The organism is Streptomyces sp. NPDC005878, from assembly GCF_040629815.1.
In the GTDB taxonomy this organism is placed as follows: Bacteria; Actinomycetota; Actinomycetes; order Streptomycetales; family Streptomycetaceae; genus Streptomyces.
In genome coordinates, this window is the sequence record NZ_JBEXWK010000025.1 from 49,500 (window position 1) to 107,170 (window position 57,671).

A 57,671-nucleotide genomic window follows, 5' to 3' on the forward strand; every position below is an offset into this window, starting at 1 on the left:
GCCCGCACCCGTGGGGCCAGGCCAACCGCCGGCCTTTAAGGGGCGCGGGGAACTGCGCGACCAGCCCCCACCGGCCCGCAGCCGAACCGGAGGGCCTGGGGACGCAGCCCCCGGCAAACCCGCCTGCCCCACCGGCCCGCACCCGTGGGGCCAGGCCAACCGCCGGCCTTTAAGGGGCGCGGGGAACTGCGCGACCAGCCCCCACCGGCCCGCAGCCGAACCGGAGGGCCCGGGGGCGCAGCCCCCGGCAAACCCACCCCCACCCCCACCCCACCCCCGGAGGGTTTAGGGAAGGGGCGGGGTGGGGGAAACCCCCCGGACGCCACCTCAGTCCTCGCTCGACGCCCCCGGCAACTGCGTCTGGATCAGATCCATCACCGAGGAATCCGTCAGCGTCGTGACATCCCCCAGCTCCCGGTTCTCCGCGACATCCCGCAGCAACCGCCGCATGATCTTCCCCGACCGCGTCTTCGGCAGCTCCGCCACCGGCAGAATCCGCTTCGGCTTGGCGATCGGCCCCAGCGTGGCCCCCACATGCGCCCGAAGCTCCTCCACGAGCCCCTCGGTCTGCGCAGCCGACCCCCGCAGGATCACGAACGCCACGATCGCCTGCCCGGTCGTCTCATCGGCCGCACCGACGACCGCCGCCTCGGCGACCGAGGGGTGCGAGACGAGCGCCGACTCGACCTCGGTCGTGGAGATGTTGTGCCCGGACACGAGCATCACGTCGTCGACCCGGCCGAGCAGCCAGATGTCCCCGTCCTCGTCCTTCTTCGCCCCGTCCCCGGCGAAGTACTTCCCCTCGAACCGCGACCAGTACGTGTCGATGAACCGCTGGTCGTCACCCCAGATCGTGCGCAGCATCGACGGCCACGGCTCGGTGAGGACGAGGTACCCGCCGCCCCCGTCCGGCACCTCGCGCGCCTCGTCGTCCACGACGGTCGCCGAGATGCCCGGCAGCGCGCGCTGGGCGGACCCCGGCTTGGTCTCGGTCACGCCCGGCAGCGGCGAGATCATCATCGCGCCGGTCTCGGTCTGCCACCAGGTGTCCACGATCGGGCAGGTGTCCGCGCCGATGTGCTTGCGGTACCAGATCCACGCCTCCGGGTTGATGGGCTCGCCCACCGACCCCAGCACCCGCAGCGACGACAGGTCGAACTTCGCGGGGATGTCGTCGCCCCACTTCATGAACGTCCGGATCGCGGTGGGCGCCGTGTAGAGGATCGTCACCCCGTACTTCTGGACGATCTCCCAGAACCGCCCCTGGTGCGGGGTGTCCGGCGTGCCCTCGTACATGACCTGCGTCGCCCCGTTGGCCAGCGGCCCGTAGACGATGTACGAGTGGCCGGTCACCCAGCCGATGTCGGCGGTGCACCAGTACACGTCGGTCTCGGGCTTGAGGTCGAAGACCGCGTGGTGGGTGTAGGCGGCCTGCGTCAGATAGCCGCCCGAGGTGTGCAGGATGCCCTTCGGCTTCCCCGTGGTGCCGGACGTGTACAGGATGAACAGCGGGTGCTCGGCGTCGAACGCCTGCGGGGTGTGCTCGGCCGACTGGCGCCCGACGATGTCGTCCCACCAGACGTCCCGGCCCTCGGTGAAGGCGGTCTCCTGCCCCGTGCGCCGCACCACCAGGACGTGCTCGACCTGCGGGCACTTCGCCACGGCGTCGTCGATCGCGGGCTTAAGCGCGGACGGCTTGCCGCGCCGGTACCCGCCGTCCGCCGTGATGACCAGCTTCGCGTCCGCGTCCTGGATACGGGAGGCGACCGCGTCGGCCGAGAAGCCGCCGAAGACCACCGAGTGCGCCGCGCCGATCCGCGCGCAGGCGAGCATCGCGACGGCTGCCTCGGGAATCATCGGCATGTACACCGCGACCCGGTCGCCGGCCCGGACACCCAGCTCCGTCAGGGCGTTGGCGGCCCGCGAGACCTCGTCCTTCAGCTCGGCGTAGGTGATCGCGCGGCTGTCGCCGGGCTCGCCCTCGAAGTGGATGGCGACCCGGTCGCCGTTGCCGGCCTCGACGTGCCGGTCCACGCAGTTGTACGCCACGTTGAGCCGGCCGTCGGCGAACCACTTGGCGAACGGCGGGTTCGACCAGTCGAGCGTCTCGGTCGGCTCGGTGGCCCAGGTGAGGCGCCGGGCCTGCTCGGCCCAGAAGCCCAGCCTGTCCGCCTCGGCCTGCTCGTACGCCTCTGCCGTCACGTTGGCGTCAGCGGCCAGCGCGGCAGGAGGAGCGAACCGGCGCTCCTCCTTCAAGAGGTTGGCCAGGCTTTCGTTGCTCACGACATCTCCCTTTCCCAGGGCGTCCTATGTGCCTATGTGTCCCGGGCCCTAGCTCATCAGGCCAATCGCCGGGTGACAAGAGTCTCCCGAAAATTGGTTTAGACCTGTAGGGCTTCCGGGGCGTCGGCGTGTCATCAGACGGTCTCACGGACCAGGTCCGCCCTGGGTTCAGGCAGTCGCGCGGCGCACACCGACGGGGCGCGTCAGCCCAGCGCCGCTTCGAGGGGGGTGGGCGCCACTCCCTCGAACACCTCCTCGCAGTCGTCGGACGCCAGCAAGTACGCCTGGGCCTCGCCGACATGGAAGTACATGCCGTGCAGGGTCAGTGTGCCCTCGGCCAGCCGTCGTGCCACCGACTCGTGGCGCCGCAGATGGTCCAGCTGCTGCACCACGTTGGTGAGGCAGAGCTGCTCGACGGCGTCGGCGGGCAGCCGCCCGGCGATCCGCGCCCAGGCGTGCTTGCGGCTCGCCATCCGCTCCAGGCTGGGCGACCCGTGCCGCAGCCAGCGCCGCAACGGCGTCTGCGGGGCGTCCGGACCGGCGGCGAGGAGTGCCTGCATCGCGCCGCAGCCGGAGTGGCCGCAGACCGTGATGGACTCGACGCGCAACACCTCCACCGCGTACTCGATCGCCGCCGCCACCGAGTCGTCGCCGCACTCCGCCCCGGGCGGCGGCACCAGATTGCCGACGTTGCGCACGGTGAACAGGTCGCCCGGGCCGCTCGACGTGATCATGCTGGTGACGAGCCGGGAGTCCGCGCAGGTGAGGAAGAGCTGGGACGGCTGCTGCCCCTCACGGGCGAGGCGCGCCAGCTCGTCCCGCACCAGCGGTGCGGTGTTGCGCTGGAACGAGCTGAGCCCGCTGGCCAGTTGATGCCCGTGGCGCCGGGGCGCCGGCGCCTTGTCGTGGCAGTGGTGGTTGCGCCAGGGCGTCCACGGCCGGCAGCAGCTCTGCGCCCCGGAGGCGGGCTCGGAGACGCGCCCGCCGGACCGGCCGGTGATCCGCACCTCGCCACCGCGCGTGGTGTGCGTGGCCTGCCAGCCCTGGAGCGCCTCGTACGCCGCGTGGTCCATGAACGAGCCGTCCAACTCCACGACCGCGCTCGCCCCTTGGGGCACCTGACCGAGCGCCCTGGTCAGGCGCGGTACGGCCAGGAACGTCAACTGCCCACGCGCCCGCACCAGATACGAGGCGTCTTCCTGGTGGTGCACGGTGATCCGGGTGCGCGCCACCCGGCGCAGCGCGACCGCGACGGCCACCGCGATCCCGATGACGACGCCCTGGAGCACCCCGAACAGCAGCACCCCGCCCACCGTCGCCACGTACACCAGGAACTCGCGGTGCCGGTGGACCTTGCGGATATGGGCGTACGACACCATCTGGATGCCGACCATCATCACGAGCGCGGCCAGCGCCGCCAGGGGGATCCACTCCAGGAGGGTCACCAGCAGCCCGGCGGCGAGCAGCACCCACACTCCGTGCAGCACGGTGGAGGCGCGGCCGGTCGCCCCGGCCCGCACGTTGGCGCTGCCGCGCACCGCGCCTCCGGAGACCGGCATTCCGCCGAGCAGCCCGGAGACGGCGTTGGCGACGCCCTGGCCGCGCAGCTCCCGGTCGAGGTCGGCCCGGTGGGGCGGGGCGCCGCCCGGCCGTTCGGCGGCCAGCTTGTCCACGGCGACGGCGGAGAGCAGCGACTCCAGGCTGGCGACCAGCGTCACCGTGAGCACGGCGGCGACCAGCCCGCCCGCCGGCCCGTGCGGCAGCTCGGGCAGGACGTGCGCGTCCCAGGAGGGCAGGTCGACCCGGGCGATGTCCGGCGCGGCCATGGCGGCCACCCCGGTGGCGATCACCACGCAGGCGAGCGCGGCGGGGACGCGGCGCAGCACCTTCCCCGTCCGCCCGGGCAGGCGGGGCCAGGTCAGGAGCACGGCGATGGTGAGCGCCCCGATGAGGGGCGCGGCGGGGCCGACCCTGGCCAACTGGTCGGGCAGCGCCCGCGCGTTGTCGACGGCCGAGCTCTGCGGGGAGCCGCCCAGGACGATGTGGAGCTGGGCGAGCGCGATGGCGGCGCCGATGCCGGCGAGCGTGCCGTGCACGATGGCGGGGCTCATGGCGAGCGCGGAGCGCGCGGCCTTCAGGGAGCCGAGCGCGATCTGGAGCAGACCCGCGAGGACGGTGATGGCGCAGGTGGTGCGCCAGCCGTAGCTCTGGATCAACTCGGCCGACACCACCGTGAGTCCGGCGGAGGGGCCGCTGACAAGGAGCGGTGTGCCGCCGAGCAGCCCGGCGACGATGCCGCCGACTCCGGCGGCGACGAGGCTGGCTCCCAGCGGGGCGTCGATGGCGACGGCGAGGCCGAGCGACATCGGGACGGCGAGCAGGAAGACGGTGATGGACGCGGCCAGATCGGCTCCGGCGATCCGGAAGCGGCGGCTTCCTCTGCCGGGGGGCGGGGCGGGCGGGTGCGGGTGGCTGTCGGGGTGAGTGAGGGGCTGGGTGCGGGTGGGGACGCAGGCAGACATGTTCCCGTCTCCTCCGGGGCGGCGCGGTCGCGGATGGGGGGTCGCGGCCGTGGGTCACGGCGTACAGCGGCGGGATTCTCAACTCTCGGTAAACGAATCGTAATGCAGAGTAAAGGCCAGCGCTTGACATTTCGGTCAAATGGTCCAGCGATTCACTCTCAACGGTGAATAAGCAGCTTTTCGTGCGGCCTGTCGCGCCTCCTTCCCTCATCCTGCGTGTCACTTTTGCGGCGATTTGATGACCTTCAGTACGAGAGATCTTCGGATCTGCTGATCTGTGAGGAAGAGGGTGGGCGGATGATGGCCGCCACGAAGAGGATCGCCACCGGCGCCGTCGTCGCGGCGCTGATCGCGGGCGCGGCGGGATGCTCGGTGGGCAACGGGACCAAGGCGGCCGCGCCGGGGCCCGGAGCGGGCGCCGCCGCCCCCAAGAACGTCGTCCGGCTGATCGGGGACGGCTCCACCGCGTTCACCGGGGCTCAGCCCCATCTGATGAAGCCGCGCAAGCTGGCGCCGGGTCAGCAGCCGCCGCAGTTCGTGGTGTTCTCCTGGGACGGCGCGGGCGAGGACAGCCAGCGGCTGTTCTCCCACTTCCGCGAGGTCGGCAAGAAGTACAACGCGACGATGACGTACTTCCTCAGCGGTGTGTACATGCTCCCGGAGGACAAGCGCGAGCGCTACACCGCGCCCAAGCACTCGGCGGGCAGCAGTGACATCGGGTTCAACGACGTCAAGGGCATCAAGGACACGGTCACCCAGCTGCGCGCCGCGTGGCAGGACGGCAACGAGATCGGCACCCACTTCAACGGCCACTTCTGCGGGAACGACGGCGGCGTCGGCACCTGGTCGGTGGACGAGTGGAAGAGCGAGATCGCGCAGGCCAAGTCGTTCGTGAAGAACTGGAAGTCCAACTCCGGACTCAAGACGGAGGCGCCACTTCCGTTCGACTACGACAAGGAGCTCATCGGCGGCCGCACCCCCTGCCTGGAGGGCCGCAAGAACTTCGTGCAGGCGGCCGGCCAGCTCGGCTGGCGCTATGACACCAGCGGCGTCAACGACCAGGTGTGGCCGAAGAAGAACGACAACGGCGTCTGGGACCTGTCGATGCAGCTGGTGCCGGTCCCGGGCCGCGCCTTCCAGACGCTGTCCATGGACTACAACTTCTACATGAACCAGTCGGGCGCGGTGACGGGCGAGGCCGACCAGCACGAGTACTGGGGCAACCAGATGCGCGACGGCCTGCTCCAGGCCTTCGACCGCTCGTACAACGGCAACCGCGCGCCGCTGATCATCGGCAACCACTTCGAGTCCTGGAACGGCGGCGCCTATATGCGGGCCATCGAGGACACGATCAAGACGGTCTGCGTCAAGCGCGAGGTGCACTGCGTGTCGTTCCGTCAGCTGGCCGACTGGCTGGACGCCCAGGACCCGTCGACACTCGACAAGTTCCGTCAGCTGAAGGTCGGAGAGGCCCCGAAGGGCGGCTGGACGGCCTTCCTGGCCGCCCAGCCCGCCCTGCCGGTCCAGTCGGCCAAGCCGCTCCCGCAGCCCGGACTGAAGCAGGCCGCCGCGAGCTGACCCCGCCGCGAGCGGTCGGGCTCTCGTCAGCTCGGCTGCGGTACGGCGAACTCCTCCCGCAGGACGAAGTCGGGGTCGACCTGGGCCGCCAGGTCGGCACCCGTCTTCGCGTTCCCCCAGCTCTCGGCGTTCTTCAGATGGAAGTGGACCATCTGGCGGGTGTACCGCTCCCAGTCGCGCACCTCGTACGAGTCCTCCGCCGCGTTCTGCAACGCCTGGAGGGCGAGCCGGTTGTCGGCCTCCAGGAGCTCGAAGCGCGGCGGGCGCCCCTTCTCCATCGCGCGCACCCAGTCGGAGTGCCCGACCGTGACCAGCAGGTCCTCACCGACCTCGGCCCGCAGGAAGTCCAGGTCGTCCTGGCCCTGCACCTTGTTGCCGACGACCTTCAGGGCGACCCCGAAGTCGCGCGCGTACTCCTTGTACTGGCGGTAGACCGACACGCCCTTGCGGGTCGGCTCGGCCACCAGGAAGGTCATGTCGAAGCGGGTGAACATCCCGGAGGCGAACGAGTCCGACCCGGCCGTCATGTCGACGACCACGTACTCGTCCGGCCCGTCCACCAGGTGGTTCAGGCACAGCTCCACCGCGCCGACCTTCGAGTGGTAGCAGGCCACCCCCAGATCGGACTCGGTGAACGGGCCGGTCGCCATCAGCCGGATGTCCCCGTCGTCGAGCACCACCCGCCGCGCGCACGCCTCGTAGACCGGATTCGACTCGCGCAGCCGCAGCAGCCGGGAACCGCGCCCCGGAGGAGTCGTCTTGATCATCGTCTCGGCGGAGGCGATCCGGGGGTTGGTGCCGCGCAGGTAGTCCTTGATGAGCGGCAGGTGCGCGCCCATCGCGGGCAGCGCGGCGGCCTCCGGCTCGTCGAGCCCGAGCGCGGCCCCCAGGTGCTGGTTGATGTCGGCGTCGACCGCCAGCACGGCGGCCTCGTTGGCGGTGAGGTGGCGGATGAAGAGCGAGGACAGCGTGGTCTTGCCGCTGCCGCCCTTGCCCACGAAAGCGATCTTCATGTTCACCAACGGTAATCGTACGACAGCGTTATGTAGGGGAGGCGAGTGAAGAAGACCACTCGAAGGTGGGGTGTGGGTGCGGGGCGCGTAGCCTCGCTACTTATGAGTACGAACGCCTCGTCGGCCCCCGATCCGCTGGTCGCCCTGGGCACGCTGCCGGGTGTCCCGGACGCCGTGGACTCCGTGCGCAAAGCCGTCGACCGGGTCTACGGGCACCGGGTCATGCGCCGGCGCAGCAACGAGATCACCTCCGAGGCGGCGCTGCGGGGGGCGCGTGGCAGCGCCGCGCTCTCCGGTGCGGACTGGGCGCTGGAGGAGGTGCGGCGGCGCAGCGACTTCGGCTCGGAGAGCGAGGCGCGCGCGGTCGGCGCCGCTCTGCGGCTGACCGCCGAGGCCGGGCAACTGCTCTCCATCTGGCGGCAGTCGCCGCTGCGGGTGCTCGCCCGGCTGCACCTGGTCGCCGCCGCCGACTCCGCCGACACGGTCGGTCGCCCCCGTCAGCACGGTGAGCCGGTGGACGAGCCGCTGATCGAGCTGCCGCTGCCGGACGCGGACGAGGTGGCGGGCCGCCTGGAGGGCCTCTCCCAGCTGATCATCGCGGGCTCCTCGGCACCGGCGCTGGTCACGGCGGCCGTGGTGCACGGTGAGCTGCTCGCCCTGCGTCCGTTCGGCTCGTACAACGGGCTGGTGGCGCGGGCCGCCGAGCGCATCGTGCTGATCGGCAGCGGCCTCGACCCCAAGGCGATCTGCCCGGCGGAGGTGGGCCACGCCGAGCAGGGGCGCGCGGCGTACGCGGCGGCGCTGGACGGCTACGCGTCGGGGACCCCGGAGGGGGTGGCCGCCTGGATCACCCACTGCGGGCGCTCGGTCGAGCTCGGTGTACGGGAGTCGACGGCGGTCTGCGAGGCGCTTCAGCGCGGAGCGGCTTAGCCGGCACCAGGCGCGGGAAACAGCGCCGGAAAAAGGACGCGGAAAGGGTTGCGGCGGTACCGGATAGGTACCGCCGCTGGCATGTCCACCGGGTTACCAAGCGTCCTCGAAGGTTGCCCATCAGGTCGGGAACTTCTGCCCGTCACCTGGTGCGGCTGGCCCGTAATCGACGGGTCGACGTCGCGTGGGTGCTCGATGTCCATGCTCGGTCCGTGGGGCCGTGTTGCGTAGAAGGTGATCCTCTCGGATGTCCCAGGTCTCGCGGGCCGTTGCCTTATTTGTACTCCAGGCCGGGGCGAAGCGGAACCCCTGACTGCACTTCTTTACTTTTAGGTTCAAACAGGGCAGAACGGCCGGTGTCGGCCGCCATCCCGCTGCGGCGGTCGTGCTCGGTCAGCTCGCCGTGGCCGCGCGCCTGCGGCTCACGTACCAGACGAGTCCGGCCGTGGCCGCGGCGGCGCCCACCGCCGCCGCCGCGACCAGGGCCGGACGCGGTGGCATGGAGAGGCCGGGGAGCCGCTGCTTGAGCCGGACCGGCCGGCTGAAGACGAGAACCGGCCAATCTCGGATGGCCGCTTCGCGCCGGAGTGCCCGATCCGGGTTGACCGCGAAGGGGTGGCCGACCGACTCCAGCATGGGGACGTCGGTCGCCGAGTCGCTGTACGCGTAGCAGCGGGACAGGTCGTAGCCCTCGGAGGCGGCGAGCTCCTTGACGGCCTCGGCCTTGGTGGGGCCGTAGGCGTAGTACTCGACGTCGCCCGTGAAGCAGCCGTCGGGACCCACGACCATCCGGGTGGCCACCACGCGGTCCGCCCCGAGCAGCTCGCCGATCGGCTCGACCACCTCGGCGCCGGAGGTCGAGACGATCACGACGTCACGGCCGGCGGTGTGGTGCTCCTCGATGAGGGAGGCGGCCTCGTCGTAGATGATCGGGTCGATCAGATCGTGGAGCGTCTCGGCGACGATCTCCTTCACCTGCTGGACGTTCCAGCCCTTGCAGAGCGCCGACAGGTACTGGCGCATCCGCTCCATCTGGTCGTGGTCGGCGCCGCCGGCGAGGAACACGAACTGCGCGTAAGCCGTACGCAGCACGGCCCGGCGGTTGATGAGTCCCCCTTGATAGAAGGACTTGCTGAACGTGAGGGTCGACGACTTGGCAATGACTGTCTTGTCCAAGTCGAAGAAGGCGGCGGTCCGCGGCAAGGAGTGGTTTTCCACGAAGGCGAGCATAGGCGCCCACCATTCGGCGTACGCTGGGGCGTGTGGGTTTGCCTGAGAAGGCTCTCGGGTACACCATGGAAGTCACGGATCGTTCGCGACCGTGCTAACCCGGTCCGGCTCCTCCCCCCCCGAGTCGGCCGGAGAGACGACCCCCGCTCTCCCCCCCGGCGGGGGTCGTCGCATGTCCGGATGCATTTTCGGACCTCGCACACGATCCTTCCCCTCCCTCGGGCCGCGTCGGCTCCTCCCTCACACCTGTCCAGACTCGTCACCGTGCGTGATGGTTCCGGTGCGCTCCGGAAGTCACCGGTATAGGTGAACGGAATATTCACAACGGGCGAGTTGTCCACAGTTTTCGACCAAGATCCACTTGATTTCCGGAACCGCTCCACCGTGATTCCAGTTCGCGAGATCCGCGGACACGGGAATCGCAGGGAGAGGGGGCGGAGATCATGGACGGACCCTTCGTGTCCGACCGGTCACCGGGTGTTCAGGGGCGGCGTCCGGGACCGCTGATCGTGACCGAGGACGAGGCACTGCTCGACGATCTGCTGCGGCTGTGCGCCGCCGCGGGAGCCGAACCGGAGGTCCATCACTCGGTGCCCGAGCGGCGGTCCGGCTGGGAGAGCGCACCGCTGGTCCTCGTCGGGGACGACGCGGCGGCCCGGGTGCGCGGCGCCGCCCGAAGGCGCGGAGTCCTGCTCGTCGGCAGGGACCAGGACGACCCCGGCGTCTGGCAGCGGGCGGTGGAGATCGGCGCCGACCACGTGCTGCGGCTGCCCGACGCCGAGCAGTGGCTCGTCGACCGGATCGCGGACGCGGCGGAGGGCGTGGGCCGCCAGGCGCTCACCGTCGGAGTCATCGGCGGGCGGGGCGGAGCCGGCGCGTCGACGCTCGCCTGCGCCCTGGCGGTGACCGCGGCCCGGGCCGGCAGGCGCACCATGCTCATCGACGGCGACCCCTTGGGAGGCGGCCTCGACGTGCTGCTCGGGGGCGAACAGGCCGAGGGCAGACGGTGGCCGGATTTCGCCGCTTCGCGCGGCCGGGTCGCCGGAGGGGCCCTGGAGGAGTCGCTGCCGCATCTGCACGCGCTGCGCGTCCTCAGCTGGGACCGGGGCGACGCGGTGGCGATCCCCGCGGAGGCGATGCGGGCGGTCCTCGCGGCCGCGCGCCGACGCGGCGGCGTGGTGGTCGTCGACCTGCCCCGGCGGGTGGACGACGCGGTGGCGGAGGCCCTGGCCCAGCTCGACCTGGGGCTGCTCGTCGTCCCCGCCGAACTGCGGGCGGTGGCCGCGGCCAACCGGGTCGCCTCCTCGGTCGGCATGGTGCTGCGGGACCTGCGGGCGGTGGTGCGCGGGCCGTACGCGGCGGGGCTCGACGAGCAGTGGGTGGCGGCCGCCCTGGGACTGCCGCTGGCCGGTGAACTCCCCGTGGAGTACGGCCTGCTGGAGGCCCAGGAGAAGGGCGCGCCACCGGGCAGCGAGGTGCGCGGCCCGCTCTCCCGCTTCTGCACCGCCTTCTGGGAGCAGGCCCTGACGGGAGGTGCGGTCGCATGAGCACGCGACGCGCGCGTACGGGCCGCATGATGGCGGGCGGAGGCGGCGGGACGCCACCGGGAGTGTCCCCGGGGGCGCCGGGGCAGGCCGCCGCCGCGCCGAGACCGCTGCTGGACGCGGTGCGCCGGCAGCTCGCGGAGAGCGGGGCCGAGCCGACCCCGGCCCGGGTCGCGGCGGCGCTGCGGGCCCAGGGACGCCTCCTGGGCGACGCGGAAGTGCTCGGCGGCGCCGAGGAGTTGCGCTCCGAGCTGATCGGGACGGGCCCGCTGGAGCCGCTGCTCGCCGACCCCGAGGTGACCGACGTCCTGGTGTCGGCCCCGGACCGGGTCTGGGTGGACCGGGGCGCCGGTCTCGAGCTCACCGGGGTCCGCTTCAGCGACACGGCCGCGGTGCGCCGACTGGCCCAGCGCCTTGCCGCGGTCGCCGGGCGGCGCCTCGACGACGCCCGGCCCTGGGTGGATGCCCGCCTGCCCGACGGCACCCGGATGCACGCGGTGCTGGCGCCGGTCGCGGTCGGGGCGGACTGCCTGTCGCTGCGGGTGGTGCGGCCGAGGGCGTTCTCCCTGGACGAGCTGGTGGCGGCGGGGACGGTGCCGCCCGGCGGGGAGGGGGTGCTGCGGGCCCTCGTCGCGGCCCGGGTCTCGTTCCTGGTGAGCGGCGGCACGGGCTCCGGCAAGACGACCCTGCTGTCGACGCTCCTCGGCCTCGTAGGAGAGCGCGAACGCATCGTCCTGGCCGAGGACTCGGCCGAGTTGCGGCCCGACCACCCCCATGTGGTCCGGCTGGAGTCACGTCCGGCCAACCAGGAGGGCGCGGGCCGGGTGACCCTGCGGGACCTGGTCCGCCAGGCCCTGCGGATGCGGCCGGACCGGCTGGTCGTGGGCGAGGTGCGCGGCGCCGAGGTCACCGACCTCCTGGCGGCGCTCAACACCGGCCACGAGGGCGGTTGCGGCACGGTGCACGCGAACACGGCCGCGGACGTCCCCGCCCGGCTGGAGGCGCTGGGCACGGCCGCCGGGCTCGACCGGGCGGCCCTGCACAGCCAGCTCGCGGCGGCGCTCTCGGTGGTCCTCCATCTCGTACGGGACAGGACCGGGCGGCGCCGGGTCGCCGAGGTCCGGGTCCTCGAACGGGACGCGGCGGGGCTGGTGGTGGCCGTCCCGGCGCTGCGCTGGGGCGTGGGCGGCTTCATCCAGGAGCGCGGCTGGGAACGGCTGCGGGTGCTGCTCGGAGGCGCGTGGTGACCGCCTGGACGGCGACGGGGCCGCCCGGCCTCACCCCGGTCTCGGCGGCGGCCGTGTGCGCCTTCGCGGCGGCCTGGCTCTCGGTGGGGCGGGAGCAGGGGCTGCGCAGGGCCCGGCTGATCGTCGCGGGAGGGGCGGTGGAACCGGACGAGCCGCCGTGGAGGCGGCTCTGGGAGCGGTTGCGGGCCGGGGCGCGTCCGGAGTGGCTGTGCGTGCCGGCGGCGGTGGTCGTGGCGGTCCTCGCGGACTCGGCGCTGCCGCTGGCGGCGGGGGCGGTGGCGGTGCCGCTGGTGGGGCGGCGGCTGCGGGCCCGGGAGCGCGAACGGGCTACCTGGCGCCGGGGCGACGAGGTCGTCTCCTGGTGCGGCGCGGTCGCCGGGGAGCTGCGGGCCGGACGCCAGCCCGGCCAGGCGCTGACGCTGGCCACCCGGGACACGGCGGCCCTCGGCGCCGCCGAACCCCTGGTGCTGGCGGCGGCACGGTTCGGCGGCGACGTGCCCGCGGCCCTGCGGGAGGCGTCCCGAGAGCCGGGCGCGGAGGGACTCGCGGGAGTGGCCGCGTGCTGGCAGGTGGCGGTCGACGGAGGCGCGGGCCTCGCGGCAGGGCTTGAGCGCCTGGAGGCGGCGCTGCGGGCCGAGCGGGACCAGAGGGAGGAGCTGAGGGCCCAGCTGACCGGGCCGCGCACGACGGCCGCGCTGCTGGCCCTGCTGCCCGTCCTCGGCCTCCTGCTCGGTACGGCGATGGGCGCGCACCCCCTGCGCGTCCTGCTCCACACCCCGGCAGGCCTCGGCTGCCTGGCCCTGGCCGGGGTGCTGGAGGCGGCCGGGCTGTATTGGACGGCGCGGATCACCCGGGCGGGGGAGCGGCAATGAACGGGGAGTTCGGGCTGAAACGCGGGGCGGGGCCGGGACTGGGGACGGCGCCGGGCCTGGGATTGGGCTCCGGGGACGCGGGCGAAGGGGTGCGCCCGGAGGTTTTCCACAGCCTGGGGGTGACGGTGGCGCTCGCGGCCCTCGTCCTGTGGACAGTCCTGGAGGTGGCGCGGCGCGCCCGGGAGCGGGCGGTACGGCGGCGGGGCGCGGGCCTCGCCGTGGCGGGTACGTGGCCGTCCGCCGGGCGATTGTCGGCCACGGTCCCCCGGTCTTCGGCCGCCTGGATGTCGACCCTCCGGTCACCGGTCGTCCGGTGGCTGGGCGGGGGCGCGCTGCTCGGGGCACCTGCCGGGAGCCGGGCCGGTGCTTGGGCGGTCCCCTTGGGGGTGCTGGCCGCCGCCTACGTACTGATCGGCGGGGTGCCCGGGGCCGGGGTGGGCCTGGCGGCGGCGTACGGGGCCGGGCGCTGGGTCCGCCGCCGTGAACCGCGGCGGGCGCGCTCCGATGCCGAAACCGTGGACCCGGAGCTGCCGCTCGCGGCCGATCTGCTGGCCGCCTGTCTGTCGGCCGGGGCGGGCCCGCGCGAGGCGGCCGGGGCCGTGGGCGAGTCGCTGGACGGCCCGGTCGGGCGGCGGCTGGCGCAGATCGCCGCCGAGCTGCGACTGGGGGGCGAGCCGGCCGAGGCGTGGGGGAGGTTGGGAGAGATACCGGGCGCGGCGGGGCTGGCCCGGTGCCTGGAGCGGGCCGCCTCCTCGGGGGCCCCGGCGGCCGGCCCGGTCGGCCGGGTGGCCGAGCGCTGCCGCGCCGAGCGGGCCAGGACGACGGCCACCCGGGTCCGGCGGGCGGGCGTACTGATCACCGGACCCCTGGGCCTCTGCTTCCTGCCCGCGTTCCTGGCCGCCGGAGTGGCGCCGGTGGTGATCGGGCTGGCGGGCGGACTGCTCCGGCGCTGAACGCGCCGGCGGGGACGGGGCGGGCGCGAGGCGCGCCCCCGAGAGATCGATCAAGACAGATCAAGCAAGGGGTCACAGAACAGACCAGGCAAGGGGTCACAAGACAGATCGAACAACAGACCAGAGACACGACCAGCAGAACCGGCATGGGGGTTGGGATGAGGACATGGATGCGGTGTGTCGCGCGGCGGATGCGCGGGGACTCCGGGATGACGACCAGCGAGTACGCGGTGGGAACCATCGCCGCGTGCGGTTTCGCGGCGGTGCTCTACAAGGTGGTGACGAGCGAGGCCGTCTCGTCGGCGCTCCAGTCGCTGGTGGGGAGGGCGCTCGATGTGCAGTTCTGAGGGCGGCGCTCCCGGGCCGGACGGCCATCGGCTCGGGAAGGCCCCTCCGCCCTTGGGGCGCGTGCACGGGCACGGGCTCCGGGCCGACCGGGGCTTCGTGACGGCCGAGGCGGCGGTGGTGATCCCGGCGCTGGCCGCGTTCGCTCTGGCGCTGCTGTGGGGGCTGATGGCGGCCGCCGGGCAGATCCAGTGCCTGGACGCGGCCCGGGCCGGGGCTCGGGCGGCGGCGCGGTCCGAGGCCGAGCCGGCGGTGCTGGCCGCCGCCCGCTCGGCGGCCCCGCCCGGGGCGAAGGTCGCGCTGCGGCGGGACGGCGACCTGTGGCGGGTACGGGTGGAAGCCCCGACCCGGGGTCCCCACGCGCTCGCCCTGACGCTGAGCGGGGAGGCGGTGGCGCTGGCGGAGGACACGGTCGGGCAGCCCCTGGTCGGGGAGGAGCGATGACGGCGAACGCGCGGGGTGTTCCCGGGCCCTCACGCCCTGGCACTGACGCTGAGCGGGGAGGCGGTGGCGCTGGCGGAGGACACGGTCGGGCAGCCCTTGGTCGGGGAGGAGCGATGAGGTCGAGCGCGCGGGGTACTCCCGGGGGCTCCCGTGCGGCTCGTGCGGCTCGTGCGAGGGACCGGGGTTCGGTGTCCGTCTGGGTCGCGCTGGCCGCCTCCGCGCTCTGCGTGGTGTTCGCGGCCGTGCTCGCCCTGGGGCAGGCCGTGGCGGCCCGGCACCGGGCGGGCGGTGCGGCGGATCTGGCCGCGCTGGCGGCGGCCGACCGGGCGCTGTGGGGGACGGCCGGGGCCTGCGCCGGGGCGGCCCGGGTCGCCGGAGCGCAGGGCGGCGAGGTGGTGCGGTGCACGGTGACGGGGGAGATCGCCGACGTGACCGTACGGGCGAGGTTCGGCCCGTACGCCCCCGCGGTCAGGTCCCGGGCGGGCCCGGCGGCGCCTCCCGCGTACCGCGTCCTGCTTCGAGGTGCGGGTCAGGACGCCCCGGTTCCCCGGCGGCCGCAGACCCCGCCGACACCGGCGCCTCCGCCCCCGCCGCCTCCTCCTCCGGTCCCTCTGGCATCTCCAGCCCCTCCGGCGCCCCCCGCAACAGCTCCGTGAGGAGTCGGACGGCGCCGCGCTTGTGGAGCGGCTCGTTGCCGTTGCCGCACTTGGGGGACTGCACGCAGGACGGGCAGCCCGCCTCGCACTCGCAGGAGGCGATGGCCTCGCGGGTCGCCGTCAGCCACGCGCGCGCGGTGTGGAAGGCGCGCTCCGCGAACCCGGCGCCGCCCGGCTGGCCGTCGTACACGAAGACCGTCGGCAGCAGGGTGTCCGGGTGCAGCGGGACGGAGACGCCGCCGATGTCCCAGCGGTCGCAGGTGGCGAAGAGCGGCAGCATGCCGATCGAGGCGTGCTCGGCGGCGTGCAGGGCGCCCCCGAGGATCTCCGGGTTGATCCGGGCGGCGTCGAGCTGGTCCTCGGTGACCGTCCACCACACGGCCCGGGTGCGCAGGACGCGGGGCGGCAGGTCCAGCTTGGTCTCGCCGAGCACCTCGCCGGTGATGAGTTTGCGGCGCAGGAAGGAGACGACCTGGTTGGTGACCTCGACGGAGCCGTAGCAGAGGCGGCCGGCTCCCCAGGGAACGTCGGTGTCGGTTTCGAGCACGGAGATGGAGGTGGTGTCACGGGCGACGGTCGAATAGGGCGGACTGGCCTCCTCGACGAGGGCGACCGGGCCGGCGGGGTCGTCCAGGTCCAGCCGCTCCACCAGGTACGTACGGCCCTGGTGGAGGTGGACGGCGCCGTCGTGGACGGCGGTGTGGGCGGCGGACGCGTCGACCGTGCCGAGCAGCCGTCCCGTCGACGCCTCGACGATCTGGACCGGGCGGCCCCCCTCGCCCCGGATGTCGGCGAGGTCGGCGGCCCGCTCCCGGCGGGTCCAGTGCCAGCCCGACGCGCGGCGCCGGAGCAGCTTCGCGGCTTCCAGCTGCGGCATCAGGCCGGGGCTCGCCGGTCCGAAGAGTTCCAGGTCGGACTCGGTGAGCGGCAGCTCGGCGGCGGCCGCGCACAGGTGCGGGGCGAGGACGTAGGGGTTGTCCGGGTCGAGCACGGTCGACTCGACGGGCTGCTGGAACAGCGCCTCGGGGTGGTGGACGAGGTAGGTGTCCAGCGGGTCGTCCCGGGCGACCAGGATCGCCAGCGCGCCCTCGCCCGAGCGCCCGGCGCGTCCCGCCTGCTGCCACAGCGAGGCCCGGGTGCCGGGGTAGCCGGAGATGATCACGGCGTCCAGGCCCGCCACGTCGATGCCCAGCTCCAGGGCGGAGGTGGCGGCGAGGCCGAGCAGCTCGCCGGAGTGCAGGGCCTGCTCCAGGGCCCGCCGCTCCTCGGGGAGGTAGCCGCCCCGGTAGGCGGCGACGCGGCGGGCGAGGGTGCGGTCCACCTCGTACAGCCGTTCCTGGGCGATGACGGCGACGAGCTCGGCGCCGCGCCGGGAGCGGACGAAGGCGACCGTGCGCACTCCCTGGACGGCGAGGTCGGTGAGGAGGTCGGCGGTCTCGGCGGTGGCGGTGCGGCGCACGGGCGCGCCCTTCTCGCCGAGGAGGTCGGTGAGCGGCGGCTCCCACAGGGCGAAGACCACCTCGCCGCGCGGGGAGGCGTCGTCGGCGACCTCGACGACGGGCAGGCCGGTCAGCCGGCGGGCGGCCACGGACGGCTGCGCGGCGGTGGCGGAGGCGAGGAGGAAGACGGGGTCGGCGCCGTAGCGGGCGCAGAGCCGGCGCAGGCGCCGCAGGACCTGGGCGACGTGGGAGCCGAAGACGCCCCGGTAGGTGTGGCACTCGTCGATGACGACGTAGCGCAGCGCGCGCAGGAAGGAGGACCACCTGGGGTGGGCGGGGAGTATGCCCCGGTGCAGCATGTCCGGGTTGGTGAGGACGTAGTTGGCGTACTGGCGCACCCATTCGCGTTCTTCCACCGGCGTGTCGCCGTCGTAGACGGCGGGCCGGATCGCGTTGCCCAGGGGCTGGGCCAGGACCTTCACCGAGCGCCGCTGGTCGGCCGCGAGGGCCTTGGTGGGGGCCAGGTACAGGGCGGTGGCGCCGCGTCCGTTCGGGGCCTCGGAGCCGTCCAGGAGCGTGCTCAGGACCGGGGCGAGGTAGGCCAGGGACTTCCCGGAGGCGGTGCCGGTGGCGATCACCACGGACTCGCCGTCCAGGGCGTGCTCGGCGGCGGCCGCCTGGTGGGCCCAGGGGTGCTCCACGCCGGCCCGCTGAATGGCGTTGATCACTTCCGGGCGGATGCGGTGCGGCCAGACTGCATGGCGGCCCTCACGTGGGGGCAAGTGCTCCGTATGAGTGATGCGCGCAGCCCGGTCCGCCCCCGAGGCGAGCCGGTGCAGGACCATGCCGGGGTCGGGTCGTTCACCCGTGCCCTGGGCGGGTGTTCTGGGGCGGAGATTCCTGGCCATCGGCACCGAGTGTGTCACTGGCTTGACGGACAATGGTCCCAAGGCGTCGTGCATGGCTGCTGGTAAGTGATTGAATGCCATCGCGGCTGGCGATCCGTTCTCTGGCTCCGCCGGGGAGACTCAGGGAGCGGCCGCTCGATAGCAAGGTGCTGGAGGATCCGTGGACCTGTCCCTGTCGACTCGCAATGTGTCCGGCCCTGGTGGCGACCGTACGGTCGTCGAGGTCGGTGGCGAGATTGATGTGTATACCGCGCCCAAGCTGCGCGAGCAGTTGGTCGAGTTGGTGAACGACGGCAGCTACCACCTGGTTGTCGACATGGAGGGCGTGGACTTCCTCGACTCCACCGGCCTCGGCGTGCTCGTGGGCGGACTCAAGCGTGTCCGTGCCCATGAGGGCTCCCTGCGGCTCGTCTGCAACCAGGAGCGCATTCTGAAGATCTTCCGGATCACCGGGCTCACCAAGGTGTTCCCGATCCACGGCTCGGTCGACGAAGCCGTCAACGCCACTGACTGACGGCTCCGGAGGAAGAACAGGGGCACCGGGCCCTTCCAGGCCCGGGGCCCCTGACAAGCACGCCCGTACGTCCGAGGGGGATCGCATGGCCACCGTTGAACTCCGCTTCAGCGCCCAGCCCGAACACGTCCGGACGGCCCGCCTGGTGGCGGCCGCCGTGGCGCGTCGAGCAGGGGTGGACGAGGCGGTCCTCGACGAGGTCAGGCTCGCCGTCGGCGAGGCGTGCAGCCGTGCCGTGGGGCTGCACCGCGCGTACGGGTTGACGGCGCCGGTGCGCGTCGCGCTGACCGAGGAGGAGAAGTCGTTCTCCATCGAGGTCGGTGACGAGGTGCCCGGCCCGGGTTCCGGGGGCGCCGCGCCGGACGGGCGCGGGGCCGCCGCCGAGCCGGAGCCCGACGACGGCGGGGAGGACGGGATGGGCCTCGCGGTCATCAGCGGCCTCGTCGACGACGTGGAGGTCACTTCGGACGAGTACGGCGGTGTCATCCGCATGACCTGGCCGATCACCGGGGCGACCGCCGAGCCCTGACCGGTCCCCGCACCCCTGCCGTACAGGCCCTGCTGAGCAGGGCCTTTTTCGTTTTTAGGGATTATTCTCTAGATCGTTGATCAGCCGTCAATGCTTTTGCCCCATTACTGCTTTCGGGGCCCTTTTCGTGGCGCGATCATTTGCTGATGAGCGACGAAAGGTCAATTGCGCTGGCCGCGCCCTGTTTTGATCGTGTTCCGCTCCCTACAATCCGTCCACATCTTGGGCTCTGAACGTCAAGGAGGACGAATGGCGGGGCTCTTCAACCCACAAGAACTCGATCACCCCACTTCACTCGCGGCCGCAGTTCTGACCGACGACAACCGGTTGATCGTGATCGTTATCGCGGCCGTGGCCCTCGCGGCCCTGGTCGTGGCCCAACTGCTGGTCCGCCAGGTGCTGGCGGCCGGTGAGGGCAGCGAGTCGATGAAGAAGATCGCGGCGGCCGTCCAGGAAGGCGCGAATGCCTATCTGGCCCGGCAGCTGCGCACCCTCGGCGTCTTCGCCGTCGTGGTGTTCTTCCTGCTCTTCCTGCTGCCGGCCGACAACTGGTCGCAGCGGGCGGGCCGGTCCGCCTTCTTCCTGATCGGCGCGCTCTTCTCGGCGACGACCGGATACGTCGGTATGCGACTGGCCGTACGCGCGAATGTGCGCGTGGCGGCCGCCGCCCGTGAGGCGACCCCCGCGGAAGGCGAACCCGCAAAAGATCTCACGGCCGTCTCGCACAAAGCCATGAAGATCGCTTTCCGCACGGGCGGCGTGGTCGGCATGTTCACGGTGGGCCTCGGCCTGCTGGGTGCCTCCTGCGTCGTCCTGGTCTACGCCGCGGACGCCCCCAAGGTGCTGGAGGGCTTCGGCCTCGGTGCCGCGCTGATCGCCATGTTCATGCGTGTCGGTGGCGGCATCTTCACCAAGGCGGCGGACGTCGGTGCCGACCTCGTCGGCAAGGTGGAGCAAGGGATTCCGGAGGATGACCCGAGGAACGCCGCCACCATCGCCGACAACGTGGGCGACAACGTCGGCGACTGCGCCGGCATGGCCGCGGACCTCTTCGAGTCGTACGCCGTGACCCTGGTCGCCGCGCTGATCCTCGGCAAGGCCGCCTTCGGCGACTCCGGGCTCGCCTTCCCGTTGATCGTCCCGGCGATCGGCGTGGTCACCGCGATGATCGGCATCTTCGCGGTCGCCCCGCGGCGCGCCGACCGCAGCGGGATGTCCGCCATCAACCGCGGCTTCTTCATCTCCGCGGTGATCTCCCTCACCCTGGTGGCGGCGGCGGTCTACATCTACCTGCCGTCCACGTACGCCGAGTTGGACGGGGTCACCGACGCCGCCATCAAGGCGCACGGCGGCGACCCGCGGGTCCTGGCGCTGGTCGCGGTGGCGATCGGCATCGTGCTCGCCGCCGTCATCCAGCAGCTGACCGGCTACTTCACCGAGACCACCCGGCGCCCCGTCCGCGACATCGGCAAGTCGTCGCTCACGGGCCCCGCGACGGTCGTCCTGGCCGGTATCTCCATCGGCCTGGAGTCCGCCGTCTACACGGCCCTCCTGATCGGTCTGAGCGTCTACGGAGCCTTCCTCCTGGGCGGCACCTCGATCATGCTCGCCCTGTTCGCGGTGGCGCTGGCCGGTACCGGACTGCTCACCACGGTCGGCGTGATCGTCGCCATGGACACCTTCGGCCCGGTCTCCGACAACGCGCAGGGCATCGCCGAGATGTCCGGTGACGTCGAGGGCGCCGGCGCGCAGGTCCTCACCGACCTGGACGCCGTCGGCAACACCACCAAGGCCATCACCAAGGGCATCGCCATCGCCACCGCGGTCCTCGCGGCGGCGGCGCTCTACGGCTCGTACCGCGACGCCATCGCCACCGCGGTGAACGACGTGGGCGCCAAGTCCAGCGAGATGACGCTGAGCATGGACATCTCCCAGCCCAACAACCTGGTGGGCCTGATGCTGGGCGCGGCCGTCGTCTTCCTGTTCTCGGGTCTCGCGATCAACGCGGTGTCCCGGTCGGCGGGCGCGGTGGTCTTCGAGGTGCGCCGGCAGTTCCGCGAGCACCCCGGGATCATGGACTACAGCGAGACGCCGGAGTACGGGCGGGTCGTCGACATCTGTACGAAGGACGCGCTCCGGGAGCTGGCCACCCCCGGCCTGCTCGCGGTGCTGGCGCCCATCGCCGTCGGCTTCACGTTCGGCGTCGGGGCGCTCGGCTCCTATCTCGCGGGCGCGATCGGCACCGGCACGCTGATGGCCGTCTTCCTCGCCAACTCCGGTGGCGCGTGGGACAACGCCAAGAAGATGGTGGAGGACGGCAACTACGGAGGCAAGGGCAGTGAGGCCCACGCCGCCACCGTCATCGGCGACACCGTGGGCGACCCGTTCAAGGACACCGCGGGCCCGGCCATCAACCCCTTGCTGAAGGTGATGAACCTGGTGGCGCTGCTCATCGCGCCCGCGGTCGTCAAGTTCAGCTACGGAGCGGACGCCAGCCCGGCCGTGCGCACGGTCGTGGCGGTGCTCGCCACCGCCGTCATCGTCGGCGCGGTGTACGTCTCCAAGCGCCGCGGAGTGGCGGTGGGGGACGAGGGAAATCACGAGATGACCGCCAAGTCACCTGACCCGGCGGTCGTTTCCTAGCGGAAGCACGGCAAGGACGGGCGGGCGGTGCGGATTGACGCACCGTCCGCCCGTCGCTTTTACGTCGTGAGCCTTGTCTCCCTTGGTGCAAATGGCTGCAAAAGCGAGCAGATCAGACGTACGACACGCGGTTGTCGCCCACTTGGCGTGTATGTTCCGGGGCCGAGAGCCTTGGAAGGGACCGATCCGGTGAACAAGAAGCTTGCGGCCGCACTGTCCGGCGGCGCGGTACTGGTGCTCGCACTGTCGGGTTGCAGCAGCGACGACTCGGACAAGAAGGTGAACGACTGGGCCAAGACCTTCTGCGACCAGGCCCAGCCGCAGATCAAGAAGATCACTGACGCCAACGCCTCCATCGAGAAGCAGACGGCCGACGAGAGCAAGCCGGCCGACGTCCAGAAGACGGACTCGGCTGCCTTCCAGCAGATCTCCGACGCGTACAAGTCGCTGGCCGACAGCCTCAACAAGGCCGGTGTCCCGCCCGTCACGGACGGCGACAAGACGCAGAAGGAGGCCGCCAAGGAGCTGACGGCGTCCTCCGCCTCCTACGCCGACCTCAAGAAGAAGGTCGACGCGCTCGACACCGGCGACCAGGCGAAGTTCGCCGACGGGCTCAAGGGCGTGGCCGACCAGCTGAACACCATCAGCAAGAGCAGCGACGACGCCCTCAAGAAGCTGGAGTCCGGCGAACTCGGCACGGCGATGCAGAAGCAGCCCGGCTGCCAGAAGCAGACCGCCTCCGCGCCCTCCTCCGCCACGCCCGCCGCCGGCGGCGACGCCTCCAGGCAGGCGTCCCCCTCGGGCTCGGCATCGCAGTCGGCGAAGCCCTCGGAGTCGGCGAAGCCCTCGGGGTCCGCCACGCCGTCGGAATCGGCCAAGCCGTCCGACTCGGCCAAGCCGTCGTCCTCGGCGAGCGCCGAGTAGCACCTGCGCGGGCGGTGCTCCAGCACGCCGCGGACGCCCTTCGTACGGCCCGGACCCCGTGTGGGTGCCGGGCCGTGGGTGTTTGTCAGCGGGAGCCGCCACAATGGCGGGGTGAGTACGACCAGCGTTCCCGCCAACCCGCCCGCCGGCCTGCCCGTGCCCGACCGCGCTGCCCGGCTCCGCGAGGCCCTGCTCGCCGCCGACTTCACCGCCGACGGCCTGCTCGACCTGCTCGGCGCCCCCGCCTACGCCGCGCTGGCCCGCAGCGAGACGGTGCCCGCCTTGCGCGCGACGCGCGGCGACACGCCGCTCGACACGCTCGTACGGCTGTTCCTGCTCCAGCAGCCCGTGGCGTACGAGCGCGTCGGAGCGGCCCTGCCGGGTGACGAGGCGCTGGAGGACGGCTGGCTCACCCGGACGGGTGACGAAGTGCGTGCCGCCGTTGACGTGCGTCCCTACGGCGGCCCGGAGGGACAGGACTGGTTCATCGTCTCCGACCTCGGCTGCGCCGTCGGCGGCGCGGGCGGCGCGAGCGGCCGGGGGGACGCCGCGATGGTCCTCGGGGTCGGCGGCGCGTCCACCACGCTCGCCGGGCTCACCGTCCGCACACCGGTCGCCTCCGCCCTCGACCTCGGCACCGGTTCCGGCATCCAGGCGCTGCACGCCGCGCAGCACGCGACCCGTGTCACCGCCACCGACCTCAACCCGCGCGCGCTGGCCTTCACCCGGCTCACCCTCGCCCTGTCCGGCGCTCCCGCGGCCGACCTGCGCGAGGGCTCGCTCTACGACCCGGTGGGCGACGAGACGTTCGACCTGATCGTGTCCAACCCGCCGTTCGTCATCTCGCCGGGCGCCCGGCTGACGTACCGGGACGGCGGCATGGGCGGCGACGACCTGTGCCGCACGCTCGTCCAGCAGGCGGGCGCCCGGCTGAACGAGGGGGGTTACGCGCAGTTCCTCGCCAACTGGCAGCACGTGGACGGCGAGGAGTGGCAGGAGCGGCTGCGCTCGTGGGTGCCGCGCGGCTGCGACGCCTGGATCGTGCAGCGCGAGGTCCAGGACGTCACGCAGTACGCGGAGCTGTGGCTGCGCGACGCCGGGGACCACCGCGCCGGCCCCGAGGCCTACGCCGAGCGGTACGGGGCGTGGCTCGACGAGTTCGAGGCGAGCGGGACCAGGGCGATCGGCTTCGGCTGGATCACGCTGCACAAGTCCGGGTCGCAGGAGCCGTCCGTCACCGTCGAGGAGTGGCCGCACCCCGTCGAGCAGCCGCTCGGCGAGACCATCCGGGCCCACTTCGACCGGCAGGAGTATCTGCGCACCCACGACGACGCGGCGCTGCTCGCCGACCGTTTCCGCCTCGCCGACGAGGTGGTGCAGGAGCAGGTCGGGCTGCCGGGCGCCGAGGACCCCGAGCACGTGGTGCTGCGGCAGAACCGTGGCATGCGCCGGGCCACCACGGTGGACACCGTCGGCGCGGGGTTCGCGGGCGTCTGCGACGGCCAGTTGGACGCGGGCCGCATCCTGGACGCCATCGCCCAGCTGATCGGGGAGGACCCGGTCCAGTTGCGCGACCGCACCCCGGAGTCGATCCGGATGCTGGTCGGCCAGGGCTTCCTGGAGCCGGTCGGCGAGTGACGCGCGCGCCCCGGGCCGCCCGCCGGGCCGGCGGGGGGCGAAGGGCCGCGTACGACAGCTGAGGTAGGGGCGCTCCCGCATGCGGCGGGGGCGGCCCGGCGGGAGGCGCCGGGTGCGGGCAGGGGTGAGAAGGGGATGAATTCGGCCAACCCCACCGAGCCCCGCCGTATCGCACCGCCCCACCTGCCCCACCGGCCCACTGCGGCCACCGGCGTCCCTTCCGCCCCACCGCGTCCGCCCGTCGCAGGCCGGGCCGGCTGCGGTGCGGCCGTTCACCTGGAGTTCGCCGGGACTCCTCGCGGGGGTGCCAGGATCCGCGCCATGAACGGGATGGGTGGGGCGGAGGCCGGTCCGGCCGTGTTCGCGGGAACGGTCTTCGTGCTGTTCGGGGGCGCGCTGCTGCTGTGGACGGGGGCCCGGGTGCGCCACCGGGCGCCGGTGGCGGACGGCGCGGGCCTCGTGGCCTCGGCGGCGCTGGCCGCCCTCGCCGGCGCGCTTTTCCTGGTGGCCGGGGTGTGGTCCTTCACACGCCTGTGAGTCCCGGGGGCCCCGGGCGCCGCGCCGGGCCGGGCGGACACGTTCCCGGCCCTGCGCTGGGACGAAACGCTTTTCGGAACGCATCGGGACGGTCCAGGCGGCACACTCGCCGTAAGTCGGGTTACCGTTCGAGTGGCCGCTGCGGGCTTTTGCTGTTTGACACGGGGGCGGGTTGTACCGTCACACTCCGCAGCGACCGTACAGCTCGTACGTGCCACCCGAGTGCCGACCGGAGAGAAGAGCGAAGTTGTCCCCGACCAGCGAGACCGCAAAGGGCGGCCGCCGACTCGTCATCGTCGAGTCTCCTGCCAAGGCGAAGACGATCAAGGGCTACCTGGGCCCCGGTTATGTCGTCGAGGCGAGCGTCGGGCACATCCGCGACCTGCCGAACGGCGCCGCCGAGGTGCCCGACAAGTACACCGGCGAGGTCCGCCGCCTCGGCGTGGACGTCGAACACGACTTCCAGCCCATCTATGTCGTCAACGCCGACAAGAAGGCGCAGGTCAAGAAGCTCAAGGAGCTCCTTGCCGAGTCCGACGAACTCTTCCTCGCCACCGATGAGGACCGCGAGGGCGAAGCCATCGCGTGGCACCTCCAGGAAGTCCTGAAGCCCAAGGTCCCCGTCCACCGGATGGTCTTCCACGAGATCACCAAGGACGCCATCCGGGACGCCGTCGCCAACCCGCGCGAGCTCAACCAGCGCATGGTCGACGCCCAGGAGACCCGCCGCATCCTCGACCGCCTCTACGGCTACGAGGTCTCGCCGGTGCTGTGGAAGAAGGTCATGCCGAGGCTCTCGGCGGGCCGTGTCCAGTCGGTGGCCACCCGGCTCGTGGTGGAGCGGGAACGCGAGCGCATCGCTTTTCGTTCTGCTGAGTACTGGGACCTGACCGGGACGTTCTCCACCGGCCGGGCGGGCGACGCCTCCGACCCGTCCTCGCTGGTGGCACGCCTCGCGGCGGTCGACGGCCGCCGTGTGGCGCAGGGCCGCGACTTCGGTCCCGACGGACAACTCAAGAGCGACGTCCTCCACCTCGACGAGGCGAACGCCCGGGCCCTGGCCGCCGCCCTCGCCGACTCGTCCTTCGCCGTGCGCTCGGTGGAGTCCAAGCCGTACCGCCGCTCGCCGTACGCCCCGTTCCGTACGACGACGCTCCAGCAGGAGGCCTCCCGCAAGCTCGGCTTCGGGGCCAAGGCCACCATGCAGGTCGCCCAGAAGCTGTACGAGAACGGCTTCATCACGTATATGCGTACGGACTCCACCACGCTCTCCGAGACCGCGGTGTCGGCGGCCCGTGCGCAGGTCACGCAGTTGTACGGCGCGGACTACCTCCCGGAGAAGCCGCGTACGTACGCCGGCAAGGTCAAGAACGCGCAGGAGGCGCACGAGGCGATCCGCCCCTCGGGGGACCGTTTCCGCACTCCGGCCGAGACGGGCCTGACCGGTGACCAGTTCCGGCTCTACGAGCTGATCTGGAAGCGGACCGTCGCGTCCCAGATGAAGGACGCGGTCGGCAACTCCGTCACCGTGAGGATCGCGGGCCGGGCGAGCGACGGGCGGGACGCGGAGTTCACCGCGTCCGGCAAGACGATCACCTTCCACGGCTTCATGAAGGCCTACGTCGAGGGCGCCGACGACCCGAACGCGGAGCTGGACGACCGCGAGCGGCGTCTGCCGCAGGTCTCCGAGGGCGACGCGCTGTCGGCCGAGGAGATCACCGCGGACGGCCACGCGACCAAGCCGCCGGCCCGCTACACCGAGGCCTCGCTGGTCAAGGAGCTGGAAGAGCGCGAGATCGGCCGTCCGTCGACGTACGCGTCGATCATCGGCACGATCCTCGACCGCGGCTACGTCTTCAAGAAGGGCACGGCGCTCGTCCCGTCCTTCCTGAGCTTCGCCGTGGTCAACCTGCTGGAGAAGCACTTCGGCCGGCTCGTCGACTACGACTTCACCGCGCGCATGGAGGACGACCTCGACCGCATCGCGCGCGGCGAGGCCAAGTCGGTGCCGTGGCTCAAGCGCTTCTACTTCGGTGAGGGCGAGGCCGGTGCTGGCACCGCCTCCGACGCCGGGAACGGCGACGGGGACCACCTCGGCGGTCTGAAGGAGCTGGTCACGGACCTCGGCGCGATCGACGCGCGCGAGATCTCCTCCTTCCCCGTGGGCAGCGGGATCGTGCTGCGGGTCGGCCGCTACGGGCCGTACATCGAGCGCGGGGAGAAGGACGCCGAGGGCCACCAGCGCGCCGACGTGCCGGAGGACCTGGCACCCGACGAGCTGACCGTGGAGCTGGCGGAGGAGCTGCTCGCCAAGCCGAGCGGCGACTTCGAGCTGGGCACCGACCCGGTGAGCGGCAACCAGATCGTGGCGAAGGACGGCCGGTACGGGCCGTATGTCACCGAGATCCTTCCCGAGGGCACGCCGAAGACCGGCAAGAACGCGGTCAAGCCGCGGACGGCCTCGCTCTTCAAGTCGATGGCCCTGGACACGGTCACGCTCCAGGACGCGCTGAAGCTGATGTCGCTGCCGCGTGTGGTGGGGACCGACGCCGAGGGCGTCGAGATCACCGCGCAGAACGGGCGGTACGGCCCGTATCTGAAGAAGGGCACCGACTCGCGCTCGCTGGAGACGGAGGACCAGCTCTTCTCCATCACCCTGGAGGAGGCGCTGGCGATCTACGCGCAGCCCAAGGCGCGGGGGCGCGCGGCCGCCAAGCCGCCGCTCAAGGAGCTCGGCACCGACCCGGTCAGCGAGAAGCCGGTCGTCGTGAAGGACGGCCGCTTCGGCCCGTACGTCACGGACGGCGAGACCAACGCGACCCTGCGGACCGGGGACAGCGTGGAGGACATCACGCCGGAGCGCGGGTACGAGCTGCTCGCCGAGAAGCGTGCCAAGGCGCCCGCCAAGAAGACGGCGAAGAAGGCCGCGGCCAAGAAGGCACCCGCCAAGAAGACCGCGGCGAAGAAGACGGCCGCCAAGAAGACGGCGGCCACGGCGAAGAAGGCCCCGGCCAAGAAGACGGCCGCGAAGAAGACGGCCGCGGCCGAGTAGGCACCGCGACGGCGCCCCGGGCGCCGGACAGACGCGGAACGGACGCGGAACGACGCCGAGCGCGCGGCCGGGGGCATCGCCCCCGGCCGCGCGCCCATGAGAGGAACCCGCCCGTATGTTCGGGCGGCCCCTCGGGGACCTGGGCGCTCCGGATAGGCTGGGCGGATGACGCGAGCCGAGCATCCCCAGAGCTCCGAAGGCGCAGGGACGACCCCCACGGTCGTGAGCCCCGTCTCCGACGCCCTTGCCGCCGACTCACGCGAGCGGGCCGTACGCGCCCTGTTGCGCATCCCGCCGTTGCGGCGGTTGTGGAGCGCCCAGTTCGTGGGCGCGACCGGTGACGCTCTGTCCGTCCTCGTCCTCCTGCTGCTGGCGCTTCAGGCCGCGGTCATGGAGGACGCCCTCGGCGGGGGCTACCGGGGCGCGGCCTTCGCCGTGGCCGCGGTGCTCGGCGCCCGCGCCTTCGCGACGTTCCTCTTCGGTGCGGTGCTGCTCGGGCCCGTCTCCGCGCTGACCGCGCCCAGCGGCCCCCTGGACCGGCGCTGGACGATGATCGGCGCGGACGGCGTTCGGGCCGCGCTGCTGATCGTCGCGCCGCTGTGGATCGACTGGACCCCCGACCACGCGTTCTCCTTCCTGCTCGGCACCGCCTTCGTGGCCGGGGTCGCCGAGCGGTTCTGGACGGTGTGCAAGGAGAGCGCGGCGCCCGCGCTGCTGCCCGCGCCGCCGCTGGAGGGCGCCGCCGTGCGCCCGCTGCCGGACCATCTGGACGCCCTGCGGCGCCTGTCGCTGCGCACGACGTTCGCGTCCATGCCCGTGGCCGCGGCCGCTCTGCTGGTGGCCGCGCTGGTCAGCAAGGCCTTCGGCAAGGGCGTCGACTGGTTCTCGCTCCACCAGGCGGCCCTCGGCTCCTACCTCGCGGCCGGCCTCTTCGCCGCGTCCGTCTCCGTCCTGGCGATGCTCACCCTCCCGGACTCCCCGACTCCGCGTGCCCGCTCGCCGCTGGAGGGGCTGCGCAGGCCCTCGACCGGCGCCGGCCCCGACAAGGGGCGTACGGGCGCGGTGCCGCTGCTCGTCCTGGCCTGCGGCGCGGTCGCGGGCGCGATCGCCGCGGCGGCGGCCGTCGCCGTCCTGCACGCCGCCGACCTCGACGGCGGCCCGGCCTCGTACGCCCTGCTGGTCCTCGCGCTGGTCGGCGGCACGGGCGTCGGTGTCCGCGTCGCGCCCAAGGTGCTGCCCGTGCTGTCGCGCCGGCGGCTGCTGGCGCTCGCGATCGCCGTCACCGGTGTCGCGCTGCTCGCGATGGGCCTGGTGCCGGACACCGCGACCGTGCTGTTCATCGCGCTGGCCGCCGGTGTCGCGGCCGGTGTCGCCGCTCACAGCGGCCACACGCTGATCGACCAGGAGACCGAGGAGTACCGCCGGGCCCGCACCACCGACCACCTCCAGGCGGTCGTCCGGGTCGCGATCGGCCTCGGCGCCATCCTCGCCCCGCTGGTCGCCGCCGCCATCGGCCCGCACCGCCTCGCGGGCGACGGGTTCGTCTTCGCGCACGGCGGCGCCGGGTTCACGCTGATGCTGACCGGCGCGCTGCTGCTGCCGGTCGCCGCGGTCGTCCTGGCCAAGACCGACGACCGGCAGGGCGTGCCGCTGCGGCACGACCTGCGGGACGCGGTACGGGGCGCCGACCCGGTGCAGGCACCGGCTGCCACCGGCTTCTTCATCGCCCTCGAAGGCGGCGACGGCGCCGGCAAGTCCACCCAGGCGCAGGCGCTGGCCGAGTGGATAAGGGCCAAGGGCCACGAGGTCGTGGTGACCCGCGAGCCGGGCGCCACCCCGGTCGGCAAGCGGCTGCGCTCGATCCTGCTCGACGTCTCCAGCGCCGGTCTGTCCAACCGCGCGGAGGCCCTGCTGTACGCGGCGGACCGCGCCGAGCACGTCGACTCGCTGGTCCGCCCCGCCCTGGAGCGCGGCGCGATCGTCATCTCGGACCGCTACATCGACTCCTCGGTCGCCTACCAGGGCGCCGGGCGCGACCTGTCGCCGACCGAGGTCGCCCGGATCAACCGCTGGGCGACCGGCGGTCTCGTACCCCACCTGACCGTGCTCCTCGACGTGGCGCCGGAGACCGCGCGTGAGCGGTTCACCGAGGCGCCGGACCGGCTGGAGTCGGAGCCGCCCGAGTTCCACGCGCGCGTACGTGCCGGGTTCCTCACCCTCGCGGCGGCCGACCCGTCCCGCTACCTGGTGGTGGACGCGGCCCAGGAGCCCGAGGCGGTCACCACCGTCGTACGCCACCGGCTCGACCAGATGCTGCCGCTCTCCGAGGCCGAGGTGAAGGCCCAGGAGGAGGCGCGCCGGGCGGCCGAGGAGGAGGCCAGGCGCAAGGCCGAGGAAGAGGCCGCGCGCAAGGCCGAGGAGGAGCGCCTGGAGCGCGAGCGCCAGGCGCAGCTCGCCAAGCTGCGCGCCGAGGAGGAGGAGCGCAAGCGGCGCGAGCTGGAGGAGGCGCGCCGCCGCGAGGAGGAGCGCCAGGCCGAGGAGGCGCGGCTGCGGGCCGAGGAGGCCAGGCGGCTCGCCGAGGAGGAGCGCGTCCGGCGCGAAGCGGAGGCCAAGGCCGCCGCGGCCGAGCAGGAACGGCTGCGCAGGCAGGCCGAGGAGGAGGCCCGGCTGCGCGCCGAGGCCGAGGAGCGCCGCCTGGAGAAGCAGCGCAAGGCCGAGGAGGCGCTGCGGCGGGCGGAGGAGGCCCGGCGGCTCGCGGAGGCCGCGACCGCGGCGACCGCCGCGGCGGCGACGGCTTCGGCCGCCACGTCTGCCACTTCCGCACCGTCCGCCACGGCTTCTGACCCCGCAGGCACGCGTGCGGGTGCGGGCGCGGGTTCGGGTACGGCGAAGAGCGGGGACGACACCGCGGCCACGCGCGCGAAGCGCAGGCCCGTGGCCGAGTCGGCCACCGAGGTGACGGTCCCCACGCCCGTCGTGGACCAGGCGGCGGCCCGTGGGACGGACCCCGGGGTGAGCCCCAACGAGGTCACCCAGGAAGTCCGCGTCCCGGGCGCGGGCACCCCCGCCCCGGACGCCGCCGAGACCACGGTCCTGCCGCAGGTCCCGGCCGATGCCGACGAGACGACGGTGCTGCCGCCCGTACGGGACGCGGACGAGACGGCCGTGCTGCCGCCCGTACGGGACGGGGCCGGGGCCGCGGACGGCGACCGGTTCCCGCCGGGGATCTTCCGCGACGAGCGGGAGCGGTCCGAGCGGCCGAACGAGCGGACGCGGGAGCTGCCGCAGGTCGACCCCGAGCGGCTCGGCACGGAGCCCGGGGCGTCGACGCAGGCCGGAGCCGCGCCCGGGTCCGGGTCGCAGCCGAAGGGGGGCAGGCGGCCCAAGCGGCGTTCGGACTGGGCCGAGGAGACCCCGCTGGACGATCTGCCCACGCTCGCCGACGAGCTGCTCGGGCCGCACCCCGACGACGACGACGACCGCCGGGGCCGCCGCTGACCTGCGGGAAGGCCGCCCCGGACGGGATTGTCCGACCCCTCCCTCACAATGGGGTCGTAGCGGGGACGTACGGGGCGGAACAGAGCGCGGAGGCGGTGACCCATGACGGTGTGGGACGACCTGGTCGGCCAGGACCGGGTGCAGGAGCAACTGGCCGCTGCCGCGCGCGACGCCGACGCGCTGGTGACGGCCGTCTCGGCCGGTGAGCCCGTCCCGGACGCGTCGAAGATGACGCACGCGTGGCTGTTCACCGGTCCGCCGGGATCGGGCCGCTCCACGGCCGCGCGCGCGTTCGCCGCCGCGCTCCAGTGCGTCAGCCCCGACCGGGCGCTGGGCGGACAGCCCGGCTGCGGGTTCTGCGACGGCTGCCACACCGCGCTGATCGGCACGCACGCGGACGTGCAGATCATCCGCACCGACCTGCTCTCCATCGGCGTCAAGGAGACCCGCGACCTCGTCCGGCGCGCCCAGCTCTCGCCCGCCGTCGGCCGCTGGCAGGTCATCGTCATGGAGGACGCCGACCGGCTGACCGAGGGCGCGGGCAACGTGCTCCTGAAGGCCGTGGAGGAGCCCGCCCCGCGCACGGTGTGGATGCTCTGCGCGCCCTCGCTGGAGGACGTGCTGCCCACGATCCGCTCGCGCTGCCGCCATCTGACGCTGCGGACGCCGCCGGTGGAGGCCGTCGCCGAGGTGCTGATCCGCCGGGACGGCATCCCGCCGGAGACCGCCCTCGCCGCCGCCCGCGCCACCCAGGGCCACATCGGCCGGGCCCGCCGTCTGGCCACCGACGAGCGCGCGCGGGCCCGCCGGGCCGCCGTGCTGAAGGTGCCGCTGAGGGTCGAGGACGTGGGCGGCTGCCTCAAGGCCGCCCAGGAGCTGGTCGACACCGCCGCCGAGGACGCCAAGCAGCTCGCGGAAGAGGTGGACGTCAAGGAGACCGACGACCTCAAGGCGGCGCTCGGCGGCCAGGCCGGAGGCCGTATGCCACGGGGCACCGCCGGGGCGATGAAGGAGCTGGAGGACCGCCAGAAGCGCCGCAAGACGCGTACGCAGCGGGACAGCCTGGACCTCGCGCTCACCGAGCTCACCGGTTTCTACCGTGACGTCCTGGCGCTCCAGCTCGGCTCCCGCATCGCCCTGGCGAACGAGGAGGTGCGCGACGGGGTGGACCGCATCGCGCGCGGCTCCACGCCCGAGGGCACCCTGCGCCGGATAGAGGCGGTCCTCGCCTGCCGCGAGGCACTGGACCGCAACGTGGCACCGCTGCTCGCGGTGGAGGCGATGACGCTGGCGCTGCGCGCGGGATGAAGCCCCCGGGCGCGCGCTGCTGTCGGTGCCGCGCGGGAAGAGTGCCGCGCGCCGGCCCGACACGCGGTCGCGCCGGTTGACCGGCTCACTCGTACGAGCCGTCGTGCGGCCGCCGACGGGGCACATGCCGTCACTACCCGGTTACGCTCCGGGGATGGACTCCAGGCGTCTGCTCCGTTCCTCCGCCCTCGCCGTCGCGACCGCGGGGCTCCTCGTCTCCGGATGCTCGTCGGGCGGCTCGTCCACCACCGCGACGGCCTCCACCACCTCGGCGGCGGGCGCCCAGACGTCGGCCGGGCTGCGCGCGTACTACCAGCAGAAGCTCCAGTGGCGGGCGTGCGGCGTACCGGGCTTCGAGTGCTCCACCATGAAGGCGCCGCTCGACTACGCCCAGCCGACGGGCACCGCCGTCAAACTCGCGGTCGCCCGCAAGAAGGCCACGGGCCCGGGCAAGCGGATCGGCTCGCTCCTGGTCAACCCGGGCGGCCCCGGCGGCACGGCCGTGGGCTACCTCCAGCAGTACGCGGGCGTCGCCTACCCCGCCCCGGTCCGGGCGCGGTACGACATGGTGGCGGTCGACCCGCGCGGCGTGGCCCGCAGCGAGCCCGTCGAATGCCTGACCAGCCGCGAGATGGACGCGTACACCCAGGTCGACCAGACCCCGGACGACGCCGCCGAGAAGACCGCGCTGGCGACCTCGTTCAAGAAGTTCGCGCAGGGCTGCGAGAAGCGCTCGGGCAAGATCCTGCCGCATGTCTCCACCGTCGAGGCGGCCCGCGACATGGACATCCTGCGGCAGCTCCTGGGCGACGAGAAGCTGCACTACGTGGGCGCCTCCTACGGCACGTTCCTGGGCGCGACCTACGCGGAGCTGTTCCCGGACCGCACCGGCCGCCTGGTCCTCGACGGGGCGATCGACCCGTCCCTGCCGGCGCTGGAGATGAACCGCGACCAGACGGCGGGCTTCGAGACGGCGTTCCAGTCGTTCGCCGCGGACTGCGTCCCGCGCAAGGACTGCCCGGTGGGCACGGCCTCGGTGGCGGACGCGTCGGCGCGTCTGAAGAAGTTCTTCGCGGAGCTCGACGCCAAACCGGTCGAGACCGGCGAGTCCCGCAAGCTCGGCGAGTCGCTGGCCACGACTGGCGTGATCGCCGCGATGTACGACGAGACGACCTGGCCCGAGCTGCGCTCCAGCCTCACGCGCGCCATGAACGGCGACGGCGGCGGCCTGCTGGCCCTGGCGGACTCGTACTACGAGCGGGACACGGAGGGGAAGTACGCGAACCTCATGTACGCCAACGCGGCCGTGAACTGCCTCGACCTGCCCCCCGCCTTCTCCGGCCCCGACGCGGTGGCCGCCGCGCTCCCGTCCTTCGAGAAGGCGTCCCCGGTCTTCGGCGAGGGCTTCGCCTGGGCGATCCTGAACTGCGCGTACTGGCCGGTCAAGGCCACCGGCACCCCGCACCGCATCGAGGCGAAGGGCGCGGCGCCGATCGTGGTGGTCGGCACCACCCGCGACCCGGCCACCCCCTACAAGTGGGCGCGGTCCCTCGCCTCCCAGCTGTCCTCCGGCAGGCTCCTCACCTACGAGGGCGACGGCCACACGGCGTACGGCCGCGGCAGCGACTGCGTCGACACCGCGATCAACACCTACCTCCTGGAGGGCACGCCCCCGCCCGCCGACAAGAAGTGCACCTGAGCTGCGCGAGTCCCTCGAACAGGGGTGGTCAGGAGCACCCCGCGGAACTGTGTAGACTTGGCCGCGTTGCTGATCGCACCATGGGGCGCACGGCGCGCCGCCTTAGCTCAGTTGGCCAGAGCAACGCACTCGTAATGCGTAGGTCTCGGGTTCGAATCCCGAAGGCGGCTCGGAATCACCCCAGGACTCACTCGCCGTGACCTGGGGTTTTTTCATGTCCGGAGCATGGTCCACGCCCCGTGCGCGTTCATGGGCGCACTGCGACGCTCCGACCAGGCCCGGCGGGGTGATCGCCCCCTGGCCGCCGGTCGGCGGTGTCCCGCCATCTCGTCGACAGGCGCCACGCCAGAAGCCCCGCGGTGGCGTATCCGCCCGGCTCACGTTCCTGGCGCCCGTCCGTGTGGTTGGGCGATCATGGGCGGATGTCGTCCACGCCGCTCAGTACGCACGAGGCTGCTCAGTTCGAGGGGTTCCGGGGCCGGTTGGAGGCCATCGCCTATCGGCTTCTCGGGTCGGCCGGTGACGCCGAGGACGCGGTGCAGGACACGTTCCTGCGCTGGCACGCGGCCGACCGGGCGCGGATCGAGGTGCCCGAGGCGTGGCTGACCAAAGTGCTCACCAACCTCTGCCTCAACCAGCTCACTTCGGCGCGGGCCAGGCGCGAGACCTATGTGGGGCAGTGGCTTCCGGAACCGGTCCTGGCCGGTGACCGGATGCTCGGCCCGGCCGACACCGCCGAGCAGCGTGAGTCGGTCTCCCTCGCGGTGCTGACCCTCATGGAGCGGCTGTCGCCCAACGAGCGCGTCGTGTACGTCCTGCGGGAGGCCTTCGCGTACTCGCACCGGGAGATCGCGGAGATTCTCGATCTCACCGAGGCCAACTGCCAGCAGATCTACCGGCGGGCCAAGCAGCACGTCAGCGCCGACCGGTCCCGGGGCAAGGTCGACGCGGCCGCCGCGCGGAAGATCGTCGAGGAGTTCCTGGAGGCGGCCCTCAGCGGTGACACCCAGCCGCTGATCCGGCTGCTCGTCGATGACGCGGTCAGCGTCGCCGACGGTGGCGGCCGGGTCAGCGCCCGCCGCAGCCCGGTCGTCGGGGCGCTCGGCGTCGCGCGGTATCTGCGGGGGCTCTTCCGGCCGACCGAGGCCAAGCGGGCGCAGGTCGGTGGCGCCGTCGCCCTCTATTCCGCCGTCGTCAACGGCGGTCCTGCCGTGCTCATCGAGGGCGGCGGGAAGATCGCCGGTGTCATGTGCCTCGACACCGCCACCGGCCGTATCGAGGCACTCCACATCCAGGTCAACCCCGAGAAGCTGGAGCGCATCACGCGTCAGTGGGTGGCCGAGGGCGCCCATGTGCCGGTCGTGAAGGTGTGGTGACGCAGGTCACAGCTGCCATCTGTCAGGGATCGTCGGGCTGTCCGGTTCAGGAGGTGCACGCAGCCAGAGGGGCCGGGCCGACAGGCCGGCCGGGCCGGACAGGAGCCAGTCATGAAGCACCGCATTGTCGTCCTCGGGGCCGGGTACGCCGGAGTCGTCACCGCCGGTCGTCTCGCCAAGCGACTCCACCGTGACGACGTCGAGATCACCCTGGTCAACGGTGACCCGGACTTCGTCGAGCGGGTGCGGATGCACCAGCTGGCGAGCGGACAGGACCTGCCGAGCCGCCCGCTGCGAGAGCTCTTCGCGGGCACGGGGGTACGGGTCCGCACGGCGTTCGTCACCTCCGTCGACGCCGACCGCAAGACCGTCCACCTCGAAGGGGAGGGCGGCGGGGCGACCCTCGCCCCCCACAGCACGCTGACCCACGGCACCCTCACCCACGAGGCGCGCCGCCATGACACCCTCGCCTACGACACCCTCGTCTACGCCCTCGGCAGCACCGTCGCCGACCACGGCGTCCCCGGTGTCACCGAGTACGCCCACCACCTCGCCGGGAAGCAGGCCGCGCTGCGGCTGCGCGCGCGGCTGGGCGAGTTGGCGCCCGGCGCGAACGTACTGGTCGTCGGCGGTGGCCTGACCGGCATCGAAGCGGCCACCGAGATCGCCGAGGCGCACCCGGAGCTCAAGGTGTCCCTCGCCGCGCGCGGTGGCGTCGGCGACTGGCTCAGCGACAAGGCCCAACGCCATCTGCGCACCGCGCTGGACCGGTTCGGCATCACGGTCCACGAGCGGACCGACATCACCCGCGTCGAGGCGGACCGCGCGGTCACTGGCGCGGGCGGCGAGATCGCGGCGCAGGTGACGGTGTGGACCGCCGGTTTCACCGTCCACCCGATAGCGGCGGCCAGCACCCTGGAGGTGTCGGAGACCGGGCGTATCGTCGTCGACTCCACCCTGCGCTCGGTCTCGCACCCCGATGTGTACGCCGTCGGTGACGCCGCTCACGCGATCGGCGCGGGCGGCCAGCCGCTGCGGATGGCCTGCGCCACGGCGAACCCGATGGCGTGGCTGGCCGCCGACGCCCTCGCCGCCCGGCTGACGGGACGCAAGGTGCCCGACGCTCCGGTCGGCTATGTCGCCCAGTGCATCAGCCTCGGCCGCCGCGACGCGATCTTCCAGCGTGTGACCCACGAGGACCGGATGACGTCCTCTGTCGTCACCGGCCGGGCCGGCGCCCTCATCAAGGAGTTCATCGTCGCGGGCACGGTCTGGGGCCTCTCGCACCCGACCAACATGTTCCCGGGCCTCCGCCACCGCGTGGTGGCGAGCCCCGAGCCCGCGAACGCCCAGCCCGCGAGCCCCGAGCCCGCGGGCACCGGCGCGGCCGAGGTTCCCTTGGCCGCGACTCGGTGATCCGGGTCAGTAGTAGTCCTCGTGCTTGCGGTCCCGTCCCGTCGGGGTCAGTTCATGGCGTTCGAACTGCACCGTGTAGTCGTAGTCGTCCACCATGACCGCGTAGGCGGGCGGGACCTCGGGGTCCTTCGGCTCGGTGATGCCGAGGATCGCGCCGAGGCGGCCCGCCAGTTCCGGGCGGCGCGGGGAGTCGGTGATGCGCACTTCGGCGTAGAAGTGGAACGCGTCTTCTGCGGTCTGCTCCATGGCGGTCATTCCGTTTCCTGCTGTCTGGGCGCCCGTTCCTGCTGTCCGGGCGCCTGCGCCGTCCACTGTCTCATTTGTGTGTGATCTCCCCGTCGAGGGATACGTTCAGATGGCTGCCGTCCCGGCTCAGCCAGCCGAGCTGGGCCTTGCCCTTCTTGCTCAGCTGCACGTCCCACTCGAACGGCTGGCCCGCCGTGCGCGACGGTCCCTTGATCCATTCATTACCGAAGCGGTCGATGTAGCCCTTCCGCGTTCCCCGCGGCAGGCCCGAGTTCACGTTGACGTCCTGCGACGGTACGAACCGGATGCGCCCGGAGGTCGGCAGCTGGGCTTCCTTGATGAGCCCCTTCACTCCGGTCCGCGGCTTCTGCGTCGGCACCGGCTCGTCACACGTCTTCAGCCCCAGCGGGTCGATCATCGACAGCGGCGTGTCGACGTACCCGTGGTGGTTGGGCGCCGGGTCGAGGCCGAGGGGGTCCGCCGACAGATAGCGGGCGGTCTCCGGGTCGTAGTAGCGGAAGTAGTTGTAGTGCAGGCCGGTTTCGGGGTCGGCGTACTGGCCGGGGAAGCGCAGGGGGCAGTCGGCCGAACCCCCGGCCGGCGTCGTGGCACGGCGGGCACCCCACAACACGTGGTGGTGCTGCCACGCCAGCTCGCCGTCGACACCGACCAGTTCCGTCGGAGTGCCCGCCGTGTCGGTGATGACCGCGTGGAAGCGGACCGTGCGGTCGGCGGTGGTGTCCTCGGCCAGCGACGACAGGAGGGAGACGCCGCCGGTACGGACGAGGGGGCGGTGGCCGGTCTGGGTCAGCGGGGTGTGCGTGCCCGGGGCGTAGTCCCAGGCGGTGACCCGGCCGTCGGGGGCGGTCTGCTCGGCGAGGCGGGTGTCGTCCCAGGTGAAGCCGGTGCGCTCGGCCTCGGTGCCGTCGTCGAGCAGCCGGTATTTGGCTATTCGGCGGCCCATCGGGTCGTACGCGTACTGCCAGCGCTCGCCCTCGGGGGTCACCGCTTCGGTGAGGCGGTCCTCGGCGCTCCAGCTGTAGGTCCAGCTCTGGCGCTTGCCGTTGAGGAGCTTGCGTGTGCGCCGGACCAGCCGCCCCTGGGCGTCGTGCTGGTACCTGGTGTTCCCCGACCGGCGGATCAGGGTCCCCTCGAACTCGCGCGCGTCGGCCGTCCCGTCGGGCTCGGTGGTGCTCGTCGCTCCGGTGGCGGGCGCGGCGGCCCGGGTCAGATTGCCGGAGCTGTCATACGCGTACGTCTCGGTCCAGCCGTGCGCCCGGACCTCCATGACGCGGCCGACCGGGTTGGTGAGGAACTTCCTGGTCCCCGAGGACAGATCGCGGATCTCGGTCAGGAAGCCGTCCGCACGGTAGGCGTAGGTGCGGTGCTGGAGGAGGCGGTCCGCCTGGTCGGAGCGGCCGGTGGAGGACAGGGAGGTGAGGGACTGGGAGGCCAATCGGCCCCCGGCGTCCCAGTCCTGGTGCAGGGTGACCCCGTCGCCGAAGCGGCGCGAGGTCTCGCGGCCCGCCGCGTCGTACGCGAAGGTCAGCGTGTCCGCGTCCGAGGACAGTTCGACCGGGCGGCCGGTCGGGCTGTACGACCAGCGCGAGACCAGGCCGGACGGGGTGGTCCGGCCGACGAGCCGCTCGCACGCGTCGTACTCGTACGTCGTGGTGCGCCCGTTCACCGTCTCGGCCGTCACCCGGCCGAGAGCGTCGCGCGCGAGGACGAGCTCCGCGTCGGCGTTGACCGCGCGGACCAGATGGCCTGCCGCGTCATAGGTGTACGTCGACACAGCGTCCGCGCCGGAGCGCTGTTCGGTGATGCGGCCGAGCGGGTCCCGGGTGAAGTGCAGGGCCTCGCCCGCACCGTTGGTGCGCGAGACCAGCTCGCCCGCCGCGTTGTAGCTGTAGGTGAGGGTGCGGCCGTTGAAGTCGGTCTCGGCGGTCGGGCGGCCGGTCTCGTCGTAGGTGTAGCTCCAGGTCAGGCCCTGGGCGTTGGTGACGCCTGTGAGCCTGCGCTCGGTGTCGTGGGTGAAGGTGTAGGTGGTGCCGTCTGGAGTGGTGCGGGTGGCGGGGACGTCGAAGTGACCTGCCGTGTGGTGGGTGGTGTGGCCGGCCTGGTCGGTGTGGGTGAGCGGGTTGCCCTCGGAGTCCCAGGTCCAGGACTCCGTGGTGCCGTCGGGGTGCTCGCGGCGGGCCGGTTTGCCCTCGGTGGTCCAGGTGGTGCGCGTGGTGTGGCCCAGGGGGTCGGTGACCTCGACCGGGCGGCCGAAGGCGTCGCGGCGGATGGTCGTGGTGTGGCCGAGTTCATCGGTGACCGCGACGGGGATGCCCGCCGCGTTCGGGGTGACCCTGCGCACGCCGCCGAGGGGGTCGGTGACCGAGGTCAGGTGACCCAGCTCGTTGTACACATGGCTGGTCCGCGCGCCGAGCGGGTCGGTGGTGGTGAGGAGGTTGCCGTGGTCGTCGTAGGTGTGGTGCCAGGTGGCTCCGCCCGGTTCGACGACCTCGACGGCCTGGCCCAGCCGGTTGTAGGCGGCGCGGGCCACCGAGCCGTCGGGCAGGGTGAGTTCGGTGAGGTTGCCGTGGTCGTCGTAGCTGTACCGGGTGGTGCGGCCGAGGGGGTCGGTGCTGGTGAGGGGGTTGTCGCCGCGCTCGTCCCACTGGGTGCGGGTGGTGTGGCCGAGGGCGTTCGTCTCCTCGACGACCAGGCCCTCGGTGTTGTAGCGGTGGCTGGAGGTGTGTCCGAGGGAGTCGGTGTAGGTGGTGGTGCGGGCGGTGTCGTCGTAGGTGAGGGTGCCGGAGAGGATGCCGTCGACGCCTTCGGTGCGCACGACCCGGCCCCGCTCGTCGTACACGTAGGAGAACCACGTGCCGTTGCGGTCGGTCCAGCGGGTCATCCGGCCCTGGTCGTCGTAGGCGAACGTCAACGGCTCGCCGCTGGAGTTGATGACCTCGCTGAGGTTGCCCGCGTCGTCGTAGGCGTAGCGCATCACCACGGTGCCCGCGTCCGGCGCGAGCCGGCCGCTGTAGCGGTCGGGGGCCTGCTCCAGCAGGCGCAGGGCGGTGATGCGGGGGCCGTGGGAGTCGACGGCGAGGTAGTAGCCGCCGGAGTGGCGGATGCCCTCGGGGACGCCGCCGGCATTGCGCTCGATGTCGATCCGGGCGCCGCCGCGGTCCTGCCAGGCGTCGATGGGCAGGTGGAAGATGCCGGGGGTCGCGGAGTTCAGCGGGGTGCTGAAGGAGCGGACGACTCCGGTGGCCGGGTCGGTGACCGTCATGACGCCGTCCGGTTTGCCGTCCCACTCCAGTGGCCAGCGCGGGCCCTTGACCGGCAGCACCGGCTCGCCCGGCGTCGGCACCGGGTAGACCAGGCGCATGCCGTCCGCGCCCGCGAAGACGACGCCCTCACTGTCGATCTGGACGCATTCGTCGAGGGTGGAGATCCAGGTGGGACCGAAGCACACCCCGCCCCGGTAGGAGGACAGATGGGTGCGCTCGAAGACGAACGGGAAGGAGGCGGGCAGGCTCAGGTCGGTCTGCGACATCAGCATCGCGCCGGTCGCCACGTCGATCGGCTCGCCCACGCACCGGGTGCGCTCGCAGTTGCGGGCCGCGGGACCCAGCTCCACCAGGTCGGGGCGGAGCGAGGGCGGGCGCAGCATGAACGGGGTGGGGTTGGTGAACGCACCCTCCACGCCCGCCTTCAGCACCCCGCTGCCGGCGCCCAGCGCCCCGCCGAAGATCATGCCGTCCTTGGCGGCCTGGTTGATCTCGTCCAGGCTGAAGCCGCTCTGCAGACCGGTGGCGATCTTCAGCGGCTGGGCCACGGCCAGGTCCACGGTGACCGACTCGACGCCGCCGAACGCCGCCGCCACCAGCGTCCCCGCCGCGATCTCCGCGACCGTGGTGGACACCGCGACACCCAGCGTGGCGCCCATCTCGATGATCACGTCGGCCGCCGCGACCGCCGCCCCGGACGCCAGACCCGCGGTGACGAACGCCAGCGCGATACCGCCCGCGATCACCGCCGCGTCGATACCGATCTGCGTCCACAGCTTGGTGATCGCGTCGTCCACCGCGTCCGCGAACTTCTCCAGCCCCTCCGCCATCTTCCGCGAGGACTTCGACAGATCGCTGAGCCAGCCCGCGTCCTTGCCCTTGGCGTACCGCTCCCAGAACGTGGTGAAGGTCTCGATCGCCTCACCCTTGTTGTTGTGGATGAGCGAGTTCGCGGTGTTGTTGACGGGCGTGCGCACGTCGTCCACCGCGTCCGCGAAGGTCCGCCACGCCTGCGCCGCGTGCCGCAGCGTGCCCGAGTTCGCGTCCGGCCACCACATCCCCAGCTTGAGCAGGACCTTCTTCGCCTCGTCCTCGATGCTCACTTCGCACCGTCCTGATGCGGCCCCTGCTGCTCCTGCGGCTTCACCTTGGCGAACATCCCGGCGATCAGCTCGTCGTTGTCCACATGCCCGTCCGACATGTCGATCATCGCCTCGTGGATGCTCGTCAGTCCGAGCACCAAGATCCCGGCCCCGCGCTCGATCGCCTTCTGCTGCGGCTCGTAGGCGTCCCCGAACGCCTTGCCCTGCTCGTCATCGCCCCAGGGCTTGCCGAAACCGTCCAGCGCCTTCACCAGATTCGTCAGCGCCGTACTCAGATTCTTCGCCTGCTCGTGGAACACCGGCGCCGACAGCTTCAGATCAGCCGTCTTGATGTCCAGAACCTTGCCGTCGTCGCCCACCCGGCACCTTCCCCCGTCGATCCGCACCCGCCCCACGCCATCCGCGCGTGCAACCCCTCGACCGTAAGAGCCTCAGGTCAAGGCATCGCAAAGCGCGTGTCGTGGATGGGTAACGAAAGGCCAGGCCGGAACCGTTCCGACCTGGCCTCACTCGTTCGGGTGACGTTTTGGTGCAGGTACTTGATGATCAGTCAGGCGTCGGCCGTCAGTCGATGCCCTGCGCGAACGAGAACACCCCGTACGGGTCGTACTTGGACTTGATGTACGACAGCCGGTCGTAGTTCGCGCCGTAGTACGCGTTGCGCCAGTCCGTCAGCGCCGGGTCGATGAAGTTCTGGTAGGACTCGCCCCGGGAGATTGGATCGACCGCGGTGAAGCCGTTGTCGACGAAGCGCTGGCCGGAGGCGAGCTGGTCGCCCGAGAGGATGCCGAAGGCGAACGTGTAGTACGACATCAGCAGGGTGCTGTCGCGGTGCACGTACGCCGTCGAGCTGCGCGAGACCTTGTTGGCGGCGCCGCCCAGCGCCATGATCTCGAACTTGTGGAAGTGGCCCGCCGTGCGCTCGGTGTCGAAGACACCGACCAGCCGCGCCCACTCGGTCTCCGAGGGGGATCTGCTCAGCAACCGGCCGCGGCCCAGGACGTGGCCGAACGGGGCGAGCTTGCCGTTCGCCGGGTCCCAGGTGTTGTTGTGGCACTGCTGCTGCGAGTACGAGCCGCAGCCGAAGATCTTCATCATCGCGGACTTGTAGGTGTCCGTGTAGACATTCTGCTGGATCGGGGCCGCGCCGGTCAGCGCGATCAGCCGGGCGATCTCGGTGTCGAACTCCGCGCGCGTGCCGATCGACGTGACCAGGAGCGTCACCAGAGGGGCGTTGCCCGCCGCCGAGTCGAACAGGTCGATGTTGGAGCGGCTGCCGAACGTCGTGGGCGCGGTCTCCAGCCACTGTGTGAGGCCGTGCATCGCGCCGACCGCGTGGTCGTAGCTGAACAGCAGCTCGGCCACGTTTAGGTTCGGGACGGCGGTCGGAGTGACCGTGTACTGGGTCACGATGCCGAAGTTGCCGCCACCGCCACCGCGGATCGCCCAGTACAGGTCCGGGTTGGAGCTCGGGGACGCGGTGACCTGGCGGCCGTTGGCGAGGACGACCTTGGCCGCGGTCACCTTGTCGGCGCCGAGGCCGGAGTTGCGGGTGAGCAGGCCGACGCCACCGCCCTGGAGGAAGCCGCCGACCGACACGGTCGGGAACATGCCCCCGGGTATGGCCAGGCCGCTCGCGCCGAGCCCGTTGACGACGTCGACCAGCTGCGTACCGCCGCCGATGGTCGCCGTGCCGGAGCCGGCGTTCACCGCGTTCAGCCGGGAGACGTCGATGACCAGGCCGGTGGTGGTGGAGTAGCCGCCGCCGCTGTGGCCGCCGCTTCGGGCCGTCACCGGGATGTCGTGGTACTGGGCGAAGATCAGGCTGGTCGTCACGTCGTCGGCGTTCGCCGCGTACACGATGGCCTGCGGATTGGTGAGGCTGTACTGGCCGTACTCGACGGTCTTGGCCGCCGTGTACGAGGCGTCGGACGGCAGCACCAGCGTGCCCGTCAGATGCGTGCGCAGCCGGTCCCACTGGCCGGCGGTCGTGGCGGTGGCGGTGGTGAAGCCCGACAGCGACAGGGCCGCTGCCCCGGCGCCCGCCATCCCGATGAACGACCTGCGTGTGATCATGCCTTGCTCTCCCCTGTGATCCTCATCGATCTCCTGAGCCTGCGGTCGCTCCGGGATCATCCGGGGTCCTTCGATCCCCCGCGGACCTCTCCCCCCGTGATCCCCCGCGTCCGAGGGATCGGCATCCTGCCACGGATCCCGCGCCACGGGTGGGGCAGTTGGCCAGTACGGAGCGACCTCGACCCGCGCTCAAGTCCCGCTGGAGCAGGGCATGTTCATGCTCGGCGTTTTGCGTCGTGCCGTTCAAGTGTGGAGCCGGACGTGGACTACGGAGACCGTCGCTCCGCCTAGGCTGAGCCATCGGCGACCACGTACGGAACGGGTGTTTCATGGCGGGCTCATGGGTCAATTCCGCGGAGCGGATCGGCGCCGACCTCCATGTGGAACTGGCCGGATCCGGCAGCCGGCGGGCGGCCCTCACGCGCGCGTTGCGCTCGGCCGTCCAGGAGGGACGTCTCACGCCGGGGACGCGGCTGCCGCCGTACCGCTCGCTCGCCGCGGATCTCGGGCTCGCGCGCAACACCGTCGCCCAGGCGTACGCCGAACTCGTCGCCGAGGGCTGGCTGACCGCGCGCCAGGGCTCGGGGACCCGCGTCGCGCCCCGCGCCGAGCCCGTACGGTCCGATCCCGCGGCCGTGAAGACGCCGCCCCGGGCCGCCGCCCCGGCCCACAACCTGATGCAGGGACAGCCGGACGCCAGATCGTTTCCGCGCGGCGCGTGGCTGTCCTCCGCCCGCCGCGCGCTCAACGCGGCCCCCCACGACGCCTTCGGGCCGGGCGATCCGCAGGGCCGTATCGAGCTGCGCCGGGCGCTCGCCGCCTACCTCGCGCGCGTACGGGGAGTGCGCACCACGGCCGACCGCATCGTGGTCTGCTCGGGCTTCTCCCACGCCCTGCGGCTCCTCTTCGGCGGTCGCGTGCTGCGCGGCCCGCTCGCCGTGGAGTCGTACGGGCTCGCCTTCCACCGTTCCCTGCTGGCGGGGGCGGACGTGCGGACCGTGCCGATCGGGCTCGACGAGCAGGGCGCGCGCGTGGCGGAGCTGACCGGGCACCCGGAGCTCAAGGGCGTACGGGCCGCACTGCTCACCCCCGCCCACCAGTTCCCGACCGGCGGACCGCTGCACCCCGAGCGCCGGGCCGCCGCAGTGGACTGGGCACGCGCGCGGGGGAGGGTGCTCCTGGAGGACGACTACGACGGCGAGTTCCGCTACGACCGCGAGCCCGTCGGGGCGGTGCAGGGACTCGATCCCGAGCGGGTCGTCTACCTCGGCTCGGTCAGCAAGAGCCTGTCCCCGGCGGTGCGGCTGGGCTGGATGGTGCTGCCCGAGCCGCTCGTCGCGCCGGTGCTGGCGGCGAAGGGCCTGCGGGAGGCGTGGGCGAGCGTCCCGGACCAGCTGACCCTCGCGGACCTGATCGACAGCGGTGCGTACGACCGGCATGTGCGGCGGATGCGGCAGCGCTACCGGGCCCGCCGCGACCAGCTCCTCGCCGCCCTCGACGAGCACGCCCCGCACATCACGGCCGCCGGGATCGCGGCCGGGCTCCACGCCGTCCTGCGACTCCCGCCGGGCACCGAAGGCGCTGCCTTGAGCGCCGCCGCCCGGCAGGGGATCGCCCTCGACGGGCTCGCCGGCTACCGCCACCCGGACGCCACGATGCCCGCCCTGGACGGCCTGGTGGTCGGCTACGCGACCCCGCCAGACCACGGCTATCAGGCGGCGCTGGACGCGCTGTGCCGGGTACTGCCCCCCGCAACGTGATCTTGGAGCCCGGGCATTGTCGGACCCGGACTTTAGGCTGGGGGTCACGGAGATCGGCGGGGGAGCGACGCGCATGACGGACCTGACGGGATCGACGGACCGGACCGAGTCGGCGGATGGGGCGGCCCTGACCGGCCTGACGGCCCTGACCGCCCTGACGGACGTGACTGGTCTGACGGACGTGATGGGCCGGACGGAAGTGACCGATCTGGTTGGGGAGTTCGACGGCGAGCGGATCAGCTGCGCTGTGGCGGAGCCGGACGGAGTGATCCCTTCCGTCACGGTCGTCCTGCTGCACGGTGCCGGCACCGGCGACAAGGCGCGGCTAGCGGAGCTGGGTGAGGACTTCCGCGTCCGTGGCCACCGCGTCCTCGCCCTCGACTTCTCCGGCCACGGCGCCTCCAGCGGTGAACTCGCCGAACTGAGCCTGGAACGCCGCTTCCGTCAGGCACGGGCGGCGATCGACGCGTTCGTCCCGCCCGGCCAGAGCCTCGTTCTGACCGGCTTCAGCATGAGCGGCCAGACCGTCGCCGACCTGGCCGCGCACTACGGCTCCCGGGTCGCGGGAATCGGCCTGTGCGCGCCCGCCGTGTACGCGGACGCGGCCTGGTCCGAACCGTTCGGGGCCGAGCCGGGAGCGCCGGGTACACCGCCGGACGCGCCCGTCTCGCGCTTCACGGAGATCCTCCGTACGCCCGACAGCTGGCGCGGCTCACGCGCCCTGGACGTCCTCCGGGCGCTGCGCACCCGGGTGGTCCTGGCCGTGCCCGAAGTGGACGAGATCATTCCGTATGCCGTCACCGAGGCCGTGACCGAGGCGCTGTCCGCCGGAAACGAGTCCCGCTTCACCCGCCTCGTGTTCGAGGGCGCGCACCATCGCCTCGGGTTCTGGTTCCGGGAGCACCCGGCCGAACGTGGACGCTTCGTGGACGCGGTCCTGGACGACCTGGGCGCGGACGGCTGGGAGCTGACCCGCCGCTGGGTGGACAAGTCCCTCCCCGAGGGCGAACGCGTACGGGAAGCGGAGGCGCTGCGGGGCGGCTGGACGTCGCAGATGCGAGTGGTGCGTATGGAGGGGACTTGGACGGGGACGGGCGCGGGTGCGGGAGCGGAGGCCGACGGCCATATACGTGCGGAGGTTGCAGCCGGCGTCCGTGCGGAGGGTGGCGCCGACGTACGGAGGGAGCTGGTCCTGCGGTCCTTCGCCAAGCCCTTCTACCGGCGGCACGCGGCCGGCCTCCTCGGGCGCGAGGCCACGGTGCTCGGGCTGCTGGCGGGGACGGACGTGCCCGCGCCCGTACTCGTGGCGGCCGACCCACAGGGGGAGCACTGCGACCACCCCTCGCTGCTGATGACCCGCTTGGAGGGCACTGTCCGGCTCGACGGCGAGGATCTGGAGGCGCGGATCGCGTTGCTCGCGCGGCAGTTGCTGCGTATTCACCGCATCCGGGTGCCGGAGGGATTGCGGCCCAGGGAGTACGAGCCGTGGACCTCCGCCGACCGGGTGCGCGTCCCCGAGAACACTGCGCGGCCCGACCTCTGGCGCCGGGCGACCGACGTCATCCGGCAGCCGCCGCCCCCGTACGAGGGCTGCTTCCTGCACCGGGACTTCCATCCGGGGAACGTGTTGTTCAGCGGCGCGGGCGACGCGTTGCGGGTCAGCGGGGTCGTGGACTGGGTGGAGACGTCGTGGGGCCCGGCCGCGCTCGATGTGGCGCACTGCTCCACGGCGTTGGCGCTGCTGCACGGGGTCGGGGCCGCGCGGAAGTTCGTGGCCAGGTACACCGCCGAGGGCGGACGGCTGGGTGACGGTTTGCTGTACTGGCAGCTCCTGGACGCGCTCGCCTACGCGCCGGACGCCGAGAAGGTCGCGGGCCCGTGGCGGGAACTGGGGCGTACGGACCTGACGCCCGAGCTGCTGGCCGGACGACTGGAGGAGTACGTCTCGGCGCTGCTCGACGCGGAGACGGAAGAAGTGGAAGAGAAGGAAGGAATGGGAGAGGTCGGGGAGGTCTGAGAAGGCGGACCGAGAAGGCGGACCGAGAATTCGGAACGCCTGCGATCGCCTCGGCTCCCACCGGCACGGAAGCCGGGTGAAACATTCCCGGGCCCCTGGCGCGTCAATGAGGTGTAGGGGAGGGCAAAGGGTCGGGGGAGAGCATGAGAAGGCCGGGGCTGCAGAAGCAGCCGAGACAAGGGCGCCAGGCGCGCCAAGCACGCACGGACGAGTTCCTTGAGTTCGCGTCCGGCCGCACGAGCCACCTTTTTCGTGCCGCGTGCCTGCTGACCAGCGGAGATACCCATCTCGCCGAGGATCTGGTGCAGGAGACGCTCGGGCGGATATATGCGCTGTGGGGCCGGATGTCCCGGATCGACAACCCCGCGGGGTACGCGCAGACGATCCTCGTGCGCACCTTCCTCACCCACCGGCGAAGGCGGTCGGCCGACGAACGGCCCCTCGGGGAACTGCCGGACCGGGCCGTGACCACGGATGGCGATCCGGCTCTGCGCCTCGCCCTGCTCGACGCGCTCGCCCGGCTGGGCCCCAAGGACCGCGCGGTGGTGGTCCTGAGGTACTGGGAGGACCGCAGCGTGGAGGAGACGGCGGAGGCGATGCGGGTCAGCTCGGCTGCGGTCCGCACCCGCTCGGTGCGCGCGCTGGCCAAGCTGCGTGAACACCTGGGCAGCAGCCTGGCGGAACTCGCCGCGCTCTGACAGCACGCACCCACAACGACGCAGGCACCAAGACACCAAGGGGCCCAGGCGCCAAGAGATACGCACGCATCCAGATGCGCGAATCGGGCGAACCGCCAACCGCGAATCGCCAATCGCCCATCGTGAAGCACGAACCACAAGCCACGAGCTACTGACCACGAAGCGAGGAGTGGGGTTCCACCATGCCTTTTGAAGACCAGCTCGGTGAGGCGATGCGCAGCACCGGCGACGGCTTCGTCCCGCAGGACAGCCGTGCGCTGCTCGACGGTGCCCTGATCAGCGGTCGCCGCAGGGTGGCCCGGCGCCGGGTCGCCACGGTGACCGGCAGTGTGGTGGCCCTGGCCGCGGTGGGCCTCGGCGGCGCCTGGGCAACCGGACTGGTCGGCGGCTCCTCCGGTGACAGCGGCGGTTCCGGCGGCTCCGGTCGTGGCGCGGCGGCGTCGGTTGCGGCGCCGCCCAAGTCGACGCTCCCGGATGGGGTCTCTGTCAGCGCGGAGCAGATGGTCAAGAACCTCATCGGCCTGCTCCCGCACGGGGAGACGAGTGACGAGCAGGGCCGGGGCTCGGGTGGCGCGGCCGGCAAGGCCTCGATGCCGAGCGCCTCAGTCGTCTTCGACGACGGCAGGGGCAAGGGGTCGATCAGCATCGCGCTGAGCACTGTTGATCCGGCGAGCCAGAGCGCCGCCCAGTACGTGACCTGCCGGTCGAAGGCGATCACGGACTACGACCACTGCACGGCCGAAGTGCTTCCCGACGGTTCACGGTTCATGTTCTTCCAGGGGTACGAGTACCCGGACCACCGGGAGGAGACGAAGAATTGGCGGGCCACCCTGGTCACCCCGAAGGGCGTGCTGATAGACGCGAGCGAGTACAACGCGCCCGCTGAGAAGGGTGCGGCGACCAGCCGAGTCGACCCGCCGCTGACCGGGGGCCAGATGAAGGCGGTCGTCACAGCCGAGGTGTGGAAGACGACCATGGCGGGAGCGAAGGTGCCCCGGCGGGAACCGGTGCCGCCGGGCGAGCCGAGTGGGGCCTCGATGCAGCGCGAACTGGTCGCGTCCCTGCCGAAGACCCTCAAGGTCGTCGACCAGGGCAACCAGGGCGGGTACGCGTTCGCGGTCGTGGACGACGGTAAGGGCAGGAGCCTGGTCGGCATCAACGTCCAGCCCGGCATGGGGGACGTGCCGCTTCAGGGATCGGTGTCGACGCTCCCCAACGGCACTCGCGTCGGCGAGGAGCAGCGCCCGGGGGAGAAGGGGGGCGCGGGCGTGGTGTGGTGGACGGTCGACACGATCCGCAAGAACGACCTGCGCGTGGTGATCAGTGCGTTCAACACGGGCAACCAGCACGACATGGCGACGCGCGCCACGCCCGCGCTGACGATGTCCCAACTGAAGGCGATAGCCCTGGACCCGAAGTGGGACACGCTGCGCTGACACGGGCTGCGCCAGGCCTCGGGCATCGGGCACCAAGTCCCAGGCGCCGGGCATCAGGCACCGGGCGTCGGACACCGGGCACCAGGCCCCGGGCATAGGGCTCCAGGCATCGGGCCCCAGGCCCCGGGCCCCAGGCCCCAAGCATCAGGTGTCTCACTTCGCCTCCGAGTACCGCTCCACCACCGCCGTCGTGAAGGGGAACCTCACCGGGGTCTCCCCGAAGGCGATCCGGCCGGCCAGCGCGCCGGCCGTGCGGATCGCCTCGACCACCTGGGGGGCCTCGGCCTCCGGGCAGTGCACGATGACCTCGTCGTGCTGGAAGAAGACCAGCTCGGCCCGCATCCCGGCGGTGGTGAGCTGCTGGCGCAGTGAGGCGAGGAGCAGCAGGGCCCAGTCGGCGGCGCTGCCCTGGACGACGAAGTTGCGGGTGAAGCGGCCCCGGGCGCGGGCGTTGGTGGACGCGTAGCCGGGGGTGAGCTCCCCGTCGGGGGAGGGGAGGTCGTCGCCGCCTTCCTGGGGCAGTCCTGCCTCGCCGTCGTCGCCGGCTCCTGCGGCGGGCGGGCTGGTGCGGCCGAGCCAGGTCCGTACGAGACGCCCCTCCTCGCCCGCCTTCGCCGCGTCGTCCACGTACGCCACGGCCCGGGGGAAGCGGCGGCGCAGGGCGGCGAGGTTCTTGAGGCCGTCGCCGGACGTCTGACCGTAGATCGCGCCGAGCAGCGCCAGCTTGGCGTGGTTGCGGTCGCCGGAGAAGGCGCGGTCGGACAGGGCGGTATAGAGGTCGCCGTCGTGCCCGGCCACCTCCATCAGCCCGGGGTCGCGGGAGATCGCGGCGAGCACGCGGGGTTCCATCTGGTCGGCGTCGGCGACGACCAGGCGCCACCCCTCGTCGGCCACGACCGCCTGACGGATGACCTTCGGGATCTGGAGGGCGCCCCCGCCGTTCGTGGTCCAGCGGCCACTGACGGTGCCGCCCGGGGTGTACTCGGGGCGGAAGCGGCCGTCGCGCACCCAGTCGTGCAGCCAGCTCCAGCCGTGGGCGGTCCAGATCCGGTACAGCTTCTTGTACGCGACCAGGGGGGCCACGGCCGGATGGTCGATCTCCTCCAGGGCCCAGCGGCGCGTGGAGGTGAGCCGGATGCCCGCCTCGGCGAACGCCTTGATGACGTCGGCGGGCAGGTCGGGCCGGACCCGGCGGCCGAAGGCGGCCGACACCTGGTCCGCGAGCTCGGCGAGGCGGCGGGGTTCGCCGCCCCCCGCGTACCGCTCGCCGAGCAGGTCGTGGAGCAGGGCGCGGTGGACGTCGGCGCGCCAGGGCACGCCCGCCCGGTGCATCTCGGCGGCCACCAGCGTCCCGGCCGACTCGGAGGCGGTGAGCAGCCGCATCCGGCCGGGGTGCTCGGCCTTCTCGTGCCGCCGCTGCTGGTCCGCGTACACCTCGACCAGGGCTTCGAGGGGCAGGGAGGTGCCGCTCGGGGGCTCGAAGAGGGAGGACTGGCGGCTCGGCTCGGCGGCGCGGGCGGGTGGGTCCGCGGGGACGGGCAGGTGGTGCAGCCGTGCCCAGGCGGCGGCCGCGGAGCGGGGTTCGCCGAGGCGGCCCTCGTGGCCGAGGAGGAGCAGTTCGGCGGCCTCGATGTCGTAGCACCGGTCCACGCGGACGTCGGCGGCGAGCAGGCGCGGGTAGATGTCGGCGGTCGAGCGCCAGATCCAGCGGCCCACGCCCGGGCGGGACCGGACGGCCTCGGCCAGGTCGGGCTCGTGCGCCACGGGGCCCTCGGGCAGACCGTCGTGTCCGAGGGCGACGAGCCGTGCGCCGCCGTCCTCGGTGGGATCCAGCGCCCACTTGTCGTTCACGAGTGCGAGTGTGGCACCGGCCACTGACATCGGCGTTCGGCGGCACGGCGGCGGGCGGGGGACCGGTTCGTGGATGTGTTCGGCAGCTGCGACGATCTGTGCGGTCGGGCACGCGCGCGTAAGGAGGCACTTCGATGGCGGTGGGGCACACGGTGGAGCGGGCGCTGGCCGCCGCGTTGTACGCGGAGGGTGACGCGGATCTGGACACGGGCGCGTCCCTGCTCGCCGCCGACCCGGCCGCCGACGCCGAGCTCGCGCTGCGCGGGCGGGAGCTGGTCGGGCGGGCGTGGGAGCGGGGGTGGCAGCCCGCGGATGTCGTACGGATGGTCCGGCGCGAGCTGGCGGAGCCGCACGTACGGGTGGTGGTGGAGCTGATCTCCGTACAGCTGAAGCGGTACGAGCGGCTGCCGGCGCGGTGGGGCGCGCAGATGGAGGCCGTGGGGGCGCTGGCGGAGGACGTCCGTGGCGGCGGCGAACGGCAGCCGGACCGCTTCACGCGCGCGACGACGGTGCTTGAGCTGTACCGGCTGCTGCTGCGGCTGCCCGCGATCGAGCCGGTGGGGCCGGTGCCGGGGGCGTCCGTGTACGTGCCGCCGGCGCACGGGGAGCCGAAGACGCTGACGCGGATCCGGGGGCTGCTGGCCAAGGCGGAGGCGACGGAGTTCCCGGAGGAGGCGGAGGCGCTGAGCGCCAAGGCGCAGGAGCTGATGGCGCTGCACAGCATCGACGAGGCGGTCCTGTCGGAGGGCCGCCAGGGGGACGCGCCGGGGGCGTGCCGGATCGGGGTCGACGCGCCGTACGAGACGGCCAAGGCGATCCTGCTCGACGCGGTGGCCTCGGCCAACCACTGCCAGGCGGTGTGGAACGGGGAGTTCGGCTTCTCCACGGTCGTGGGGTTCGAGGCCGATCTGGAGGCGGTGGAGCTGCTCTACACCTCGCTGCTGGTGCAGGGGACGGTGGCGATGACGCGGGCGGAGGCGGCGCAGCGGGCGGGTGGACGCAAGCGGATGAAGACATTCCGCCAGTCGTTCCTGCTGGCGTACGCGAACCGCCTGGGTGACCTGCTGTCGGCGACGGCCCGCCAGGTGGAGTCCACGGCCGCCGCCGACCTGCTGCCGGTGCTGGCGACGCGGGCGGTGGCGGTCGCGGGGCGGGCGGAGGAGATGTTCCCCCGGACGGTACGGACGCGGGTGCGGGGGGTCACGGACGAGGCGGGGTGGCGGGACGGCAGGGCGGCGGCGGACCGGGCCCGGCGAGGAGCGGACCGCCCGGGGCTGCCCCGGCCCTGAGCGCCCTTTCGAGACGGCCGGCCCCCCGACCGGACGCCCCCGGCCCCCCGACCGGACGCGCCCGGCCCCCCGACCGGGCGCCTCCGGGCGAGCCGAGCCCACCCCGAGGCGGCTCCCCATCGGGGCCGGCCCCCGGCGGCTCCCCAGAACGCCCACCACCAGCCAACCCCGCCCCCACCCCACCCCCCGATACGCTCGGGGTATGGGCTGGGTCGCCGCGTTGAAGGAGGCCGGGCGGTCGGGGCTGAGCGTCGAGCGGCGGCGGCTCGAACCCGCCGTGGCGCTGCGCGGCGCGGCCGGTGTCGCCCTCGTCGTCGGGGTCAGCCTGGTCGCGCTGGGCCCCACGGCCGCCGTGAGTTCGGCGTTCGGCGCGTTCCAGGCCGCCATCGCCACCTTCCAGCGCAGCTGGCGTCCCCGTCCGGTGCTGGCGCTCGCCTCCGGCGCGAGCCTCGCCGTCTCCACCTTCCTGGGCTACCTCGTCGGCGCCCACTCCCCGTTCTTCCTGGCCCTGCTCGCCCTGTGGACGTTCACGGCCGGTCTCGCCTGGGCGGTCGGCCCCACCGCCGGGATCATCGCCTCGTCGAACGTGGCGATCATGCTGGTCACCGTCACCCTGCCCACGTCGATCGCGGCCGCGGCCGGGCACGCGGCGATGATCGCGGCGGGCGGGGTCGTCCAGGCGGCCCTGGTCGTGCTCGTCCCGATCCGCCGCTGGGGCGCCCAGCGCGACGCGCTCGCCGACGCCCTCGCCGCCGTGGCCGACTACGCGCGGCGGCTGCGGCACGACCCGCGCGCCCCGTTCGATCCGCAGCCCCTGATGACGGCCCGGCTCGCCGCGGCCGTCACCCCCCGCGAGGCCCGCCGCCGCCCGGCGGAGCTGCGCGGGTCCCGGGGCGTGGCCGAGCGCATCCGCCCGGTCCTCGCCTCCCTCGCCGACCCCGCGCTCGGCGTCCCGCAGGAGGGCCCCGAGCGCGACCGGGTGCGGGAACTGCTCGGCGCCGCCGCCTCCGTGCTCGACGCGGCCGCCCGGGCCATCCGGCACGGCGAGGCCGTGCGCATCCCCCCGCCCGCCGAGGCCGCGCTGCGCACGCCCGACACCGGCGCCATCCTCACCGGCCCCGCCCGGCGCGCCGCCACCCGGCTGACCGCGCTCCTCGGCGACGTCATGGAGACGGCCGAGGGCACCGGCGGCGAGGGGGCCGAACCGCTGCTGCGGCCCACCCTGCCCCGGCTCGTCCCGCTCGCCCTCGCCGCCATGCGCAAGGAACTGGGCCGCCGCGACTCCCCGGTCTTCCGGCACGCGGCCCGCGTCTGCGCGGTCGCCGCCGCCGGCTACCTCCTCGGCAAGGTGCTGCCGCTGGGCCACGGCTACTGGGCGCCCATGGCCGCCGTGATGGTGATGCGCCCGGACTTCTCCCAGACGTACTCCCGCGCGGTCGCCCGTTTCGGCGGGACCCTCGTCGGCGTCGCCCTCGCCACCGGCCTCGTCCAGCTCACCCATCCGGGCCCGGGCCTGTCCGTCACGCTGGCGGTGGTCTGCGCGTTCCTGATGTACCTGCTGATGCGCACGGGATACGCGGCGGCCAGCGCGTGCGTCTCCGCGTATGTGGTCTTCCTGCTCGGCACCGGGGGTTCGCAGTGGACCCAGACCGTCCCCGACCGGGTGCTGCTCACGCTGCTCGGCGGGGTCCTCGCGATGGCCGCGTACGCGCTCTACCCGGCCTGGGAGACGCCCCGGCTGCGTACCCGGCTCGCCGACTGGCTGGCGGCCTGCGGGCGGTACGCGGCGGCCGTCACCGACCGGTACGCCGACCCCGCGGCTCCCGCCGACCCGGTGCGCCGGACGCTGCTCGACACCCGGGCGGCCCGGCTCGCCTGGCAGGAGGCGCTGGAGCGGGCCACCCACGAGCCGGTGCGCCACCGGGGACTGTCCAGGTCGGCGGCCGAGGAGGCCGGGCGGGCGGTCGAGCAGCTCGGCCGGATCGCCATGCTGATGGAGGCGCACGTACCCGAGCGCGGCGCGCGCCCGGTCCCGGCCGCCGGGGCATTCGCCGGGGCGCTGCGCCGCGCCACCGAGCGGGGCGCGCGGGCGGTGCGGGAGCGGCGGGTGCCGCGGTGGGAGGAGGTGGAGAAGGCGCTGGCCGCGTGGGACGGGCAGGCGGGGCCCGACCGGTCCGACCGGGTGGTGCGCAAGGGCGCCGGACTGCTGCTCGACCGCCTGGCGGAGCTGTCGGACGCGCTGGCCCCGCCCGCCCCGCCGATGGCCCTCAAGGACACCGGGCAGCCGTCGTCCCGCCGGGGGAGTCCGTGAAAGGGGCGTCCGGGTCAGGGGCGTCCGGGTCAGGGGGTCGGCAGGCCCGCCGAAGGGATGCCCGTGGGGAGCTTCCCGTCCAGCTCCGACTTGGTGAAGGTGTCGGTCGCGCCGCCCTCCCACTTCACCGTGAGGGTCTTGCCGTCCTTGCTCAGCGAGGGCATGCCGGCGGCGCGGTCGGTGTTGCCGTCGGCGCACTTGAGCTCGATCATCGCCATGCCGTTGTCGCTGACCGTGCCGCTGCACGTGTGTTCGCCGCCCAGCGCCACGTTCGTGCCACTGATCACCAGAGCGGTCGGCTTGCCCTGGAGGACGGCCGCCCAGGCTCCGGCGATGTCCTTGGCGGCCACCGTGCCGCCACCGTTGCTGCCGTTTCCGGCGCCGCCGGTCGCGGTGGGGCTCGCGCTCTTCCCGCCCCCGTCCGGGCTCTTGCCGGCCTTGTCGCCGCCGTCCGAACCGGAGCACCCGGCCAGGGCGAGACAGGCGGCGAGGGCCACGGCGCCCGCCCCGTCACGTACATGCCTGCGCACTGTTGTCTTCCCCTTGCCTCGACGATTTCCGGACGCGACAAGCTACCAGCGCGTGAACCTTGCGGGCGTGGGACGCGTCTATACCCAGTGGACGAGTAGTCCAACCCGGTGGAATTGCCTGTAACGACCCGAGTACCGCGCGTGCACGTGCATATGCTCATGCAGGCGCACATGAACACGGCTATGATCCGGGGCAGTTGACCTTTCACAGATGTACGTCTGCACATCCCCCCGGGAGCGACCTTGCACCACGCGTACAACGGCATGGCGGCAACGGAGCTTCAGGGTGTCGTCTGGCAGAAGAGCCGCCACAGCAACTCCCAGGGAACGTGTGTGGAGTTCGCGCGGCTGCCCGGCGGAAGGGTCGCCGTCCGCAACTCGACGTTCCCGGACGGCCCCGCGCTGGTCTACACGCGCGCGGAGATCGAGGCGATGCTCCTGGGCGTCAAGGACGGCGAGTTCGACCACCTGATCACGGACTGATCGGCGACTCCGGAAACGCGAAGACTCCGCACACGCGAACGGGCCCCCATGCGGGGGCCCTCATGCCGTGCGGGTACGGAAAGACGCGCCGGTCCGGGCTCAGTCGGCCGGCTGGAGGCGGAACAGCGCCCAGACCACCTTGCCGCTCAGCGTGCCCGTGAGCGGGTGCCAGCCCCAGGAGTCGCTGAAGGAGTCCACCAGGAACAGGCCGCGCCCCGACTCGGCGTCGCAGTCGTCGGCGCCGGGCGAGGACGGACAGTCCATGCTGGGGTCGCGCACCGCGCACACCAGCCGGCTGGTCCAGCGCATCAGGTGCAGCCGCACCGGCGGAGCGTCCGGCTCGCGGGCGGTGTCGGCGGGCAGCGCGTGCCGCAGGGCGTTGGTGACGAGCTCGGAGACGACCAGGGCCACCTCGTCGAAGCGCTCCGCCAGGTCCCACTGGCCGAGCGTCTTCTTGGTGAACTGGCGTGCCCCGCGGACGGCCTCGAAGCGGGCCGGCAGCGCGCAGGAGGCGGAACTGGCCACCGCGGAGGGGTCGATGGGCGGGAGGGCCTGCCTTAAAGGCTCCAACGGCTCCAGCATGGTCGATCCATTCGTCCCCATGCGAGGCACTCCCGGGATTCGCGGCCGTGGCGGTACAGGCGAACGTGGCGTACAGCAGAACAGAACGCTAGGCACAGCAGGACACAAGACGAGCACGCAGGTGCGCGGGGACCATGGTTCCGAATGCCTGCTCCTGATGCAAGGGCAGATGCACGTGCACGTGCCAGGCCTGTCCGAACCCGTGGTGATTGTTGCTCATTTCTTCCCGCGGCCGATTTCGGAGCTTGACCATTTCCGTAATCGAATGAGTACGGGGTGAAGCGTTTTGGTGGCAGACTGCCGTGCACCGTCGGTTGGGGAGGGACAGCGAAGTGACCGCAGGAGAGTCGAGCGGGTCGGTGGTCCGGCGCATTCTGCTGGGATCACAGCTCAGGCGCCTGCGCGAGTCCCGGGGCATCACCCGTGAGGCCGCCGGGTATTCGATCAGGGCGTCCGAGTCGAAGATCAGTCGTATGGAGTTGGGGCGGGTGAGCTTCAAGGCCAGGGATGTCGAAGACCTGCTGACGCTCTACGGGGTCACCGACGACGCCGAGCGCGCGTCGCTCCTGGGGCTCGCGAAAGAGGCCAACATCGCGGGCTGGTGGCACAGTTACGGCGACGTGCTGCCCGGCTGGTTCCAGACGTACATCGGCCTGGAGGGCGCGGCCTCGCTCATCCGGATCTACGAAGTGCAGTTCGTCCACGGCCTGTTGCAGACCGAGGCGTACGCCAACGCCGTCGTCCGGCGCGGGATGCCCAACGGCTCCAGCGCGGAGATCGACCGCCGGGTGGCGCTGCGCCTGGAGCGCCAGAAGGCGCTCGTCTCCGAGCGCGCCCCCAAGTTCCACGCCGTCCTCGACGAGGCGGCGCTGCGCCGCCCGTACGGCGAACGGGACGTGATGCGCGG

Annotated in this window: 40 protein-coding genes, 1 tRNA gene and 1 pseudogene (1 of these 42 only partly in view); 30 read left to right on the top strand and 12 right to left on the bottom strand. The window is 72.7% G+C overall.

The features are described 5' to 3' along the window. Window positions 1-327 precede the first annotated feature (327 nt). Together acs and ABZ404_RS29160 are read right to left on the bottom strand one after the other, a co-directional pair. Complete coding sequence (acs, locus tag ABZ404_RS29155) at window positions 328-2,283, bottom strand: acetate--CoA ligase (protein ID WP_358832018.1); 1,956 nt, start codon at window positions 2,281-2,283, stop codon at window positions 328-330. Window positions 2,284-2,486: 203 nt separating this feature from the next. After that, window positions 2,487-4,805 (bottom strand): SulP family inorganic anion transporter, encoded by a 2,319-nt coding sequence (locus tag ABZ404_RS29160; protein ID WP_358832019.1) that lies wholly within the window; start codon window positions 4,803-4,805, stop codon window positions 2,487-2,489. 297 nt (window positions 4,806-5,102) lie between these two features. Between ABZ404_RS29160 and ABZ404_RS29165 the strand changes: the two genes are divergently transcribed. Continuing rightward, complete coding sequence (locus ABZ404_RS29165) at window positions 5,103-6,383, top strand: hypothetical protein (protein ID WP_358832020.1); 1,281 nt, start codon at window positions 5,103-5,105, stop codon at window positions 6,381-6,383. Window positions 6,384-6,409: 26 nt separating this feature from the next. Here ABZ404_RS29165 and ABZ404_RS29170 read toward each other — a convergent pair whose 3' ends face one another. Next, window positions 6,410-7,396, bottom strand: coding sequence for an ATP-binding protein (locus ABZ404_RS29170; RefSeq protein WP_358832021.1), 987 nt, complete (start codon window positions 7,394-7,396; stop codon window positions 6,410-6,412). Window positions 7,397-7,498: 102 nt separating this feature from the next. On the opposite strand from ABZ404_RS29170, the gene ABZ404_RS29175 reads away from it, so the two are divergent. Beyond that, window positions 7,499-8,326 carry an oxidoreductase gene (locus ABZ404_RS29175; RefSeq protein ID WP_358832022.1) on the top strand — a complete coding sequence of 276 codons (828 nt, stop codon included), beginning with the start codon at window positions 7,499-7,501 and terminating at the stop codon, window positions 8,324-8,326. Window positions 8,327-8,719: 393 nt separating this feature from the next. Here the strand turns inward: ABZ404_RS29175 and ABZ404_RS29180 are convergent, their stop codons facing one another. After that, entirely contained in the window at window positions 8,720-9,556 is an 837-nt protein-coding gene (locus ABZ404_RS29180; protein ID WP_358832023.1) for an HAD-IB family hydrolase, read from the bottom strand. Window positions 9,557-9,999: 443 nt separating this feature from the next. Here ABZ404_RS29180 and ssd point away from each other — a divergent pair, with 443 nt between their 5' ends. The 7 genes and pseudogenes from ssd to ABZ404_RS29215 all read left to right on the top strand — a co-directional run. Next, window positions 10,000-11,103, top strand: a complete 1,104-nt coding sequence (ssd, locus tag ABZ404_RS29185) for a septum site-determining protein Ssd (RefSeq protein WP_358832024.1) — start codon at window positions 10,000-10,002, stop codon at window positions 11,101-11,103. After that, window positions 11,100-12,347: a TadA family conjugal transfer-associated ATPase gene (locus ABZ404_RS29190; RefSeq protein WP_358832025.1), complete on the top strand. Its 1,248-nt coding sequence runs from the start codon at window positions 11,100-11,102 to the stop codon at window positions 12,345-12,347. The genes ssd and ABZ404_RS29190 overlap by 4 nt, the downstream gene beginning before the upstream one ends. Further along, entirely contained in the window at window positions 12,344-13,219 is an 876-nt protein-coding gene (locus ABZ404_RS29195) for a type II secretion system F family protein (protein WP_358832026.1), read from the top strand. The genes ABZ404_RS29190 and ABZ404_RS29195 overlap by 4 nt, the downstream gene beginning before the upstream one ends. Then, the gene (locus ABZ404_RS29200; protein WP_358832027.1) at window positions 13,216-14,172 is read left to right on the top strand and encodes a type II secretion system F family protein; all 957 of its coding nucleotides are present in this window, start codon (window positions 13,216-13,218) and stop codon (window positions 14,170-14,172) included. Before ABZ404_RS29195 ends, ABZ404_RS29200 begins: the two co-directional genes overlap by 4 nt. A gap of 209 nt (window positions 14,173-14,381) precedes the next feature. Continuing rightward, on the top strand, window positions 14,382-14,519 hold the full coding sequence (locus ABZ404_RS29205; RefSeq protein WP_358832028.1) for a DUF4244 domain-containing protein: 138 nt from the start codon (window positions 14,382-14,384) through the stop codon (window positions 14,517-14,519). 61 nt (window positions 14,520-14,580) lie between these two features. Beyond that, window positions 14,581-14,961 carry a TadE family type IV pilus minor pilin gene (locus ABZ404_RS29210; protein ID WP_358991059.1) on the top strand — a complete coding sequence of 127 codons (381 nt, stop codon included), beginning with the start codon at window positions 14,581-14,583 and terminating at the stop codon, window positions 14,959-14,961. Window positions 14,962-15,074: 113 nt separating this feature from the next. Further along, window positions 15,075-15,458: pseudogene (locus tag ABZ404_RS29215) on the top strand (Rv3654c family TadE-like protein); the annotation flags it as partial. Here ABZ404_RS29215 and ABZ404_RS29220 read toward each other — a convergent pair. Then, window positions 15,430-18,045, bottom strand: coding sequence for a DEAD/DEAH box helicase (locus ABZ404_RS29220; protein ID WP_358832030.1), 2,616 nt, complete (start codon window positions 18,043-18,045; stop codon window positions 15,430-15,432). The pseudogene ABZ404_RS29215 and the gene ABZ404_RS29220 overlap by 29 nt on opposite strands. 79 nt (window positions 18,046-18,124) lie before the next feature. On the opposite strand from ABZ404_RS29220, the gene ABZ404_RS29225 reads away from it, so the two are divergent. The 13 genes from ABZ404_RS29225 (at window position 18,125) to ABZ404_RS29285 (ending at window position 37,098) form a co-directional block, all read left to right on the top strand. Next, a complete protein-coding gene (locus ABZ404_RS29225) occupies window positions 18,125-18,478 on the top strand; it encodes an STAS domain-containing protein (protein ID WP_053728100.1) in 354 nt (117 codons plus the stop codon). Window positions 18,479-18,563: 85 nt separating this feature from the next. Further along, window positions 18,564-19,007: an ATP-binding protein gene (locus tag ABZ404_RS29230; RefSeq protein WP_358832031.1), complete on the top strand. Its 444-nt coding sequence runs from the start codon at window positions 18,564-18,566 to the stop codon at window positions 19,005-19,007. Between the two features lie 249 nt (window positions 19,008-19,256). Continuing rightward, window positions 19,257-21,650 carry a sodium-translocating pyrophosphatase gene (locus ABZ404_RS29235; protein WP_358832032.1) on the top strand — a complete coding sequence of 798 codons (2,394 nt, stop codon included), beginning with the start codon at window positions 19,257-19,259 and terminating at the stop codon, window positions 21,648-21,650. Window positions 21,651-21,839: 189 nt separating this feature from the next. Beyond that, window positions 21,840-22,574, top strand: coding sequence for a small secreted protein (locus ABZ404_RS29240; protein ID WP_358832033.1), 735 nt, complete (start codon window positions 21,840-21,842; stop codon window positions 22,572-22,574). 111 nt (window positions 22,575-22,685) lie between these two features. Further along, window positions 22,686-24,212: a methyltransferase gene (locus tag ABZ404_RS29245; RefSeq protein WP_358832034.1), complete on the top strand. Its 1,527-nt coding sequence runs from the start codon at window positions 22,686-22,688 to the stop codon at window positions 24,210-24,212. Window positions 24,213-24,533: 321 nt separating this feature from the next. Further along, on the top strand, window positions 24,534-24,749 hold the full coding sequence (locus ABZ404_RS29250) for a hypothetical protein (RefSeq protein WP_358832035.1): 216 nt from the start codon (window positions 24,534-24,536) through the stop codon (window positions 24,747-24,749). A gap of 247 nt (window positions 24,750-24,996) precedes the next feature. Beyond that, window positions 24,997-27,801: a type I DNA topoisomerase gene (gene topA / locus ABZ404_RS29255; RefSeq protein WP_358832036.1), complete on the top strand. Its 2,805-nt coding sequence runs from the start codon at window positions 24,997-24,999 to the stop codon at window positions 27,799-27,801. A gap of 165 nt (window positions 27,802-27,966) precedes the next feature. Continuing rightward, the gene (tmk, locus tag ABZ404_RS29260; RefSeq protein ID WP_358831954.1) at window positions 27,967-31,299 is read left to right on the top strand and encodes a dTMP kinase; all 3,333 of its coding nucleotides are present in this window, start codon (window positions 27,967-27,969) and stop codon (window positions 31,297-31,299) included. 102 nt (window positions 31,300-31,401) lie between these two features. Beyond that, complete coding sequence (locus tag ABZ404_RS29265) at window positions 31,402-32,607, top strand: DNA polymerase III subunit delta' (RefSeq protein ID WP_358831953.1); 1,206 nt, start codon at window positions 31,402-31,404, stop codon at window positions 32,605-32,607. Window positions 32,608-32,761: 154 nt separating this feature from the next. Further along, entirely contained in the window at window positions 32,762-34,306 is a 1,545-nt protein-coding gene (locus tag ABZ404_RS29270) for an alpha/beta hydrolase (protein WP_358831952.1), read from the top strand. 96 nt (window positions 34,307-34,402) lie between these two features. Next, window positions 34,403-34,476 (top strand) — tRNA-Thr (locus ABZ404_RS29275). 252 nt (window positions 34,477-34,728) lie between these two features. Further along, the gene (locus ABZ404_RS29280) at window positions 34,729-35,682 is read left to right on the top strand and encodes an RNA polymerase sigma-70 factor (protein WP_358831951.1); all 954 of its coding nucleotides are present in this window, start codon (window positions 34,729-34,731) and stop codon (window positions 35,680-35,682) included. Window positions 35,683-35,793: 111 nt separating this feature from the next. Next, the gene (locus tag ABZ404_RS29285; protein ID WP_358831950.1) at window positions 35,794-37,098 is read left to right on the top strand and encodes an FAD-dependent oxidoreductase; all 1,305 of its coding nucleotides are present in this window, start codon (window positions 35,794-35,796) and stop codon (window positions 37,096-37,098) included. 6 nt (window positions 37,099-37,104) lie between these two features. Here ABZ404_RS29285 and ABZ404_RS29290 read toward each other — a convergent pair whose 3' ends face one another. From ABZ404_RS29290 to ABZ404_RS29305, 4 genes are all read right to left on the bottom strand, one after another. After that, window positions 37,105-37,353, bottom strand: a complete 249-nt coding sequence (locus ABZ404_RS29290; protein WP_358831949.1) for a hypothetical protein — start codon at window positions 37,351-37,353, stop codon at window positions 37,105-37,107. A gap of 61 nt (window positions 37,354-37,414) precedes the next feature. Further along, window positions 37,415-41,731, bottom strand: coding sequence for a polymorphic toxin type 17 domain-containing protein (locus ABZ404_RS29295; protein ID WP_358831948.1), 4,317 nt, complete (start codon window positions 41,729-41,731; stop codon window positions 37,415-37,417). After that, window positions 41,728-42,090: a hypothetical protein gene (locus ABZ404_RS29300; protein WP_358831947.1), complete on the bottom strand. Its 363-nt coding sequence runs from the start codon at window positions 42,088-42,090 to the stop codon at window positions 41,728-41,730. The genes ABZ404_RS29295 and ABZ404_RS29300 overlap by 4 nt, the downstream gene beginning before the upstream one ends. A gap of 205 nt (window positions 42,091-42,295) precedes the next feature. Further along, a complete protein-coding gene (locus ABZ404_RS29305; RefSeq protein ID WP_358831946.1) occupies window positions 42,296-43,807 on the bottom strand; it encodes an FAD-binding protein in 1,512 nt (503 codons plus the stop codon). 329 nt (window positions 43,808-44,136) lie between these two features. On the opposite strand from ABZ404_RS29305, the gene ABZ404_RS29310 reads away from it, so the two are divergent. The 4 genes from ABZ404_RS29310 to ABZ404_RS29325 all read left to right on the top strand — a co-directional run bounded on the left by ABZ404_RS29310 (window position 44,137) and on the right by ABZ404_RS29325 (window position 49,718). Then, on the top strand, window positions 44,137-45,567 hold the full coding sequence (locus tag ABZ404_RS29310; RefSeq protein WP_358831945.1) for a PLP-dependent aminotransferase family protein: 1,431 nt from the start codon (window positions 44,137-44,139) through the stop codon (window positions 45,565-45,567). Between the two features lie 73 nt (window positions 45,568-45,640). Then, on the top strand, window positions 45,641-47,584 hold the full coding sequence (locus tag ABZ404_RS29315) for an alpha/beta fold hydrolase (protein WP_358831944.1): 1,944 nt from the start codon (window positions 45,641-45,643) through the stop codon (window positions 47,582-47,584). A 143-nt stretch (window positions 47,585-47,727) separates the two neighbouring features. Continuing rightward, on the top strand, window positions 47,728-48,282 hold the full coding sequence (locus tag ABZ404_RS29320) for a SigE family RNA polymerase sigma factor (protein WP_358831943.1): 555 nt from the start codon (window positions 47,728-47,730) through the stop codon (window positions 48,280-48,282). Between the two features lie 182 nt (window positions 48,283-48,464). Next, complete coding sequence (locus ABZ404_RS29325; protein WP_358831942.1) at window positions 48,465-49,718, top strand: hypothetical protein; 1,254 nt, start codon at window positions 48,465-48,467, stop codon at window positions 49,716-49,718. 153 nt (window positions 49,719-49,871) lie between these two features. On the opposite strand, the gene ABZ404_RS29330 is transcribed toward ABZ404_RS29325, so the two are convergent. Then, a complete protein-coding gene (locus ABZ404_RS29330; RefSeq protein ID WP_358831941.1) occupies window positions 49,872-51,569 on the bottom strand; it encodes a bifunctional 3'-5' exonuclease/DNA polymerase in 1,698 nt (565 codons plus the stop codon). A gap of 134 nt (window positions 51,570-51,703) precedes the next feature. On the opposite strand from ABZ404_RS29330, the gene ABZ404_RS29335 reads away from it, so the two are divergent. Next, a complete protein-coding gene (locus tag ABZ404_RS29335; protein WP_358831940.1) occupies window positions 51,704-52,858 on the top strand; it encodes a DUF2786 domain-containing protein in 1,155 nt (384 codons plus the stop codon). Window positions 52,859-53,060: 202 nt separating this feature from the next. Next, on the top strand, window positions 53,061-55,169 hold the full coding sequence (locus ABZ404_RS29340; protein WP_358831939.1) for an FUSC family protein: 2,109 nt from the start codon (window positions 53,061-53,063) through the stop codon (window positions 55,167-55,169). Window positions 55,170-55,198: 29 nt separating this feature from the next. Here the strand turns inward: ABZ404_RS29340 and ABZ404_RS29345 are convergent, their stop codons facing one another. Beyond that, a complete protein-coding gene (locus tag ABZ404_RS29345) occupies window positions 55,199-55,699 on the bottom strand; it encodes a hypothetical protein (protein WP_358831938.1) in 501 nt (166 codons plus the stop codon). A 243-nt stretch (window positions 55,700-55,942) separates the two neighbouring features. On the opposite strand from ABZ404_RS29345, the gene ABZ404_RS29350 reads away from it, so the two are divergent. Beyond that, entirely contained in the window at window positions 55,943-56,182 is a 240-nt protein-coding gene (locus ABZ404_RS29350) for a DUF397 domain-containing protein (RefSeq protein WP_180357232.1), read from the top strand. 99 nt (window positions 56,183-56,281) lie between these two features. Here the strand turns inward: ABZ404_RS29350 and ABZ404_RS29355 are convergent, their stop codons facing one another. After that, a complete protein-coding gene (locus ABZ404_RS29355) occupies window positions 56,282-56,785 on the bottom strand; it encodes an ATP-binding protein (RefSeq protein ID WP_358831937.1) in 504 nt (167 codons plus the stop codon). Between the two features lie 311 nt (window positions 56,786-57,096). On the opposite strand from ABZ404_RS29355, the gene ABZ404_RS29360 reads away from it, so the two are divergent. Next, window positions 57,097-57,671: the 5' portion of a helix-turn-helix transcriptional regulator gene (locus tag ABZ404_RS29360; protein ID WP_358831936.1), read on the top strand. Its footprint extends 289 nt past the window's final position; 575 of the gene's 864 nt are visible here — the first part of the coding sequence; its start codon is at window positions 57,097-57,099; its stop codon lies beyond the right edge, outside the window.

Coding starts and splice junctions, on each gene's coding strand:
- ABZ404_RS29175 (WP_358832022.1), top strand. CDS start 7,499: ATGAGTACGAACGCCTCGTCGGCCCCCGATCCGCTGGTCGCCCTGGGC.
- ABZ404_RS29200 (WP_358832027.1), top strand. CDS start 13,216: ATGAACGGGGAGTTCGGGCTGAAACGCGGGGCGGGGCCGGGACTGGGG.
- ABZ404_RS29160 (WP_358832019.1), bottom strand. CDS start 4,805: ATGTCTGCCTGCGTCCCCACCCGCACCCAGCCCCTCACTCACCCCGAC.
- ABZ404_RS29235 (WP_358832032.1), top strand. CDS start 19,257: ATGGCGGGGCTCTTCAACCCACAAGAACTCGATCACCCCACTTCACTC.
- ABZ404_RS29355 (WP_358831937.1), bottom strand. CDS start 56,785: ATGGGGACGAATGGATCGACCATGCTGGAGCCGTTGGAGCCTTTAAGG.
- ABZ404_RS29205 (WP_358832028.1), top strand. CDS start 14,382: ATGACGACCAGCGAGTACGCGGTGGGAACCATCGCCGCGTGCGGTTTC.
- ABZ404_RS29290 (WP_358831949.1), bottom strand. CDS start 37,353: ATGACCGCCATGGAGCAGACCGCAGAAGACGCGTTCCACTTCTACGCC.
- ABZ404_RS29165 (WP_358832020.1), top strand. CDS start 5,103: ATGATGGCCGCCACGAAGAGGATCGCCACCGGCGCCGTCGTCGCGGCG.
- ABZ404_RS29180 (WP_358832023.1), bottom strand. CDS start 9,556: ATGCTCGCCTTCGTGGAAAACCACTCCTTGCCGCGGACCGCCGCCTTC.
- tmk (WP_358831954.1), top strand. CDS start 27,967: ATGACGCGAGCCGAGCATCCCCAGAGCTCCGAAGGCGCAGGGACGACC.
- ABZ404_RS29315 (WP_358831944.1), top strand. CDS start 45,641: ATGACGGACCTGACGGGATCGACGGACCGGACCGAGTCGGCGGATGGG.
- ssd (WP_358832024.1), top strand. CDS start 10,000: ATGGACGGACCCTTCGTGTCCGACCGGTCACCGGGTGTTCAGGGGCGG.
- ABZ404_RS29280 (WP_358831951.1), top strand. CDS start 34,729: ATGTCGTCCACGCCGCTCAGTACGCACGAGGCTGCTCAGTTCGAGGGG.
- ABZ404_RS29270 (WP_358831952.1), top strand. CDS start 32,762: ATGGACTCCAGGCGTCTGCTCCGTTCCTCCGCCCTCGCCGTCGCGACC.
- ABZ404_RS29285 (WP_358831950.1), top strand. CDS start 35,794: ATGAAGCACCGCATTGTCGTCCTCGGGGCCGGGTACGCCGGAGTCGTC.
- ABZ404_RS29320 (WP_358831943.1), top strand. CDS start 47,728: ATGAGAAGGCCGGGGCTGCAGAAGCAGCCGAGACAAGGGCGCCAGGCG.
- ABZ404_RS29335 (WP_358831940.1), top strand. CDS start 51,704: ATGGCGGTGGGGCACACGGTGGAGCGGGCGCTGGCCGCCGCGTTGTAC.
- ABZ404_RS29190 (WP_358832025.1), top strand. CDS start 11,100: ATGAGCACGCGACGCGCGCGTACGGGCCGCATGATGGCGGGCGGAGGC.
- ABZ404_RS29220 (WP_358832030.1), bottom strand. CDS start 18,045: ATGGCATTCAATCACTTACCAGCAGCCATGCACGACGCCTTGGGACCA.
- ABZ404_RS29305 (WP_358831946.1), bottom strand. CDS start 43,807: ATGATCACACGCAGGTCGTTCATCGGGATGGCGGGCGCCGGGGCAGCG.
- ABZ404_RS29340 (WP_358831939.1), top strand. CDS start 53,061: ATGGGCTGGGTCGCCGCGTTGAAGGAGGCCGGGCGGTCGGGGCTGAGC.
- ABZ404_RS29230 (WP_358832031.1), top strand. CDS start 18,564: ATGGCCACCGTTGAACTCCGCTTCAGCGCCCAGCCCGAACACGTCCGG.
- ABZ404_RS29170 (WP_358832021.1), bottom strand. CDS start 7,396: ATGAAGATCGCTTTCGTGGGCAAGGGCGGCAGCGGCAAGACCACGCTG.
- ABZ404_RS29325 (WP_358831942.1), top strand. CDS start 48,465: ATGCCTTTTGAAGACCAGCTCGGTGAGGCGATGCGCAGCACCGGCGAC.
- ABZ404_RS29250 (WP_358832035.1), top strand. CDS start 24,534: ATGAACGGGATGGGTGGGGCGGAGGCCGGTCCGGCCGTGTTCGCGGGA.
- ABZ404_RS29265 (WP_358831953.1), top strand. CDS start 31,402: ATGACGGTGTGGGACGACCTGGTCGGCCAGGACCGGGTGCAGGAGCAA.
- ABZ404_RS29310 (WP_358831945.1), top strand. CDS start 44,137: ATGGCGGGCTCATGGGTCAATTCCGCGGAGCGGATCGGCGCCGACCTC.